At 69.3% G+C, this 41,406-nt stretch carries 40 protein-coding genes and 1 pseudogene (1 of these 41 cut by a window edge); 22 read left to right on the top strand and 19 right to left on the bottom strand.

Annotated features, from left to right (window positions below; genetic code table 11):
* Nucleotides 1-1,886 precede the first annotated feature (1,886 nt).
* From LXN57_RS40260 to LXN57_RS40250, 3 genes are all read left to right on the top strand, one after another.
* Nucleotides 1,887-2,177: a type II toxin-antitoxin system Phd/YefM family antitoxin gene (locus tag LXN57_RS40260; protein WP_251803564.1), complete on the top strand. Its 291-nt coding sequence runs from the start codon at nucleotides 1,887-1,889 to the stop codon at nucleotides 2,175-2,177.
* Complete coding sequence (locus tag LXN57_RS48080) at nucleotides 2,170-2,457, top strand: type II toxin-antitoxin system RelE family toxin (protein WP_285904725.1); 288 nt, start codon at nucleotides 2,170-2,172, stop codon at nucleotides 2,455-2,457. The genes LXN57_RS40260 and LXN57_RS48080 overlap by 8 nt, the downstream gene beginning before the upstream one ends.
* A 618-nt stretch (nucleotides 2,458-3,075) precedes the next feature.
* On the top strand, nucleotides 3,076-3,327 hold the full coding sequence (locus LXN57_RS40250) for a hypothetical protein (protein ID WP_251803563.1): 252 nt from the start codon (nucleotides 3,076-3,078) through the stop codon (nucleotides 3,325-3,327).
* A 416-nt stretch (nucleotides 3,328-3,743) separates the two neighbouring features.
* Here LXN57_RS40250 and LXN57_RS40245 read toward each other — a convergent pair whose 3' ends face one another.
* The 3 genes and pseudogenes from LXN57_RS40245 to LXN57_RS40235 all read right to left on the bottom strand — a co-directional run bounded on the left by LXN57_RS40245 (nucleotide 3,744) and on the right by LXN57_RS40235 (nucleotide 4,988).
* Nucleotides 3,744-3,941 carry a P-loop NTPase family protein gene (locus LXN57_RS40245; protein ID WP_251803569.1) on the bottom strand — a complete coding sequence of 66 codons (198 nt, stop codon included), beginning with the start codon at nucleotides 3,939-3,941 and terminating at the stop codon, nucleotides 3,744-3,746.
* Between the two features lie 79 nt (nucleotides 3,942-4,020).
* Nucleotides 4,021-4,143 (bottom strand): annotated as a pseudogene (locus tag LXN57_RS40240) (ABC transporter ATP-binding protein); the annotation flags it as partial.
* Nucleotides 4,144-4,145: 2 nt separating this feature from the next.
* Complete coding sequence (locus LXN57_RS40235; RefSeq protein ID WP_251803562.1) at nucleotides 4,146-4,988, bottom strand: ABC transporter ATP-binding protein; 843 nt, start codon at nucleotides 4,986-4,988, stop codon at nucleotides 4,146-4,148.
* A gap of 68 nt (nucleotides 4,989-5,056) precedes the next feature.
* On the opposite strand from LXN57_RS40235, the gene LXN57_RS40230 reads away from it, so the two are divergent.
* Nucleotides 5,057-6,001 (top strand): ribose-phosphate diphosphokinase, encoded by a 945-nt coding sequence (locus tag LXN57_RS40230; protein ID WP_251803561.1) that lies wholly within the window; start codon nucleotides 5,057-5,059, stop codon nucleotides 5,999-6,001.
* Nucleotides 5,991-6,392, top strand: coding sequence for a hypothetical protein (locus LXN57_RS40225; protein WP_251803560.1), 402 nt, complete (start codon nucleotides 5,991-5,993; stop codon nucleotides 6,390-6,392). The genes LXN57_RS40230 and LXN57_RS40225 overlap by 11 nt, the downstream gene beginning before the upstream one ends.
* Before the next feature lie 210 nt (nucleotides 6,393-6,602).
* On the opposite strand, the gene LXN57_RS40220 is transcribed toward LXN57_RS40225, so the two are convergent.
* Nucleotides 6,603-7,664, bottom strand: coding sequence for a lytic polysaccharide monooxygenase auxiliary activity family 9 protein (locus LXN57_RS40220; protein WP_251803559.1), 1,062 nt, complete (start codon nucleotides 7,662-7,664; stop codon nucleotides 6,603-6,605).
* Between the two features lie 182 nt (nucleotides 7,665-7,846).
* Here LXN57_RS40220 and LXN57_RS40215 point away from each other — a divergent pair, with 182 nt between their 5' ends.
* The 4 genes from LXN57_RS40215 (at nucleotide 7,847) to tuf (ending at nucleotide 14,147) form a co-directional block, all read left to right on the top strand.
* The gene (locus LXN57_RS40215; RefSeq protein WP_285904724.1) at nucleotides 7,847-8,590 is read left to right on the top strand and encodes an SIR2 family NAD-dependent protein deacylase; all 744 of its coding nucleotides are present in this window, start codon (nucleotides 7,847-7,849) and stop codon (nucleotides 8,588-8,590) included.
* Between the two features lie 68 nt (nucleotides 8,591-8,658).
* Entirely contained in the window at nucleotides 8,659-10,686 is a 2,028-nt protein-coding gene (locus tag LXN57_RS40210) for a hybrid sensor histidine kinase/response regulator (protein ID WP_251803558.1), read from the top strand.
* 112 nt (nucleotides 10,687-10,798) lie between these two features.
* Nucleotides 10,799-12,679: a serine/threonine-protein kinase gene (locus LXN57_RS40205; RefSeq protein ID WP_251803557.1), complete on the top strand. Its 1,881-nt coding sequence runs from the start codon at nucleotides 10,799-10,801 to the stop codon at nucleotides 12,677-12,679.
* 277 nt (nucleotides 12,680-12,956) lie between these two features.
* Complete coding sequence (gene tuf / locus LXN57_RS40200) at nucleotides 12,957-14,147, top strand: elongation factor Tu (protein ID WP_251803556.1); 1,191 nt, start codon at nucleotides 12,957-12,959, stop codon at nucleotides 14,145-14,147.
* Between the two features lie 81 nt (nucleotides 14,148-14,228).
* Here tuf and LXN57_RS40195 read toward each other — a convergent pair whose 3' ends face one another.
* A complete protein-coding gene (locus LXN57_RS40195) occupies nucleotides 14,229-15,398 on the bottom strand; it encodes an MFS transporter (RefSeq protein WP_251803555.1) in 1,170 nt (389 codons plus the stop codon).
* 108 nt (nucleotides 15,399-15,506) lie between these two features.
* Between LXN57_RS40195 and LXN57_RS40190 the strand changes: the two genes are divergently transcribed.
* A complete protein-coding gene (locus LXN57_RS40190) occupies nucleotides 15,507-16,130 on the top strand; it encodes an HAD family hydrolase (protein WP_308206697.1) in 624 nt (207 codons plus the stop codon).
* A gap of 163 nt (nucleotides 16,131-16,293) precedes the next feature.
* Here the strand turns inward: LXN57_RS40190 and LXN57_RS40185 are convergent, their stop codons facing one another.
* The gene (locus tag LXN57_RS40185; protein WP_251803553.1) at nucleotides 16,294-16,950 is read right to left on the bottom strand and encodes a TetR/AcrR family transcriptional regulator; all 657 of its coding nucleotides are present in this window, start codon (nucleotides 16,948-16,950) and stop codon (nucleotides 16,294-16,296) included.
* Between the two features lie 55 nt (nucleotides 16,951-17,005).
* On the opposite strand from LXN57_RS40185, the gene LXN57_RS40180 reads away from it, so the two are divergent.
* Together LXN57_RS40180 and LXN57_RS40175 are read left to right on the top strand one after the other, a co-directional pair.
* Nucleotides 17,006-17,389: a VOC family protein gene (locus LXN57_RS40180; protein WP_251803552.1), complete on the top strand. Its 384-nt coding sequence runs from the start codon at nucleotides 17,006-17,008 to the stop codon at nucleotides 17,387-17,389.
* A gap of 14 nt (nucleotides 17,390-17,403) precedes the next feature.
* Nucleotides 17,404-18,237 carry an alpha/beta fold hydrolase gene (locus tag LXN57_RS40175; protein WP_251803551.1) on the top strand — a complete coding sequence of 278 codons (834 nt, stop codon included), beginning with the start codon at nucleotides 17,404-17,406 and terminating at the stop codon, nucleotides 18,235-18,237.
* A gap of 72 nt (nucleotides 18,238-18,309) precedes the next feature.
* Here LXN57_RS40175 and LXN57_RS40170 read toward each other — a convergent pair whose 3' ends face one another.
* Nucleotides 18,310-18,600 (bottom strand): PLD nuclease N-terminal domain-containing protein, encoded by a 291-nt coding sequence (locus tag LXN57_RS40170; RefSeq protein ID WP_251803550.1) that lies wholly within the window; start codon nucleotides 18,598-18,600, stop codon nucleotides 18,310-18,312.
* An 85-nt stretch (nucleotides 18,601-18,685) separates the two neighbouring features.
* Nucleotides 18,686-19,486: an SGNH/GDSL hydrolase family protein gene (locus LXN57_RS40165; protein WP_251803549.1), complete on the bottom strand. Its 801-nt coding sequence runs from the start codon at nucleotides 19,484-19,486 to the stop codon at nucleotides 18,686-18,688.
* 219 nt (nucleotides 19,487-19,705) lie between these two features.
* On the opposite strand from LXN57_RS40165, the gene LXN57_RS40160 reads away from it, so the two are divergent.
* A complete protein-coding gene (locus LXN57_RS40160) occupies nucleotides 19,706-20,086 on the top strand; it encodes a hypothetical protein (RefSeq protein WP_251803548.1) in 381 nt (126 codons plus the stop codon).
* A 33-nt stretch (nucleotides 20,087-20,119) separates the two neighbouring features.
* On the opposite strand, the gene LXN57_RS40155 is transcribed toward LXN57_RS40160, so the two are convergent.
* From LXN57_RS40155 to LXN57_RS40135, 5 genes are read right to left on the bottom strand one after another with little or no spacing between them, the layout of a single operon-like run.
* On the bottom strand, nucleotides 20,120-21,847 hold the full coding sequence (locus LXN57_RS40155; RefSeq protein ID WP_251803547.1) for a UvrD-helicase domain-containing protein: 1,728 nt from the start codon (nucleotides 21,845-21,847) through the stop codon (nucleotides 20,120-20,122).
* A 2-nt stretch (nucleotides 21,848-21,849) separates the two neighbouring features.
* Complete coding sequence (locus tag LXN57_RS40150; protein WP_285904723.1) at nucleotides 21,850-22,134, bottom strand: DUF6510 family protein; 285 nt, start codon at nucleotides 22,132-22,134, stop codon at nucleotides 21,850-21,852.
* Nucleotides 22,131-22,886, bottom strand: coding sequence for a ferredoxin reductase (locus LXN57_RS40145; protein WP_251803545.1), 756 nt, complete (start codon nucleotides 22,884-22,886; stop codon nucleotides 22,131-22,133). Before LXN57_RS40145 ends, LXN57_RS40150 begins: the two co-directional genes overlap by 4 nt.
* A complete protein-coding gene (locus LXN57_RS40140) occupies nucleotides 22,856-23,455 on the bottom strand; it encodes a sulfite oxidase-like oxidoreductase (RefSeq protein ID WP_221377750.1) in 600 nt (199 codons plus the stop codon). The genes LXN57_RS40145 and LXN57_RS40140 overlap by 31 nt, the downstream gene beginning before the upstream one ends.
* Before the next feature lie 41 nt (nucleotides 23,456-23,496).
* Entirely contained in the window at nucleotides 23,497-25,101 is a 1,605-nt protein-coding gene (locus tag LXN57_RS40135; protein ID WP_251803543.1) for a S8 family serine peptidase, read from the bottom strand.
* A 241-nt stretch (nucleotides 25,102-25,342) separates the two neighbouring features.
* Here LXN57_RS40135 and LXN57_RS40130 point away from each other — a divergent pair, with 241 nt between their 5' ends.
* A complete protein-coding gene (locus LXN57_RS40130) occupies nucleotides 25,343-26,056 on the top strand; it encodes a hypothetical protein (protein WP_251803542.1) in 714 nt (237 codons plus the stop codon).
* Between the two features lie 125 nt (nucleotides 26,057-26,181).
* Here LXN57_RS40130 and LXN57_RS40125 read toward each other — a convergent pair whose 3' ends face one another.
* Nucleotides 26,182-28,164: a S8 family peptidase gene (locus LXN57_RS40125; RefSeq protein ID WP_251803541.1), complete on the bottom strand. Its 1,983-nt coding sequence runs from the start codon at nucleotides 28,162-28,164 to the stop codon at nucleotides 26,182-26,184.
* A 380-nt stretch (nucleotides 28,165-28,544) separates the two neighbouring features.
* Here LXN57_RS40125 and LXN57_RS40120 point away from each other — a divergent pair, with 380 nt between their 5' ends.
* Complete coding sequence (locus tag LXN57_RS40120; protein WP_251803539.1) at nucleotides 28,545-29,297, top strand: hypothetical protein; 753 nt, start codon at nucleotides 28,545-28,547, stop codon at nucleotides 29,295-29,297.
* A 70-nt stretch (nucleotides 29,298-29,367) separates the two neighbouring features.
* Here the strand turns inward: LXN57_RS40120 and LXN57_RS40115 are convergent, their stop codons facing one another.
* Entirely contained in the window at nucleotides 29,368-30,612 is a 1,245-nt protein-coding gene (locus tag LXN57_RS40115; protein WP_251803538.1) for an IPT/TIG domain-containing protein, read from the bottom strand.
* 256 nt (nucleotides 30,613-30,868) lie between these two features.
* Between LXN57_RS40115 and LXN57_RS40110 the strand changes: the two genes are divergently transcribed.
* The 7 genes from LXN57_RS40110 to LXN57_RS40080 all read left to right on the top strand — a co-directional run bounded on the left by LXN57_RS40110 (nucleotide 30,869) and on the right by LXN57_RS40080 (nucleotide 38,390).
* Nucleotides 30,869-31,387: a hypothetical protein gene (locus LXN57_RS40110; RefSeq protein WP_251803537.1), complete on the top strand. Its 519-nt coding sequence runs from the start codon at nucleotides 30,869-30,871 to the stop codon at nucleotides 31,385-31,387.
* Nucleotides 31,388-31,686: 299 nt separating this feature from the next.
* Nucleotides 31,687-34,023, top strand: a complete 2,337-nt coding sequence (locus LXN57_RS40105; RefSeq protein WP_251803535.1) for a beta strand repeat-containing protein — start codon at nucleotides 31,687-31,689, stop codon at nucleotides 34,021-34,023.
* A gap of 169 nt (nucleotides 34,024-34,192) precedes the next feature.
* On the top strand, nucleotides 34,193-34,945 hold the full coding sequence (locus LXN57_RS40100; RefSeq protein WP_251803533.1) for an NUDIX hydrolase: 753 nt from the start codon (nucleotides 34,193-34,195) through the stop codon (nucleotides 34,943-34,945).
* Nucleotides 34,942-35,832, top strand: coding sequence for a molecular chaperone DnaJ (locus tag LXN57_RS40095; RefSeq protein WP_251803531.1), 891 nt, complete (start codon nucleotides 34,942-34,944; stop codon nucleotides 35,830-35,832). The genes LXN57_RS40100 and LXN57_RS40095 overlap by 4 nt, the downstream gene beginning before the upstream one ends.
* A 10-nt stretch (nucleotides 35,833-35,842) precedes the next feature.
* Nucleotides 35,843-36,799 carry a hypothetical protein gene (locus tag LXN57_RS40090; RefSeq protein WP_251803530.1) on the top strand — a complete coding sequence of 319 codons (957 nt, stop codon included), beginning with the start codon at nucleotides 35,843-35,845 and terminating at the stop codon, nucleotides 36,797-36,799.
* Nucleotides 36,796-37,995, top strand: a complete 1,200-nt coding sequence (locus LXN57_RS40085) for an adenylosuccinate synthetase (protein WP_251803528.1) — start codon at nucleotides 36,796-36,798, stop codon at nucleotides 37,993-37,995. Before LXN57_RS40090 ends, LXN57_RS40085 begins: the two co-directional genes overlap by 4 nt.
* 104 nt (nucleotides 37,996-38,099) lie before the next feature.
* On the top strand, nucleotides 38,100-38,390 hold the full coding sequence (locus tag LXN57_RS40080; RefSeq protein WP_251803525.1) for a DUF1540 domain-containing protein: 291 nt from the start codon (nucleotides 38,100-38,102) through the stop codon (nucleotides 38,388-38,390).
* A gap of 93 nt (nucleotides 38,391-38,483) precedes the next feature.
* Here LXN57_RS40080 and LXN57_RS40075 read toward each other — a convergent pair whose 3' ends face one another.
* From LXN57_RS40075 to LXN57_RS40060, 4 genes are all read right to left on the bottom strand, one after another.
* Nucleotides 38,484-39,629, bottom strand: coding sequence for a DUF5925 domain-containing protein (locus LXN57_RS40075; protein ID WP_251803523.1), 1,146 nt, complete (start codon nucleotides 39,627-39,629; stop codon nucleotides 38,484-38,486).
* A 138-nt stretch (nucleotides 39,630-39,767) separates the two neighbouring features.
* Entirely contained in the window at nucleotides 39,768-40,208 is a 441-nt protein-coding gene (locus tag LXN57_RS40070) for a nitroreductase family deazaflavin-dependent oxidoreductase (protein ID WP_251803521.1), read from the bottom strand.
* 88 nt (nucleotides 40,209-40,296) lie between these two features.
* Nucleotides 40,297-41,058, bottom strand: a complete 762-nt coding sequence (locus tag LXN57_RS40065) for a class I SAM-dependent methyltransferase (RefSeq protein WP_251803519.1) — start codon at nucleotides 41,056-41,058, stop codon at nucleotides 40,297-40,299.
* A 10-nt stretch (nucleotides 41,059-41,068) separates the two neighbouring features.
* Nucleotides 41,069-41,406 carry the 3' portion of a VWA domain-containing protein gene (locus LXN57_RS40060; RefSeq protein WP_251803517.1) on the bottom strand. 871 nt of this gene lie beyond the right edge of the window, so 338 of the gene's 1,209 nt are visible here — the last part of the coding sequence; the start codon falls outside the window, past its right edge — the gene reads right to left on this strand; it ends in the stop codon at nucleotides 41,069-41,071.

Genomic DNA, 41,406 nt, shown 5'->3' with positions numbered 1-41,406 from the left:
ACTCGCGGCCGGCACCAAACGGTCCTAAACCCCGCCCGATAAAGATCCAACCAACGTGTTATTTCTCGGCGAGCCCTAAACGTTTGTCCGGAATTTCCGGGGCGGATCAGCCACCACGCCGAACACCGCGCCACGCCCTACCTCGGATAGCCTCGCCCAGACCGCCCGACGGCCGTCAACGTCGGCGATGGTCTGCTCACGTTGCCGTCACGGTTGCCGTCAACGCCACCCGACGGCGTGACCCAGAGTCGAGACCGTCCACGAAAGACCAGGTGAGAGCCCTGCGCCGATAGGTCACTCTCCGTGTCTTCGGTGAATATGCCACACGTACTATGTGATCGCCGGTGAAACGCCGGTGCTTGTACACAACTGCGGAGGCTCAGATCCAGATCACGCGACATCCTGCCGCTGTGCGAATGGGGCATCTCCGCGCATGGCAGTCGTGGAAGGCGAAGTAGGCCGTTTCGGCGACCTGGAAGATAGGGCCCGATCTGGTGATGGACTTACACCCAATCACATTCCACAAACTGCCTTGGTCCACCTTCCCCACCGTGATCATGCGGCCGTAATGATGTCGCATGCAGACCACCTCCTGACCAGAACGTATGGTTCCAAGGGTAGAAAGACCAAGCGGCTCGACGCAGGCCTGAGCTTCCGAGAGGTTCTCGCGAAAGATCTCTGGGACCTTCGGAAGATCGGACAAGATGTCTACGGGGATGCCAGCCACTTTAACCCGCAGATCAAGGGCATCATGCAATATTATAGAACGAATTACCCGCATCTTCTTGAGAGGTAGTAGTGACTGTCAGGGATGAGGTTCGCGTCTTCTGTGAGTTTGGTCCATTGCCGTCGGAGGAAGACGACTCGGAGGAGGGCGACGAGGCGTTTGAGCGGCTAGAGCTAGCTCTACACGCGATCGAGAAGCCCGTTACGGACGAGGAGGCGCGGCTGCTCGTAGGTAGCTTCGGGGTTGACGAATGCTTTGGCCTGGCCTGGACGCTGCTTCATTTGGTGGAGTCGGCACCGTCACCCGTGGTAGCTATTGCGCCGCCGCCGGGATCTAATGAATGGATCCTTCGACTATGGAAGCGTTACCAAAATTCGTTGACTGATCAGTGATATCTTTGTTGGTATCGGACGGTGTTGCATTAGAAATGCCCAGACGATCCCATTGACCGATTAAGCCGGCAAGCGCTTGGGGCTGCACAAGCGGCGTGATCAGATCATTCGTTGGCATGTTGGCGACGACCTGCTCGTGCAGTGTCGTCGCAGTGCACGCCGGACGGATATGAACACCCCGATCGGGTAACGGTAGTCGTGGCCTGAACTAGCAATGACTGGGGTTCGGCTGGGTAAAAAACTGCTCAGCCGAATCCCATTTTCTACAACATTAATTCCACATCCACGCTACTCCGTTGAGTAATGGATCAGTGACCATTTGCGCTGACGTGCGTGGTTGTTTGCCCAGGTTGATGTCACGGTTGCTGTCAGATACTTGCAAACATGGAAATTGATGAATAGATCTCAATGTGGACTGTGGTGTGTCGGCGGCAGGTGACGTGACTGGTCGTCGAGGCGCGTTCTGCTGATTCGCTCGGCTGGTGGAGGGTTGTCCGTTGGCTCGTCGCGTAGCGGCGGGGTGTCGATCCCCGGAAGTCGCGTTCGGGTGGACCCATGAAGGGATCGTCACGGCCTGGTGCCTGGTGCCTGGTGCCTGGTTCGCTGGGTTCGGATGGCCGTTGCGTGGGCGCGTGCGCGCGGGCCGTAGGTGTAGCGCGCGCGTGCGTCCGGCGTAGCCGGGCGCTCTTGATCCTGTATAGCTTTTCTTAGCCAACGGGGTTGCTCCGTCCTGGCCAGCGAGGCTGGGGGTGACTAGAATTTTGGTCATGGATACGATTCCGTTGGCGGATGTGAAGGCTCGCTTGTCCGCAGTGCTGGACGAGGTACGTGACACCCATGAGCGCGTGGTGATCACCCGTAACGGCCGGCCGGAGGCGGTGCTGATGGCCGTGAGCGACCTGCAGGCCCTGGAGGAAACGCTCGATCTGCTGTCCACGCCCGGGGCGATCGAGCAGATCCGTCAGGCTGAGTCCGATCTTGCCGCGGGTGACGGCGTCGACGCCGATGACGTGCGGCGGCTCCTGGCCGCCCGGGTGGAGCGGGAGTCGCGTGGCTGACCAGGCGTACCGGCTGTTGCTGGCGCCTGCCGCTCGGCGAGCGCTGACCGAAGCGCCGCCCGTTGGCCTGCCGATGGCCGTGGCTGCGGCAGTCGGCGAGTTCATCACCGGGCCGTTACTGGACAGGCCGCGCGTTGTTGGCAAGCCACTCGCGCGTGAGCTGGCCGGCTACCACAGTGCCCGACGCGGGACGTATCGGGTGATTTACCGCATCGATGATCGGACTAGGACGGTGCATGTGGTCCGCATCGACCACCGCGCCGACGTCTACCACACATAGCAAGCGGCTCTGCGATCTCCTGGCCGGCGACGCTTCTGGCGTCGCCGCCGGTCGTCGGCGTTGCTGTCACGGTTGCTGTCAGAGCGGCAGGCGATCCGCGACGGCCGGTAAACCCGCCTGGTCAGCTCGACGGCGCTGACCAGGCAACCTGCCGTTCATCCACACCTACTATGTACTCGCCGGTAAGAAGCCTGTCCTCGTACACAACTGCGACGGAGAGATCGACTGGGTCCATGAGAATGCGTCCAAGTCGAGCGCGGCTGCTGATTACGAAGCGGGCGCGCTGGGGTCGAATACTTTCAATCCGGTAACCAGGAGGCCTGTGGCGCCTGCGCTGGACTATGTCTGGCACGATGGAGAAATCCGATCCGTCAGGTTCGACGGCTACGATGCCACTTCGCGCAGCATGATCGACCGCAAACACGGAGTGCATACAGGTAGGAAAACCCAAGGAGCGGCTGTCAGGCAATCACTGGCGTTGGAGCAGAATGGCTACGCAGGCGTCTGGGAGGTTCCCAACACCAGGAGTCTTCGAGCTGCATCGAGGATGATGACGAAGCTGAATATTACGAATATTACGGTGAAATTGGCCCCGCACACGACGGCAGGAGTATGTACATGTTGAACGAGGTGCTGGTCCGCGCCTTAGTCGAGTTGATGGTCACGCTTGACCTGAGCGATGAGGAGGACGTCTCTATAGAAGCCGGCTCCTCGATGCTCAATGACGCGGCGGCTATCCTGAATGGCCTGTCGACAGAAGATCAAGAAGATTTGGTTCGCCTGATCGGAGAATTTGCAGAATCAGAAACCGATCCGGATCGTCAAGATAATATGCGGGAGCTTCCGGGGGCGTTGGGGTTGGTTGAATGAATCATGACCTTCGAGTGTTTAACTCCTCCTTGGGAGGCCTTCTGTCTCTAGGGAAATCTGCTATGGGAGCGGTTCAGTTGGAAGGTAAGTAGCGGAGCAGCGTAATCCTGCGGAAGTGCGCGTGCGTGACCTCGGCTAGCTCGTGGCTATGCGTCCCGCGCTATTGGTCTCCGCGGTGACCACGCCGGTTTCGACTACATACGCCACGGTGTGGTTCTTCGGATCAGATCGCGCTATGTGGCTGATGAACCAGCCCACAAACGTCTGAGCGACGCTGGTGCAGAAGCTGTCCGAGCCGGCGAAGCCGAAGGTCGATCGGAAGAAGGCTGACCGGCCCGACCAGGAGTCGCCGCAGCCGGCCCGTCCGGAACGGGAGAATCCCGCGGCCGAGCGGCCCGTGGAGCAGAGCAACGTCGTCAAGCAGGGCAACGAGCCGACACCGGCCGCGGCTTGCCCGCACAGCTTTGCCCCCGAGGTGTTGATGACGCCGGGTCGAGGCGCTGCAGCCGGCCGAAGAAGCTGAGCAAGTCGCGGCCGGTGAGCTGTTCGGGCTGGGCCAGGCCGTCGGGGAGCACGCCCATCAACGCCTTCGCCGCGACCGGCTCGTTCCACACGTCCAGGCCGTACGCCCTCGGACCGGCCGCCGTCGGGACGCAGCAGGCACACCGCCATCGACAGGGCCGTCGTCTTGCCCGCGCCGTTGGGGCCGACCAGCCCGAGGAGGGGACCGGGCGGCACGACCAGCTCGACGTCGTCGACCGCCGCTCTGCCGCCGAAGGCCTTGCGCACGTCGGTGAGGCGCAGGGCAGGCGGCATGACTAGACCACGGTCTCCGTTCCGCCGGGGACGAGCGTGACTTCGCCGTCGATGTGCTGGACGGTGAACAGGGTGCCGGGCGGGTAGCTGCCCAGCACCTCGGGCGGCAGCTGCACAGTGCCGTCGCCCGCGACCACGGCGAAGTCCTGGCCGTCGCGGCCCTCGGCGCCGACCCGACCGTCGCGGATGGTCACGGCGCGGCCCAGGCGGGCGCCGACCTCGTTGTCGTGGGTGACGACCACGATCGTGGTCTGGCGTTCGGCGTTCACCGTCTCCATCGCGGCCAGCACCTCGTCACGGCCGGCGGTGTCGAGGCGGCTGGTGGGCTCGTCGACCAGCAGCAGGCCCGGGCCGGTGGCTATGCCGACGGCGAGTGCGGCCCGCTGGCGGCCGCCGGGCGTGAGGTCGGCCAGGCGCTGGCGGCCCTGGCCGGGCAGGCCGACCAGGTCGAGGATGCGGTCGGGGTCGTCGAGGGTGATGCCGCGGGTGTGGGCGGCGCGGCGCTGGGCCAGCCAGATGTTGCGGTGCAGCGACGCGTACGGCAGCAGGTTGCGAGCCGCGCCCTGCAGAACCACGCCGATCTCGGTGCCCCGCAGGCGGGAGATCTCGCCGTCGGAGAGCTTGCCCATGTCGTACGTGCCGATGTTGATCCGCCCGGCCGAGGGCCGCATCAGCCCGGCCAGCAGAGCGATCAGCGTCGACTTGCCCGAACCGGACGGCCCGACCAGCGCGATCGTCTCACCGGGGGCGATCGACAGGTCGACACCGGCCAGGGCGACCACGTCGCCCGCCTCGGCCCGGTAGATGTGCACCACGCGCCGGCACGCGACAGCCAGTCCGTTCATGGTGCTCAACCTAGCGTTTTCGGGGACCGCATTTCTCACCCGTCGACCGGGCATTTTAGGGTGTGACCGTGCGCGACATCGCCGTTTTCTCCGGATCCGCCCATCCTGACCTCGCCGCCGAGATCTGCGACCACCTCGGGGTGCCGCTGCTGCCGATCCGCACCTCCCGCTTCGCCAACGACTGCATCGAGGTGCAGCTGCAGGCGAACTGCCGTGAACGCGACGTCTATCTGATCCAGCCGCTCGTCCCGCCCGTGCAGGAGAACCTGGTCGAACTGCTCTTCATGCTGAACGCGGCCCGCGGCGCCTCGGCCGGCCGCATCACGGTGGTGCTGCCGCATTACGCGTACGCCCGCAGTGACAAGAAGGACGCGCCGCGCATCAGCATCGGGGGTCGTCTGGTGGCCGACCTGCTGACCACGGCCGGCGCCGACCGGGTGCTGGCCATGACGTTGCACTCGCCGCAGGTGCACGGCTTCTTCAACATCCCCGTCGACCACCTGCACGCGCTGCAGGAGCTGGCCCGGCACTTCCGGCGCTACAACCTGGAGAACGCCGTGGTCGTCTCGCCCGACCTGGGCAACGCCAAGGAGGCGGCGGCGTTCGCCCGGCTGCTCGGCATCGGGGTGGCGGCCGGCGCCAAGCAGCGCTTCGCCGACGACAAGGTGGTCATCAGCACGGTGATCGGCGACGTCGCCGACAAGGACGTGATCGTGCTCGACGACGAGATCGCCAAGGGCAGCACGGTCTTCGAACTGCTGGACCGGCTGCGCGAGCGCAACGTCCGCAGCGTGCGGGTGGCCTGCACGCACGGGTTGTTCGCAGCCGACGCGGTGCAGCGGCTCTCGGCCGAGAAGGAGATCGAAGAGATCGTCTGCACCAACACCGTGCCGATACCGGCGCAGAACCACACCGAGAAGCTCACCGTCCTGTCGGTCGCGCCCGCCCTGGCCGAGGCGATGCGCCGCATCCACAACGGCGAGTCGGTCAGCGCATTGTTCCATGACGCCTGACGGTGTGCGGGTGCTTGACGCGCTGGTCGCGATGCAGCGGCAGAGCTGGGAGCAGGGGGGCGCCGCGCAGGCAGCGCTCGACCAGTTCCAGGTCAATGACGATCGAGTCCGAGTTGTCCTGGTCCGAGACGATCTCGCCTACCTGATGGCTTCGTCGGCGGTGGCGCGGCAGACGCCCAACGGCCGGCTCGGCGGCCCCGACGGCAACGCGGTCAACGGCGCGGCGTGCGGGGAGGCGGTCGTGCGGGCCGACTTTCCCGGACGCCACCTGGCGCGGCCACGCGCGAGGTCGACGAGCACGGCCTGGTGCGGAACGCCTGTGGCGCGCCGACCTTCGACCGCCCGGGCATCTCGGCCGAGGCGCAGGCTTTCCACCTGCTCGCGGAGGTAGCCACCGAGCGTTCTCGGGCATGCCGCCTCTGGGTGAGTGATGGTGCTGACGGGGGACGGGGAGGGCAGGACGCCGTCCCCCGCAGCTTTGAAGGTGATCCGCCGGGTTGAGCTGGGCTCCTTTCACCGGGATCAATAGATGGGAGCGCTCCCAAAGACTGTAACGGCTGTCACTGTCCAGCGCCAGAGGGCGGGTGCCTCAGCGGAGCCGTCAGACGGCGGCTGCGCAGGTCACCGTGGGGGTGGTGGCGGTTCCGGAGCCGATGTAGCCGAAGCTCGTCGTTCCGGCGGCCGGCAGGGCGCCGTTGTAGGCGGCATTCTTGGCGACCAGCGAGTTGCCGCTCGCCGAGACCGTCGAGTTCCACGACTGCTGCACCGACGGGGCGCTGTCGTACGCCAGCGTCACCGTCCAGCTCTTGATGGCCGACGAACCCACGGTCACCTTGACCTCGCCCTGGAAGCCGCCCGACCACTGGCTGCTCGTCGAGTACGTCGCGGAGCACGCCCCGGCGGCCGGCGTCGTCGGGGGAGTGGTGGGAGGCGTGGTCGGCGGGGTCGTGGGCGGGGTGGTCGGAGGCGTGGTGGGCGGAGTCGTGGCGCCGCCGAAGTTCACGTCGCTGCAGAAGTAATAGGACTGGTCGGAGTGGCTGGCCTGCCAGATCGTGTAGACCAGGGCCCGTCCGCTGCGGCCCGGCGCGGAGACCGGAACGTCGATCTCGACGCCGTCGGCGCGCTGGGTCCACTGGGCGGCCGGGGTGTTGCCGATCTGCGATACCTGCTCGAGGTCCGACCACTTCGGGGCCTGGGTGACCGGGTTGAAGCCGGGCTTGCTGACGTACACCCGGATGTAGTCGGCGCCGTGGCGGGCGCCGTCGAACAGCTTGACGTTGAAGCTGTTGCCGACGTTGGTGGCCTTCCAGTCGCCGATGGTGTCCATGGCGTTGTAGCGGCCGCTTTCCGTGCGGCCGCCGCTGCACAGCTGGCCGTCGGGAATGGCGCCCTGGTGGTTGCCGGCGACGTTCTCGCGGAACAACCCGTTCCAGTTCCACATGGCGTTCGGGTTGGCCTGCCAGGCCTGCCAGCACATGGGGTCCTCGGTGGCCATGGCCGGGTCCTGGAACTTGCTGCCCCAGCGTTCGAAGCAGCCGTAGTTGCGCGACGCCGGACCGGTGACATTGCCGTGCGCGTTCGCGGGGGAGGCCGGCGCGAACAGGACGGTGAGGCCGGCGAGCAGAAGCCCGGCCAGCGCGCTGAAGAGAATTCTGGATTTCATGAGGGCATGTGCTCCGCATGGTCGGTGGCCCGGTGGACAGGCCAGAGGGATCCGCGGGAGCTGCCCTCAACTCCCGAATCGCGTACACCGGCGGGTGTCGTAACACCGTTACATAAAATCGACGATTGTCAATAGCGGAAAAACCCTTCGTTTCCGTACGCCGTGACGGGCACACTTCCGCGATGGACTCCCTGAGCGCCGAGGCCGGGCTGAGTGCCGCGGCCGACCTGATCGCCGGAGCCGAGCGGCTCGTCGTCTTCACCGGGGCCGGCATGTCGGCCGAGAGCGGCGTGCCCACCTTCCGGGACACGCTGACCGGACTGTGGGCCCGCTACGACGCCGGGGAGCTGGCCACCCCCGAGGCCTTCGAGCGTGATCCGGCCCTGGTCTGGGGCTGGTACGAATGGCGGCGGGAACTGGTCGAGCGGGTGCGGCCGAACGCCGGCCACGAGGCGGTCGCCCGTCTGGACTGCACCGTGGTCACGCAGAACGTCGACGACCTGCACGAGCGGGCCGGCTCGAAGAAACCGATCCACCTGCACGGCTCGCTCTTCGCCCCACGCTGTTCCGGGTGCGGGAAGCCGGCGGACGCACCTGCAGTTGGCGGGGCGGGTGGTGAAGGGCCGAGAACCCCGCCCAGTTGCCGGTTCTGCCAGTCCCTCGTACGCCCGGGGGTGGTCTGGTTCGGCGAGACGTTGCCGGTTGCCGCGTTGGAGGGCGCGGTGGAGGCCGCAGCCGGCGCCGACGTGCTGATCACGGTGGGTACGTCAGGGGTGGTCTACCCGGCGGCCGAGATCCCGCAGGTGACCGCGAAGCGGGGCGGCGCCGTCATTCAGATCAACCCGCAGCCGACGCCGCTCGACCCGTTCTGCGCGGTCAATCTGCGGGGACCGGCGGCCGGGGTGCTGCCCGAGATCGTCCGATGAATGGTTGCAAACCTGGCGAACTGGCACCACGCACCCCGTGAGGCGCGGATCATGTCGTCATGGGTGTCATGGCTTACCCCCTCCGGTACGCGCTCGCCGATCTGGCCCTGGCACTGAGCCGGGTCTCGCACGAACCTGCCGCCGTGCAGTCCACAGCTGCCCGCGCCGCCGCCGACATGATCGGTGACGGGGCCGGGGTCCAGCTGCTGCGCGACGACGGGCGCTACGACTCGATCACTTACCACCATGTCGACGACGGGCGGTCGGCGTCGCTTGCCCGCGTGCTCGACCACGTCGACCAGCTGCCCGACGACGACTTCTCGACGGCGCTGGCGGCCAGCCGCCGGCCCATCGTGCTGGCCGGCGACGGGGTCGAGCCGCTGGCGGGCGAGGAGCACGAGATCCACTCGGCCGTCCTGTGCCCGGTGATCGTCGACAACACGTACGCGGGATATCTGGTGCTGACCCGCGAGGCGCCCGGGTCGTTCTATTCGACGGCCGAGGTCGAGCTTGCCCGGGACATCGCCGGGGAGCTGGCGCTCGCCTGTTCCAGCGCGCGCGCTCTGGAGCGGCTGCGGGCCAGCGAGGAGCGCTACCGCCGGGTGCTCGAGACCATCCCCGAGGGGGTGCTTCAGCTCGATCCGGACGCCGTGGTGACGTACGCCAATGAACCGATCGGTGTCGTCCTGGGCATGCCCCGCTCGCAGCTCGTCGGCGTCTCGCTCCGCGGCTTCCTCAACGACCAGGGCCAGAAGGAGCTCGACCGGCGCATCAACGAGTGCCGGGAGGGCCGCTCCACGGTCGGCGGCACCCGGCTCATGCGGGCCGACGGCTCGCAGCGCAGCGTCCGGATCAGCATGATGCCGCTGATGGGCGATCACGGCGAGTTCACCGGCGTGGTCTGCATGGTCACCGACACCACCGATCACATCGACGCCCGCGGTCTCAAGCGGCAGCTCGACCACCTGCGCCGGCTGGACAGCCTGGGTCAGCTCATCGGCGGCATCTCGCACGACTTCAACAACCTGCTGACCGTGGTCGGCGGCTCGGCCGAAATGATCACCTCGTCGGCCGAGGAGGGCAGCCAGCACCACCGGCTCGCCACCGACATCCTCGACGCGGTGGGCACCGGGCGCTCGCTGACCCACCAGCTGCTCGCGTTCGGCCGCAGCGACGGCAACCGCCCCGAGATCATCCCGATTCCGGACCTGCTGACCGACGTGCAGTCCTTGTTCAGCCGTACGCTCGGCGAGCACATCGGCCTCGACCTGGCGTTCGGCCCGGACGTATGGGCCGTACGTGCCGAGCGTGGCCCGCTGGAACAGGCGCTGGTCAACCTGGCCGCGAACGCCCGCGACGCGATGCTGCACGGCGGCATGTTGCGGGTGGCCGCGATGAACGAGCTGGTCGAGGCGGGCAAGGGTCCCGAGGGGGTATCGCCGGGCCGGCTCGTGCACATCGTCATCACCGACACCGGTGTGGGCATGACCGACGAGGTACGACGGCGGGCGCTCGAGCCGTTCTTCACCACCCGCCCCACCGCCGCCGGTCTCGGGCTGGCCACGACCGCCGGCATCGTGCAGGCGCTGGGCGGTCACATCGAGCTCGAGTCCGAGCCGCGGATGGGGACGACGGTCCACCTCTACCTGCCCGCGGCCGAGGAGAAGCCGCTGGCCGCGTCCGGGCGCCAGGGCGCGCCGGCGGTGATCGGCCGGGTGCTCATCGTCGAGGACCAGCCCGAGGTGGCGCAGCTCGTGCAGCGCCTGATCGAGCCGGCCGGGTACGCCATCACGGTCGCGACCGACGCCCTGCAGGCGGTGACCCAGGTGGCCGCGGGCGCGCAGCCCGACCTGCTGATCACCGACGTGGTGATGCCGACGATGACCGGCCCCGAGCTGGCGGCGGCGCTGCGGACGCACCACCCGCACCTGCCGGTGCTCTACATGTCCGGCTACACGGCGGCGTCGCTCGGCCCGCAGCTGCAGCTCGACGACAACAGCATGCTGATCGAGAAGCCGTTCACCCGGTCGACGCTGCTCGGGGCGATCCGGACGCTGTCCGGTACCAGCACGAACGACACCGCCACGTCCAAGTAACGGCGAATCCGGGACTCCGACCGAAGGTGCGAAACCGGGCGTAAGGGCTTGCTATCCGAAGCGGACAAACAGCAATATTCCGGAGCATTGTCCGCTGCGGAAGGACCGTCGAGTGACCCAGCATGGCACGAGGGACCGGTTGAGCGTCGGATCACGCGCCGACACGCACGGCACGTCGACCATGGACCTGAGCGGACGGTGCGTCGGCAGCTCGTACGTGCTCCAGCGCCCGATCGGGCAGGGCGCCACGGGTACGGTGTGGGAGGCGCTCGACCGGGCCACCGGCGAGCCGGTCGCGGTGAAGCTGTTGCACGAGAGCCTGCTGCGCCAGCCGCGGCTGGTCACCCGCTTCGTGCAGGAGCGCACGATCCTGCGGATGCTGCGCCACCGCAACGTGGTGCGGGTGCACGACCTGTTCAGCGTGGGCGAGACCATCGGCCTGGTGATGGACCTGGTCAGCGGGGGCAGCCTGCGCGACCTGCTGCGTACCCGGCCGACCGTGGCCGTGGGCGAAGCGGCCCGGCTCACCGCGCAGGTGGCGGCCGCGCTGGCCGAGGCGCACGACCTGGGCGTGGTGCACCGCGACCTGAAGCCCGACAACATCCTGCTCGCGACCACGGACGGCCGCCTCGACACCCGGCTGACCGACTTCGGGGTCGCCCGCATCCTGAACACGCCGAGCATGACCACGCCCAACGCGGTCGTCGGCACCCCGCACTACATGTCGCCCGAGGCCTTCCACGGCGCGACGGCCAGCCCGGCAACCGATGTGTACGCGCTCGGCGTGCTCCTGTACGAGCTGGTCAGCGGCCGCCCGCCGTACCTGAGCGACTCCATCCCCGATCTGATGCGCCAGCACCTCGAGGGCAACCCGGCCCGCCGTTCCGGCCTCCCCGACCCGGTCTGGGACGTGATCATGGCCTGCATGGCGCAGAAGCCCCGCCTGCGCCCGACCGCCGCCGAGCTGGTGGCCGACCTCTCCGACGTGGCCCGCCGCTTCGCCGGCACACCCGCGCTGCCGACACCGCCCGACGCCCTGTCCGAGCCGCCCCGCTCCGCGCCCGTCCTGCACTCCGCGTCGCTCTCCTCGGCCGACGACTCCTGGCTCGTCTCCCCGACCGCCGACCGCGCTGCCCGGTCCGGCCGCGCTGCCTCGTCGGGTCTCGCCGTTCCGGCCGCCCGCGCCGAGCCGGTGTCTCACCCGGCCCCGTCGCTCGTGCCGCCGCAGCGGCATCCCGGCAAGCGCAACGCTGTCCCGGGCTGGCGCTGGGCCCGTCCCGGCGCCACGATGGCGCTGGTCGCGGCCACGATGGTCGCCTCGGCCGTGGCCACCACCGCCTGGAACATGGGCCGGGACGACGGCGAGACCAAGGACCTGGCCGCCCCGCGGGTGATCGTCGAAACCGCGCCCTCGGCCGCTGCGCCCGCTCCCTCGACCGTCGCGCAGCGCCGCACGGACGTCTCCGCGAACCGGAACGCCGGCCGCACGCCGACCGGCAGCACGCGCCCGCTGCCGGCGGTGGGCACGCCGCCTGCCCCGGCGCCGGCGGCTCCGACCGTACGCCCCAAGGCCGCGCAGAAACCCACCAAGCGCCCGCCGGCGCGGTCGCCGCACCCCGAGGCCCAGCCGTACGGCCCGTGGCAGTGCAACCAGAGCTTCGCGATCGACTTCCGCACCAAGACCGCGGCCCGCGTCCAGCCCTGCCACATGCTCGGCCGCGACGTCCGTTACCAGGCTTCGGTGACCGCCCCCGGCGGCGGCCGCGGCCGCATCGCAGTCGCCCTGAAGGACGCCACCACCGGCCGCGTGGTCGGCGCCACCCGAACCTGCGACGACCTGACCTTCGAGGGCGATGCCGCCACCCGAACCTGCGGCCCCTCCGCGGCCAGCCCGCCCCGCGGCCACAGCTACGCGGTGGTCATGTCCTTCAGCTACGACCGCGACGGCCGCACCCTGAACAGCGAAGCCAAGAGCGCCACCTTCACCTGGTGACGCCCGGGTCGCACCCGCGGGAATTAGGTGGAGGGGCACCGCGTTACCGCCTACCGTGATCCGCATGTTCGCGCTCGGTGTGCAGCTGCCCCAAGGGGCGGCTCCCGTGTGCGTGCGTTCTCTCAGCGGCGCCGATACCCGAATCTGACCCTTCCCCAGCAGTAGCAGAACCGCAGGGGAAGGGTGGTTCGACCCTGCGGTTCTGGCGTGTCCCGACCGGCAATCGGGCGCGCATCCCAGTAATGCCTTGCATCCAGTGAGGATCGAGAAGACAACCATGGCCAAGAGCCAGTTCATCCGCAGCAAGCCGCACGTCAACATCGGCACGATGGGGCACGTCGACCACGGGAAGACGACCCTGACCGCCGCCATCACGAAGGTTCTCGCCGACCGCGACCCGGCCTCCAACCGGTACGTGGCGTTCGAGGGCATCGACAAGGCGCCGGAGGAGGCCGCCCGCGGCATCACCATCACCATCGCGCACGTCGAGTACGAGACGCCGAGCCGGCACTACGCGCACGTCGACATGCCGGGCCACGCCGACTACGTGAAGAACATGATCACGGGCGCGGCCCAGGTCGACGGGGCGATCCTGGTCGTGTCGGCGCAGGACGGCTCGATGCCGCAGACCCGCGAGCACGTGCTGCTCGCCCAGCGGGTCGGCGTGCCGTACCTGGTGGTGGCGCTCAACAAGAGCGACGCGGTCGACGACCCGGAGCTGCTCGACCTGGTCGAGCTCGAGGTGCGGGAGCTGCTGAGCGAGTACGGGTTCCCCGGTGACGAGGTGCCCGTGGTGCGTGTCAGCGCGCTCAAGGCGCTGGAGGGCGACCCGAAGTGGGTCCAGTCCATCGTGGACCTGCTGGACGCGGTCGACGAGTACGTGCCGGTCCCGCCGCGCGAGCTCGGCGAGCCGTTCCTGATGCCGATCGAGAACGTGCTCACGATCAGCGGCCGCGGCACCGTGGTCACCGGCAAGATCGAGCGCGGCACGCTGCGCGTCGGCGACCCGGTCGAGGTCGTCGGGCTCGGGCCGACCATCGCCACGGTGGCGACCGGTCTCGAGACGTTCGGCAAGTCGCTCGAGACGGCCGAGGCCGGGGACAACGCGGCGATCCTGCTGCGCGGCATCAAGCGCGAGCAGGTGCAGCGCGGTCAGGTGGTGGCGGTGCCGGGAACAGTGACGCCGCACCGGAAGTTCGAGGCGCGGATGTACGCGTTGACGAAGGAGGAGGGTGGCCGGCACACGCCGTTCGCGACGGACTACCGGCCGCAGTTCTTCTTCCACACCACGGACGTGTCCGGCGGCATGGACCTCGGCGGCATCGACCTGGTGATGCCGGGCGACACGCTCGACAAGGTCGCGGTGACGCTGGGCAAGCCGGTGGCGCTCGAGGTGGGCGCGGGGTTCGCGGTGCGCGAGGGCAACCGTACGGTCGCCGCGGGCACCGTGACGGCGCTGCTCGACTGACGCAGTAGTAGGGGATGGCCCCGGCCGGCGAAGGCCGGGGCCATCTGTCGATCGGGCGGCGGCTTCCGATCGGGTGACGTGTCACTGCTTCGGGCGGGGAACCACGATGACGAGCAGCAGCAGCGGGATCACCACTGTCATGGTGACGGCCAGGCCGAGGTGTCCGGCGGCCCAGCCGATGAGTGCCGGGCCGAGCAGGATTCCGGTGTAGGTGAACGTGGTCAGCCGCGACACCAGGGCCGCGGTGGAGGCGCCGGGCAGCCGGCCGACGGCGCTGTAGGTCAGCGGCACCAGCACCGACGAGCCGAGCCCGGCCAGCGCGAACCCGGCCACCGCCACGCCCGGGTGCGGCGCCAGGACGGCCACGGCGAAGCCGCCCGCCGCGATCAGCGCGCCGATCCGGAACAGCCGGTTGCCGCCGCCGCGTCTGGTGAGCCGGTCGCCGGCGAGCCGGCCCAGGGTCTGGCCGCCCGTGTAGGCGGTGATCGCCACCGCGGCCAGGCTCAGCGAGGCGTTGCGCGCCTCGTGCAGGAAGATCCCGCCCCAGCCGAGCGCCGCGCCCTCGCAGATCATGAGCGCGGTGGCGGTCAGGCCGAGCAGGACCAGGGGACGGCTCCAGCCCGACCGCAGCGACACCGGGGCACCGGGTTCGGCTTTCGCGCGCCCGTTGTCCGGCAGCCACCGGGCGGCGGCGAGACCTCCGGCCAGCAGCAGAGCGCCGGTCGCGACGAGGTGCGCGGCCAGCGACACACCGAGGTGAGCCAGGGCGGCCGTGGACAGCGACGCGACGACCGCGCTCACGCTCCAGGCCGCGTGACAGCCGTTGAGGATGGGCCGCTTCGCCTCGCGCTCGACGGCGACCGCGCTCGCGTTCATCGCCGCGTCGGTGGCGCCGTGCACCCCGCCGAGCACGGCCGAACCGATCAGGTACCACTCCGGTCCGGGGGCGACGGCCAGACCGGCCAGCAGCAGCGGCATCACCGCGAGGGCGCCGCGCAGGATCGTCCGGGTGCCGAGCCGGGCTGCGAGCGGTCCGACGGCTTGCATGCACGCCAGCGCCGCCATCGCGAAGAGCAGCCCGGACAGCCCGAACCGGACGTCGCTCAGATCGTGAGTGGCCTTGAACGAGGGGGCTCGCACGATGTAGGTGGACAGCGTCAGGCCGTTGAGCAGGAACACTGCGGTGACGGCCCACCGGTCGCGCTGCACGCGTGCGGCGTGGCGGTGCGGGGCGAGCTGGCTGACGGTCACGCGGGCCTCCCGGTCTGCAGACGCGGACCCCGTATTCGTGGTCCATGTCTCCGACGAACGGCGCACCCCCGAATCGGACAACGGCTGCGGATTATCGTGGTCGGCGTGATGTTGCCGCTGCCTGAGGGCGAGTTCGACGCGTACCTGTTCGACTGTGACGGCACCATCGCCGACTCGATGCCGATCCACTACCAGGCCTGGCAACAGGCCCTCGAAGAGTGGGGCGCCGAGTTTCCGGAGGAGCTGTTCTACGCGTGGGGCGGCCGCACGCCGACCTCGGTGATCGCCGATTTGAACGCGCGGCAGGGGCTCGCGATGCCGGTCGGCGTCGTGGACGAGCGGCGGGAGCAGATCTTCCAGGAGCTGCTGCCCACCGTCGCGGCGGTGCCCGGGGTGCTTGAGCACATCGAGGACGCGTACGGGAAGGTGCCGTTCGCCGTCGTCTCCGGGAGCAGCCGGGAATCGGTGACCGCGTCGCTCACGACGCTGGGGCTGCTCGAGAAGTTCGAGGTGATGGTCTGCGCCGGCGACTACCTGAACGGCAAGCCGGACCCGGAGTGCTTCCTGATCGCCGCCAAGCTGCTGGACGTGGCGCCGAAGCGCTGCCTGGTGTTCGAGGACACCGACTTCGGCATGCAGTCCGCCGCCGCGGCCGGCATGTCAGCCGTACGGGTACCGCCACCGTGGCAGCGGCACCCGCGCATCAGCTCAGCTTCAGGTAATCGAGGTTGAAGCAGCCCGTCTCGCAGAAGAGCGTGACCAACTGGTCTCCCTGTTCGGGGCCATCTGTGTGGTAATCCCGGCGGTTCGCTTCCGCGCCGCGCCGGCGCGGTCGTGAGGGCCCCCTCGAACCGCAGTGACCCTGCGTGACAAGTTCGCGCGCAACGGTGACCGGTCAGACGCGAACCGCATGATGCGCCGGCGCCAAGAGCGCCGCCGTGAGCAGGACCGCGGTTCGTTCCTGCCATTCGTCCGGAGTCCACTGGCAGACGTCGGTGAACTGCAGGTAAGTCTCGGCATTGCTGAGAACGAAGGCGATGTCACGCGCCCGTTCCACGTCGAGGCCGGGTTTGAGGCTGCCACGCCGGGCGAGGAGGTCCACGAGAAAGCTGTGTGCCTCCCGTGTCTGAGTCTGGTTGGTCTCCCACTGTGCGGCCAGTTCCGGGTCCGTGCCGATGGCGCCGCGCACCACCCTCATCAGCGGGGCGACCCGGTCGAGGATGGCCCGGCTGGCGGCCAGCCAATGCGTGATGATTCGCACCGGATCGGTCTCCTGACGCATCTCCTTCACCCAGGGTCGTTCCAGCAGCGGAATGGGATCGTCGTCGCCGACCGCGGCGACGTCGAGTGCTTCCTTGAGCAACGTGCGCTTGTTGCCGAAATGGAAGTACACCGTCTGCACCGCGACGCCGGCCTCCTGGGCCACCTGTTCGAGCAGTGTCGCCCCGTAGCCGTGCGTGACGAATTGCGAAGCCGCCGCGGCGATGATGCGGCGGCGGGTCGCTCGTGTCTGCTCGGCCCGGCTGCGGCGAGGCTTGACAGATTCCGTCATTGGCTAGAGTCTACTCTAATAGCTCACTAGAGTTGACTCTAGCCAAAGGATCGACATGCCCGATCTGTCTGGAATCCACCATGTCAAGCTTCCGGTTTCCGACCTCAATCGCAGCCGGGACTGGTACACCTCAGTGCTCGGCCTGCGCGTCGAGATCGAATTCATCGAGGAGGGGGCTCTTCAAGGGCTCGCCCTCGCGGACGAGGAAGGCCGGCTACGCCTGGCTCTGCGACTCGATCCGGCGCGGGCGCAGGCCCTCTCCGGATTCGACCTGGTCGCCCTCGAGGTGTCCCAGCGGGAGGACGTCAAAGCCTGGCGGGAGCGGCTGGACGACCTGGGTCAGCCGCACGGCGGCCTGCTGACCGGACACAACGGCGGCTCCGTCCTGGTCGGACTGCACGACCCCGATGGCATCGAGATCCGGCTCTACGCCCAGTGACCGAAGGAGCGTTCATGACTGTCATCCGCGCCCACCCGACCCGATTGATCATCGACGGCGCCGAAGTCGCGTACACCGATTCCGGCGGCGAGGGCGAGCCGCTGCTGCTGATTCACGGCGGTGGTCTCGCCGACTGGCTCACGCCGCTGGCCGAAACACCCGCACTGGGGCATCACCGTGTGATCCGGATGATCCGGGCCGGCTACACCGACACGCCGCTCCCGCGACGCCTGGGCATAGCGGATCACGCTCGCCACGCCGCGACGCTGCTGCGGCAGCTGAACGCCGCACCCGCCCACGTCGTCGCTCATTCGTCCGGCTCGGCCATCGCTCTGCAGCTCGCCGTGGACAGCCCCACGTCCGTGCGCACGATCACGCTGTGCGAGCCGCCACTCGTGGACGCCCTGGCGGACCCCTCCGACCTGGGCGACCTGCACGCCGTCCTCGGCCCCATGATGGGCTCAGCGATGGCCGCCACCGCCCGTGGCGACCACGCCGAGGCCTTCGACGCCTTCATGACCGTCATCTGCGGGCCGGGATACCGCAGCGTCATGGAGGCCGCCCTCGGCGCCGGTCTCGTCGACGACGCAGCCCATCGCAGCGAGGACTTCTTCACCAGCGAGATCCCCGCCGTCAGCGCCTGGTCATTCGATCCGGCGGTGGCCTGTCCGGTCCTTCTGGTCCAGGGCGCCGACAGCCCGTCCCCCGTTTCGCGTCTGATCGCGAACGTTGCCGGCCGGCTCCCGGATTCCACGGTCGTCATCGTCGCCGACGCCGGCCATCTGATGCCGCTGACCGCGCCTGCCGAGCTCGGCGGGCACATCGAACATTTCTGCCGATCGCGCTGAGCCGGCGGAGCTTGCCGCCCTCGCCGTGAGCCGATGGCGTGCCCGGTGCGTGCACGGGTCGCCCGTCACCGGTCAGCGATCCGGGTCGCCTTCGCGGATGGCGGCGGCCAGGGACTTGAGGAAGTCGGGGTTGTCGTCGGGGGCCACGAAGATCGGGCGGGGACGCAGCGGAACCTTCGGAACCGGGCGGCCCTTGACGAACCAGGCGATGGCGCCGAACGGGGAGAGCAGCAGGATCGCGAACATCCAGGCGGCCCAGGGGGCGGTGCGGATCTCGTCCTCCCTGAGGCGGAGGCAGTCGACCAGGGCGATGATCACCAGCGCGAGGTCGAGCAGGAGCAGGAGGACGTAGACGCTTGCCATGCCTCGGAACGATCCCGGGGGTCGGGGCGGTCGGGCGGTCCCGGACGGGTGCTAAAGGGTGGCACCCGCCCGGGGCGCGGCGGAGCTACAGCACGTCGGCGAGTGCGGGCAGGTACCCGTACGTGTAGCCGGTGGCGTTGGGGTGGAAGGAGTTCTGCGGGGGGATGACCGTGAGGCCGTTCAGGTACGGGCGCGACGAGCAGATGCCGTGGCCGGCGAACTCGTCGCGGACGTCCGAGAACGTGAAGCCGGCGGCCTGAGCGCGGGCCTGGATGACGTCGTTGAGCACCTGTGCGCCCTCGTTGAGGGCCCGGCGCTTGGTCAGGCTCATGCCGGTGAGGCCGCACGTCGCCGACGAGGTGTCGAACAGGATGGGATAGCCGAGTACGACGACCTTGGCCTTCGGGGCCTTGCGCTTGATGGCCGCGTACGTCGAGTCGAGCTTGCCGGGCAGGGCGCCGGTGATGTCGGTGCGCGCGGCGGCGACCTTGGCGAGGCAGGCCGCGTCGCTGCCGACCTGGCAGCCGATCACCGTGGGCGCGAAGCCGGCGTCGTTGCCGCCGATCGTGATGCTGATCAAGTCGGCCCCGCTGCTCAGGAACGGGACCTGGAGGTTGCGGACGTCGCTGGTCACGGCTCCGCCGCAGCTGAGGTCGGTGAACGACTTCGGCTTGTTGCGGGCCGTCCACTGACCGGGATAGCCCTGCTTGCTGCGCAGGCAGAACACGCTCTGACCGGGCGCGCCGACGCCCGAGGAGTAGGAGTCGCCCAGCGCGACGTAGTCGGTCACGGCAGGGTCGACGGCCGCGGCGGCGGGCGCGGCCACGGCGAGCGACAGCAGGGACGAAATGACGAGACAGCCGAGAAGGGATAGACGCCTGCCCATCGAGTGGCCTCCGGTCCGTGGGGGAGAGGAAGCCGGAGCGCTCCGGTTACCGAACGGTAATTCAGGTCGCCGAGAAAAGAAACACGGTGACATTCCTGTTACGTGCGAGTAACGTACGTCGATGTGACCTGCGTCGATGTCTCGCGGTGAGCGGTCATTCACACGAGCACCACAGGCGATCTTCAGGCTGCCTTCAGCCCCCGCCGGTACCGTCTCCACATGGAAGAAGAACGGGCACGGCGGATCGTCGACACGCTGCGGGCGCGCAATGTCTTCGCCCATGTGAAACTGCCGCAGGCCGGCATCACTCAGTACGGCATCCGGGTCACGCTGCCCGACAGCCGCGAGGCGATCTGGGACAACGACGGCACGGCCGGTCTCGAGGCCCAGATCATGCGCAACGGGGTCCTGGTCGGCTTCGTGCCCTCGATTCCCGATTCCGAGAACTTCGGCGACGGCCAGATCATCGAGGCCATCGCCACCGCCGACTACGACCGCCCGGTGGGCCGGTCCATCCCGGCGAAACCCCGGCCCGCGACCGGTCGTCCGCCCTCGCCGGTCACCCTGGCCCAGCGCCTGCGCGGCGGCTTCCGCTCCTGACGCCACGCCGGTGGCCGGCCGGGCGTCCGAGGCTCACGGGTCGGGGCTGATCAGTTCGATCAGGCGGTCGAGCGCGACCGGCCACAGCTCCGGCGTCAGATTGGCCAGCAGCGTCTCGGCCAGGCTCTGGGCGACCATGTCGATCTGCTCACGCAGCACCGGGTCGTCCGGCATCGGCAGCGCCTCCGGCGGCAGCGGCGCGGCGGCCACAGGCGCCGGCGCGAGGTCAACCGCGGGTTCGGCCGGCTGCGTACCGAAATCGGCCGGCAGATCTTCAGACGCGCCTACCAGGTGCAGGTGGCCGGTGGCCCGGGTCAGCGCGGTGTAGAGCAGCCGATGCCCGCGGGGATCGTCGTCGACGATGAAGCCCGGCTCGACCACGATCGCCGCGTCGAACTCCAGGCCCTTCGCCTCGTGCGGGCTCAGCAGGGTGATCGCGGGCCCTCGCTCGTCGCCGGGAGCCGTACCCCAGGGAAGATCTTCCGACCGCAGCGCCGCCTCGATCTCGTCGCGGCAGCGCGCCGGGCAGATGACCGCGACCGAACGCCCGTCGGCGGCGTGGTCGGCCGCGGCCGCCACCACGACAGCCGCCCGCCCGGCCGGCTCGACCGGCGCGATCACCGGGTCGGCCGGCCCGTCCCGCACGGTCGTCGGCGGCTGGACGCTGGGCGCGGCGGTGGGCAGCAACTCGGCGGCCAGTTCGAAGATCTGACGCGGGATGCGATAGCCGAAGTGCAGCTCGCGGTGCACGTGCGGCATCTCGGAGGGCAGGTGCGCGAGCACGTCGTGCCAGTCGTCGCGGGCCCACGGGCCGGTCGACTGGGCCATGTCGCCGATCACGGTCAGCGAGCCGTTGGCCGAGCGACGCGACAGCGCCCGCAACTGCATGGGGGAGAGGTCCTGCGCCTCGTCGACCACCACGTGCTCGTACGTCTGAGGCTCGATGCCGGACACGTGCTCGGCCTCGTCGAGCAGGGGCAGGTCGGCCTCGCTGAACGGCGGCTCCTCGTCGGTCCCCCGGAACAGCGCGTCGATCTCGCGGTCGGTGAACTCGCCCTCGGCCGCCGCGGTCAGCATCAGGCGCGAGGCGAACAGCTCGGACAGGAAGGTCGTCGCCTCGAACTCCGGCCACAGGCGGTCGGCCAGCATGTCGGCCGCATCGAGAATCAACCGCGGGTCCTGCGTACCGGCTACGAGCGCCGCCCGTAGCAGGCGCCGCCGGTCACCCGCGGTCGCCTCGCTCGCCTTGGCCGTGGTGATCACCCGCTCGACCGTGGCCGGGTCGAGGCGCACCGCCCGCCCGCGGATCGTGAGCACGGGCGGGATGGCCCGCTGCCGCGCCCGGTGCTTCTCGATCGCCCGGCCGATCAGCCCGGCCATCCGCGCCTCGCCCTTGAGCCGGGTCACGTGCGGGGCTTCCGGCCGGCCGGTGACCGCCTTGGGCAGCAGCCCGTCGATCGAGCTGTGCGCGACCCCCTCGTGTCCCCAGCTCTCGAGCAGCGCGCGGGTGCGCCGGGCGAACGCGTGCGACGGCCCGACCACCAGCACCTCGGTCGCGCCCAGGCCGTATTCGGGTTCGTCGAGCAGCCAGGCCACCCGGCGCAGCGCGGTGTCCGTCTTACCGGTGCCCGGGCCGCCCTGAATGATCAGCACGCTTTCGGGCGCGGTGCGGATCAGCTCGTCCTGGGCGGCGCCGATGGTCGCGGACCAGTCGCCGGCCTCGGCCAGCAGCGGATCCTCCGGCGCCCCCGGGCGGGTCAAGGTCAGCTGCCTTCGAGCGGCACTTCGAGGCGTACGCTGCCCCGCAGGTCGAGATAGACCCGGTCGGGCGCCCGTACGACGCGCAGCACCACGTCCGAACAGTTCGGGCAGCGTGCCACCAGTCCGGGCGACTGGTGCCACACCATGAGCGTGGCCACCGCGTCGGTGTGGGTGCAGCCCGCGCACATGTAGCGGGCCACCGTCACGTCGACCGCGAAGATCTCGCGCAGGTCGCCGGCCATGGCGTTGCCGTCGAGCGCGGCTCCCCTGGGCCCGGGTTGTGTCACGACGTCCCTCCGAAGCGTTCGGTGCGGATCCGGCGCGGGTCGTGGCCGAGCGCGACCAGGATGTCCGCGGCCGTCTCGACGAACGTCGTCGGACCGCACACGAAGCAGTCGGGTGCGAAGTCCGGCGGCCAACCGTACGTGTTCAGGGCCGCCACGTCGATCCTCTTCGGTTCAGAGGGCCAGTTGTCCGGCGTCTTACGCGTGTAGACGTAGTGGACGTCGAGGCCGGCGTCGTCGCGGACACGTCGGCGCAACTCGTCCGCGTAGAGCAGGTCTTCCGGCGTACGCACCGAGTAGATCAGCCGGAACGGCTGCTTGGCGCCGGCCATCGACCGGGCGCGCACCATCGCCATCAGCGGCACCACGCCCGAGCCGCCGCCGATCAGCAGCACCGGCGCCGGTTGGGTGTCCCGCCAGACGAACCAGCCGCCGACCGGGCCGCGCAGCTCGATCTGGTCGCCCGCCTCGACGGTGTCGGTCAGATAGGGCGAGACCTCGCCGTCGTCGAGCCGCTGGACGGTCAGCTCGACCTTGCCCTCCGGATGGGGCCACGCCGAGGCGATCGAATAGCTCCGCTGCGCGCGGTAGCCGTCCTCGGCGGTCAGGCGCACGTCGACGTGCTGGCCGGGCAGGTGGCCCGGCCAGTCCGGAACGTCGAGCACCAGCGTGCGTGCTGTCGGCGACTCCCAGTGGGCTGCGGCAACCGTCGCAGCCCGCCAGATCAGTCGCCCTGATACCGCTGTTCGCGCCATGGGTCTCCGTACATGTGATAGCCGGCGGCCTCCCAGAAACCGGGGTCATCATCGGGCATCAGCTGCACGCCGTTGACCCATTTCGCCGATTTCCAGAAATACAGATGCGGAATGAGGAGCCGGGCCGGGCCGCCGTGCTCGGGCTCGAGATCCTCACCATCGAACTTGTACGCCACCCAGGCCTTGCCGTCGAGCAGATCTTCCATCGGTACGTTGGTGGTGTACCCGCCGAAGCTGTGGACCATGGTGTAGTCGGCCGCCGACTCGACGTCGGCCAGCAGGGTGTCGAGCGAGACGCCACGCCAGGTGGTGCCCAGCTTGGACCACTTGGTGACGCAGTGGATGTCGACCGTGACGTCCTCGGCCGGCAGCGCCTGGAACTCCGTCCAGTTCCAGCTCGTCTTCTCGCCGGTCTCCGTGGTGACGGTGAAGCGCCAGCGATCGAGCGGGATGCGCGGGGTCGGCCCGGCGGAAAGCACCGGGAAATCGTGGGTGAGGTACTGGCCGGGCGGCAGGCCGGGCACCGACTCACGCCGCCGGCCGCCGAATCCCCTGGAAATGATGCCCATGGGTGTTGAGTAAACCGGATGATCTTCGCGTTAGACAGCGCTCAGAGCCGGATCACGTCGCTTGTGGCGCCCGACACGACAACGCGGTGCTCCACACCGGGGACAAGTCCGTCGAAACGCGCCACCTTCGTCGCAGGATAGGTGAGGACGGTAGTCCACCCGTCCCCGTCGTGCCGCTGGATCTGGACGGGCACGCTCTCGACGCCGATGACGAACACGAAGAGGCGGCCGGGGCCGGGTCGGACCAGGCGGACGATCGGCGCCGCCGGGGTCGGTGTGGCCTCGGCGGGGACGCGCGGGGTTGGAGTGGGCGTCTTGGTCCCGGGTGACTGAGGCGTATCGCTTCGGGGCGGCGTGGTGGTCGCGTGCGGCGAGGGCGTGTCGCCCGCGGGCGGCGTGTTGCTCTCGGACGGCGGCGTGTCGCCTCCGCGCGGCGCTTCACTGCCGTACGGCGAGGGCGTGTCGCTTCCGGGTGGCGTGTTGGTCGTGTGCGGCAATGGCGCGCCGACCGTCGGCGTCGTGGCGGTTGCGGGCGGCGGCGTGATCGTCTGGGTGGGCACGGCCTCCGACGGGCTCGGGCGTGCGGGGGTCAACGTGGCGAACGCCGCGGCGGCGTCGAGGCGGCCCGCGCCGAAGTCGTCATCGCGGCCCGGCTCGCCCAGGTCGACGGCCGACTCGGTCACGGCGCGTTCCACCTCGTCCGGTGTGAGACCACGGTCGGCGCCCTTGAGCAGCGCGGTCAGGGCGGTCACGTGCGGGGCGGCCATCGACGTGCCGCTCATGCGGACATACCGGTTGCCGGGGTACACGCTGGTGATCTCGCTGCCGGGAGCGGCCACGTCGATGTAGCCGCCGCGATTGGAGTAGGCGGCCACGGCGTCGTCCGAGGCGGTGGCCGCAACCGCGATCACGCCCGGGTCGGCGGCAGGGAAGGCGGTCGGGCTGCCCGTCCGGCGCGAGTTCCCGCCCGCGGCCACCACGACAACACCCTTGCTGCGCGCGTACGCGACCGCGTTCGTCACCGCGCCGACCTGCGAGGTTGCGCTGACCGAGAGGTTGATGACGTCGGCGCCGTGCTCGGCCGCGTATGCGATGCCGTTGGCCACGTCCGACATGTAACCGTTGCCGTTCGCGTCGAGCACGCGTACGGGGAGGATCTGAGCGTCCGGAGCCATCCCCGCGATGCCCACGCCGTTGCCGGTCAGGGCGGCGACCGTGCCTGCCACATGGGTGCCGTGACCGTGCGGGTCGACCGCTGTGCCCTCGGTGCCGGTGATGAAATCCGCGCCTGGAAGCACGTGGCCGGCGAGGTCGGGGTGTGACGCGTCCACGCCGCTGTCGACCACGGCCACGGTCACTCCGGCGCCGGTCGAACGCAGCCACGCGCCGTCGGCCCGCACCCGCGCGAGATCCCACTGCATGGGCAGCAGCGGGTCGGTGGCGGCCACCGACACCGGCACGTCGGCCTCGACGCTGATCGCACCGGGGGCGTGCTGCCCCGCAACGACCAGGGCTGAGGCAGTGTCACGGTCGGTGGCGGTGCGGACCGACACGGCGGGGCGGCCGCCGCGGTCGATCGAGGTGCTCACGACGCGTACGGGACGGGTCTGGGAGACGACGGCCGGGAGCAGACTCTCTGGCTGCACCCGCAGACCGTGCGTGACCGGCTGCCACGCCGGCTCGCCAGGCTCAGGCAGGGCCGCCACTACCCCGCTCGCCACCGCACCGAGCACCAGAAGACCCGCACCGAGTTTCTTCACGTTTGACCTGCCCTTTCGTCGACCTTCGATCTGGCAGTTCGGATCGGTCGGGTGCGGGGAAAGGCAGCGATTCGGTGCGAATCGGTGTCGGGCGTTTTCGTCAGTTCTGTCCGTCCCAGGTGGCAGCATGGACCCGATGTCGGACGACCACGGGAACCTGCGCGTGATGACTGTGCACGACGAGAACGGCTTCTACCGCTCGGGAATGCGGGAAAAGCGCATCCAGCGGCGCAAACAGCTCGGGGTGGCGGTGGCCGGCCTGGCCGTGTTCGGCGCGGCGGGACTGTTCGCTGTTCAGGCCGTCGATCTCGTCGAGAACACGGCCGCCCTGGAACTGCCGGTTGCCGGACGGTCGTCTTCCTTGCCTTCGGCCTCTTCTACTGGTTCGCCCTCGGAGTCCCGGACCTCTGCGGCCGCGCCGGCACCGGTGCCTGGGAAAGCGACCCGGGCCGCAGTGCGGCAGGAGGCAAGTCCGACGCCTGCCCCGACGCCTACCCCGTCCCCGTCCGCGTCTCGGACGGCCGCCGCGGCACTGGTGAACCGCCACGACGAGGACGCGGCAGGCGGGACGATCCGGGTGACGTCGGCCCGTTTCGACCTCACCGGGGAGCCGGAACTCGCGCTGGTGGGCGACAAGGGCTGGCGGGTGGGGCGCGCGCGGTGCACCCGGACCGTGCGGAATTCCCCTGGCGACCGCCCGCGGGCGGCGCCTTCGACGATGGTGTGCTGGCGGGTGTCGCCGGAACGCAGCGTGATCACTGTCGCTGTCACCGGGCAGGGGCGGCCGTCTTCGCGGGAGAGCGTGGCGGCCCTCGTACGGGAGTGGGCCCGGTTGGGCTGAGAAACGGTCAGCTTGCCGGTCCCGTACGGGCCGGTGATCCCGACCGAGCCCCGCCTTGTCCGAGCGGACGACTACGGCCCCGGAACCGTGAGGTCCCGGGGCCCGTTTCGTGTCGTCTGCGCTTCTTAGCCGATCTTGACGGTGGCGGTGGTCAGGCCGGCCACCTTGGCCGTTGCGGGGAAGACGACGCGGACCGTCGCGCCGGACGGAAGCCTGGTCACGGTCGTCGTACCCGAAGAGGCGGTGAAGCTCCTCACGGTGACCCACTTGTTCTTCGCGTACTGCTGAACTGCGGCCTTCCGCGTCGGCCCCGACGTCTTGACCGTGAGCTTGCGCGCGGCCGGGCTCTTCACCGTTGCCGACGAGCGGACCGTGAACGAGGTGACAGCCGACGTCGTCGCGCCGGACGTGTCGGTCGCCAGCGCCGTCAGGCGGACCTGGAAGTGCGCGGTCGCCTTGATCTGCACGCTGAGCTTGCCCTTGGCGTCTGTGGTGAACCGGGTCCAGCTGGTCGCCGACGAGCCGGTGGCGTTGACGCCGATCTGCACCGGCTTACGCGCCCAGGCGGCGTTGCCAGCGGTCACCGTGTATGTGATCGTGGCCGCGCTGCCGTAGACGACGGACGTGGACGGGGTCGCGACCTGGATGACCGGGTTGACCTTGGGCGCCGGCGTGGTCCTGCTCGGCGTCGGGGCCGGGCTGCTTGTCGTCTTGCTCGGGGTGGGCGTTGGGCCGACGGTCGTCGGCGTCGGCGTCGGCGTCGGGCTGGTGGACGGGGTAGCCGGCGTCGGTGCCGTGGTGGGGACGGTTGTGGTCGGGGCCGTCGTAGGCACAGTCGTGGCCGGGCTGGAGGTGGTCGGGTTCGGGGTCGCCGGGCTGGGGGTCGCCGGGCTCACCACCGCCAGCGCGGCGGCGGCGTCGATCCGGCCGTTCCCGAAGTCGTTGTCGAAGCCCTTCGTGCCCAGGTCGACGGCGGAGGTCTCGAGCGCGCTCTCCACCTGATCCGGCGTGAGCGTGGGACCGGCCGCCTTGAGCAGCGCCGCCACCCCGGCCACGTGCGGCGACGCCATCGAGGTGCCGCTCATGCCCGCGTACCCGTTCTTGCTCCCCAGGGCCGTCGGGTAGGTGCTGAGAATGCTCGAACCCGGTGCCGCCACGTCGACGTAGCTGCCCGCGTTCGAGTAACTGCCCACCCTGTCGGCCGAGTCGGTCGCCGCCACGCCGATGACACCGGCGTCGGCTGCCGGGTAGTTGGTCGGACTACCGTTCGCGCGGTCGTTGCCCGCCGCCGCCACCACGACAACACCCTTGCTGCGGGCGTACGAGATGGCGTTGCTGACCGCCGTAACCTTGGACCTGGACCCCAGGGACATGTTGATGACGGAAGCCCCGTGGTCGGCGGCCCAGACGATCCCCTCAGCGGTGTCCGACATGTAGCCGGAGCCGTTGGCCCCCAACACCCGTACGGGCATGATCTTCGCGTCGGGCGCGATACCGCTGATCCCCACGCCGTTGCCGGTGACGGCCGCGATGGTCCCCGCCACGTGCGTGCCATGCCCGTTGGGGTCGGTGGCACCACCGTTGGCGTTGGCGACGGCGTCGTAACCGGCCACCACGTTGCCCGCCAGATCGGGGTGATCGCCCGCCACGCCGGTGTCGAGCACGGCAACGGTCACACCCGCCCCGGTCGACTTCTGCCAGGCGCCAGCCACGGAGATCTTGCTGAAGTCCCACTGCTGGCTGCGGTAGGTGTCGCTGCCGGTGGGCACGTCGGTGGCCGTGGCGATCGCGTCGAGCTCGACGCCGACCGCATTGGCGGCCGACTGCCCGGCCTCGACGGCCTTGGTGGCCGCCGTCTTGCTGGTGGCGGTCGTGACCTTGATGACCGGCTTGCCGGCGGCGTCGAGGCTCGTCGTCACCACCCGTACGGGCTCCTGCGTCGACACGGTGGGCGGCAGAATCTGCTCGGGCATCTCGGCCAGGTTGTAGGTGGCCGGCCGCCACTCGCTCGCCGACGTGACGGTGGCGGGCAGGGCGATCGCGGCGCCGCCGGCAACCGCGCCGATCGCAAGTGCGCCCACCGCATAGCGGCGCAGGTGCTTCTTCATCGTCGTCCTCCCGTTGTGTGGTCGAGGACAACGGTCGGCATGCGATTCCGGTCAGGCAGAAGACCGGCGGGTGCAGTTCGGTAGTTTGCTTCCCTGCGCCGCCTCCAGGCGCGACCTCGCTCGGCGTTCCGGGGATCGAGCCGGACGGGTTCGGGCTCCAAGGCTGGGAAAGCCCGGGAACCTGGAGGGCCTGCCGCTTCGGCCGGCCGGGCGGATCGGTGGCAGAGTCCCTCCAGGTTCAGATCGGTTGCGTCTGCCCTCTGATGCTGCGAGATCCCTTCGTAAGGTCGTCGTTTTGAGCATATTTGTCCCCTCGGCTGAGACGATGAAAATTCGGGCTCGTTTCCGCGGGCCAAGCCGTACAACGTAGGGATCGCACAATGAGCGTTCAGGACGACGATCGGCCTGGCGACGACAGCGTCTACCAGGCCACGCCGACCGGCCGCCAGAAAAAGCGCCGCACGCGGATAGCGGTCGGGGCTGTCAGCGCGGCCGCGGTGCTCGGAGCCGGGGTGTATCTGGTGACCGCGCGGGCCGCCGACCGTGACGACGACACGGTCGCCCGGGACACCGGCGCCGTGGCGCCGATGGCGACCGCTGACTCGATCACCGAGTCGACAGAGGCTTCGATCGAGCCTTCGGCGAGTGCCTCCGGCTCGACCTCGGCCTCGCCTTCGCCGCGTACGAGCACGGCGCGGACGGCCCAGATGGTCGACCCCGAGGTGAAGAGGAAGATCGATGAGGCACGCGCCAAGGCGGCCGAGGACGGCTTCCCGCTGAAGCGGCCGGTGACGGCGGCGCCCGGGGTGAAGGCGGCGACGGGACCGGTCAACGAGCGGACCGAGAAGACCTCGGAGGGCAGCGTCCGCATCGTGTCGGCGAGGTTCGATCTGACCGGACAGCGGGAACTTCTTTTGGTGGCGGACAAGGGGTTCGCTGTGGGCGGCGCCCGGTGCACGCAGCAGGTTCGCTTCAGCAGCGGCGAGGAGCCGCAGGAGAGGCCCTCCATGCTGCTCTGCTGGCGCACCTCCGACTCCCGCAGCGTCGTCACCATGGCCGTGGCCGGGCAGGGGAAGCCGTCGACGGATGTGAGCTTGGCCGTCCTCGAAAAGGAATGGGCAAAGCTGGTCTGACGCCCGTCAGACTTACTGAACGGCGGCCCGGAGAAATCTCCGGGCCGCCGTTATCGCAATGCCGAGGTAATTAGTACGGGGCCACCGTGAAGGTGGCGCCGCTGTTGACGATCGACGCCTTCGCTTCGTCCGCGGTGGCGGCGGGAAGGCCGTTGGCCACCACGCTCACCGTGTATGTGCCCTCCCCGGCGTCGGCGGCGCTCGCCGCGCCGGTGCCTGCGGTGACGCCGATGTCGTCCTTCAGGTTCAGCGTGCACACGAGTTCTGTGTCAGTAATGACCAGAACGTTCAGGCACTCCTCCACTCCGTGGTTGGCCCCCGGGACGTACGCGCCGTCGGTGAGTAGGACGTGCGAGTTGGCGTCCGACGGAGTGCTACCCGTCGTCGTGATGAACGTCAGCCCCCGGAACCCCACCCCGTTGATGCTGAGCGCGACGGAAGTGTCGGCCGGCGTGGTGTTCGGCGTGATGGTCGCGCCGTTGCTGTAGCTGAAGGGAATCGGATTGTCAGGGAGCGTGAGTGGATCGGCATCGTCCACCAGGCCGTTGTTGTCGGGGTCCAGGCTGGAGACCGAGCCGCCGGGAGTGGTGACGACGACCGCAAGGTCGGTTCCCGCGCCCCGCGCTCCCGTGGTGCCGGTGATGCTGGTGCCGTTCGCGTTGACCTTGACCCCGGTGAGCGCCGTGCCGCCGACCGTAACCGTGTTGCCGGTGGCCGTAGTGGCGAAGCCCGTGCCGTTGATCGTGATCGATTGGCCACCGAGCGCCGGGCTGCTCGCCGGCGTGACTCCCGTGATCGTCGGCCGGGTCGCGATCGTGTACGACGCCGTCGCGAGCAGAGTGCTGGTCGTGGTGCTGGTCGAGTCGTAGGCGCAGACGTTGAACTTCGCACTGGTCTGCGCGGCCTGCAACGTCAGGCCCGTTGGGACGCTGAACGCGATCTTGGCGGTGCTGATGCGCTGGACGGCCGGTGCGTCCACGTAACCGGCATTGTTGACGCCGGCGGTAGCCGCAACCACGGCCGGTGTCTGGTACAGGGTTCTGCAGGACGCCGCCGTCCCGCTGCCGCTGAACTGGAACTGTACGACCGGGGTGGTGCCGTCTGCGAACGGCCCGGTCGCGTTCGCGGCCACATTCACCGTTCCCGTCACGGCGTTGCCGCCGCCGCTGGGGCCGGCGGTGGAGCTGAGGATCATGGGCACCGGGGCCGCGAACGCCGGGGTAGCTCCGGCGGCGATCACTGCTGCGGTGACGGCGCCGGTGGCGATGCCGGCCCGAAGGAGCCGCCGACCGGTGCTGGGGTGCGTTTTGCTCATGCGAGGTCCTCCTACGGTCCGCAGACCGCGTCGGTTCGATTCGGTGGGCCTGTGTCAGGAGCGTCAGGCCGTCTCGTCAGGGAGCGTAGGCCGCGCAATTACGGATAGTTACTGATACTGAGAAAATTAGATGATTTATCGCATCAATTTATGTCAGAGCATCCATATGCGCTTGCTGCCCGTGGCATTCGTGGAAGCATCGGTGCGTGGCTCGGCATGACGGTGCGGAGGTCGCCGAACATCGTGGCCGGAGGAAGTGAACATGCGCGAGTGGATGGGGGTGACCGGCGGCCGACGGCTGGCCGGTGGGCTCGCCGCGGCTCTCGTGATGTGCGGTGGTGCGCTGTTGACCACACGTGCCGGCAACAGCACCCCCGTGTCCGAACAGGCTGCGCCAGCCCCCAGCGTGTCTGTCCGGCCGAGCGTGCCGCCGGATTACCGGGCGACGCTGCCGGAAGGCGTCGAAGTGGTCCAGAAGTGGTCGCTGGCCTCGAACGGCAAGCTGATGCGCATCTACTCGGCCCGGCGTGATCTGACCGGCTTCCGGGAGCTGCGGTGGGTGGCCGAAGAGGGGCGGCGCGAGGGCGGCGCGCGCTGCACTCAGCGGATCCGCCTGAGCGCCGGAGAGCCTGTCCAGGAGAAGCCGACCTTGTTGCTCTGCTGGCGCACGAGCGCCCGGAAGAGCGTCTACACCGTGCTGGTCGACACGAACCGGAAACCATCGGTCCGGGAGAGCGTGACGCAGCTCGACCAGACCTGGAAACGGCTCTCCTGACTGCCTCGGCGCGTCATATGTCAGTCCATTCGAAATGCGGCGGCTCCCGTCGGAGCCGCCCATTTGCGCTGCTGCCGAATGCATTTCGCGCTGTCCCGAAATAGCCCGTCGGCAAACGTGAAGAATCAGATAACTCACAGCTTTGAAGCTGTTACGTTCAGCTACGCATCCCGGGTGTGGGCGATCCAGCCAGCGAGATCGTGCGCCCGCCGTCAATGGTGACAACCGGAGGAGAACCGGCAATGCCCGTCAAGAAATCCCTCGGCAGGCCACTCGCCCAGATAGGGCTGGTAACTGCCGTGGCAGCTACCACGGTGGTCGGCCTCGCCACCCCGAGTTACGCGATCGGCGACGTGTTGACGTCGGTCGTCCCGGCGCGTGGTCCGAGCGGCGGTGGCAACACGATCGTCCTCACCACGCCCGGCGCAGATTACACCGCCAGTCCCAGCGTCCAGTTCAGCTGGACGACCTGTGCGGACAGCAGCCCCGCTGCGGCTGACCCGGCAGCGAATGCCACCGCCCCGTACGCGCTTACCGCGGGCATCGTGAACGCAACTCCGACGATCCTCGGCAATGCGAAGCAGCTTTCGGTGACGGTGCCCTCCAGTATCGCGCTGCTCACCTCGCAGACCACCGCCACCTGGAACGTGTGCGTCTATGCCGCGGCGGGCACCGCACAGACCCTGCTTTCGAAGGGCACATACACGATTCAAGGCCAGGGCCTGTCGCTCAGCAGCAACTACGGCCCCAGCGGCGGCGGCAATCAGATCCAAGGCACCGTCCCGGGCACGCTGCCGACGAGCGGCCTGAGCGTTCAGTACCAGTACGTGGCTTCGACCCCCGCGAACGCCTGGTGCACCGCGAATCCGCAGACCGTGGCGGCGCCGGCGGCGACCGCGGGCTCTCCGCCGCCCCAGACCGCGGGCGTCATCGCGGGGACCGCCACGGTCTCCAGCGGGAAGCTCAACCTCACTGTGCCGGCCGCGGTGGCGCTGACCACCAGTCCGGCGCAGAGCTCGGCCCGGTACAACGTCTGCGTCTACAGCGGCGCGGGCCTGACCGCCCCGCTCGTGGCGGGCACGATCACGCCGTACACGATCGCCGGCAAGGTGCTGAATCTGAACACCACCAAGGGTCCGATCGGCGCGGCCTCGACGGTGCTCGCGACCCTGCCGGGCAACGCGACCTTCTCCGCCGGGGCCACCGCCTCGATCCAGTTCGCCGGCACCGGCACCCGGGGCGGCTGCGCCGCGACTTACCTCGCTGGTGAAGGGCTTGCGGGATCCCTCGCCAACGGCCAGACCGCGGGCGTCGTCATCAGCACGGATGTGCGGAACCTGGGTGATCGGCTGTCGATCACCGTCCCGTCCACCGCTGCCGCCTACGCCGAGCAGGCCAGCGCCCCGTACAACGTCTGTGTCTACAGCGGTAGCTCGATCGGCACGAGCCCGCTGGTCGCCGGCACGACGACGCCGCTGGTGCTGGCCAACCCGGCCACGATCACGGCGGTCACGCCGACCGCCGGCAACGCCCAGGGCGGCACCGAGATCACGGTCTTCGGTACGAACTTCAGCAAGGACATGACCGCCACGGTCGGCGGTTCCGACCTGAAAATCACCTCGGTCGCTGACAACGGCACCAGCTTCGTGGCGGTCGCGCCTGCGCACGCCGTCGGCGGTCCGTTCGCCATCACGGTATCGACCCCGGGTGGCACGGTGAACGCCACCGGCCTGTTCAGCTACACCAACGGCATCACGGTCAGCCCGAACACGGCGCCGAACACCAAGCTCTCCGCCTCGGAAATCAGCATCAAGGGTACCGGCTTCTCCAGCCTGACCTTCGTGCCCGGCGGCAGCGATACCAACGGCACCACCCCGAACGCGGCCAGCCCGCACGTATACCTGGTGCGTGGCCAGTACGACGAGGAAGGCACCGCAGGCACCACCTTCAAGGCAAACGGTCAGACCGCCGAATGCCTCAACGTCCTGCCGCTCGGTGACACCGAGCTGCTCTGCTCGCTGTACCTGGCCGGTAACGGGCCGACTCCGCAACCCAGCACCGCGGCATGCGCCACCTGCGCCGTCGCGGCCGTTGGCGGTGGTACCAACGTGATGACCAGCACGACTGCCTTCACCCGCAACATGGTCGGCATGACGGTAACCGACACGGGCGCTAAGATTCCGGCTGGCACCACCATTGTCTCGGTCACGGACGCCAGCACGGCGATCTTGTCCAACGTGGCCGACCCGGCCGGCGCTGCCGCCACCACGATCACGCTGAACCAGGCGAAGACCTTGAACGGCACGACCGCCACCACTGCAGGGTCCACGACTCTGACGGCGACCGGTCTGCTTGCCGATACTGATATCGGCCGCACCATCGTCGGGCCCGGCATTCAGGCCGGCACGACGATCGTCAGCCAGAATGCGACTAATACCGCGGTGCTGTCGAAGCCGGCGACCTCGGACGCCCTCACCGCGGCCAGCTTCACCATCGGTGGTTACCAGGTGCCGACCGGCACCTACACGGTGACCGTGGTCAGCAGCGGCGCCACCGACGCGGCCGACGTTGTCGGCGGCAACTACCAGCAGTCGATCATCTCGAGTGGTTCGACCTTCACGGTCGCCAACTACTGATCCAGCCCGGTTCGCCGATCGCGAGCCAAGCGACTGCCCGGGACCTCAGGTCCCGGGCAGTCGCCTTTTTGTTCCTGCCTGCTGCCCTTGGCACCGCACGGACGTTCGCTGCTATGTTATTCTCAGACCAAGAAATACTCGGTCCGAGATTAACTGGTAGGTGGTTGAAGTGCGGGACGAGATCGAGTTCCTGGCCGGGTACGACCCCGGGTCATACCCGGCCGTCGCGGTCACCGTCGACGTCGTCGCACTGACCGTCCGGGACGGTCAGCTCTGCGTCCTCCTGGTCGAGCGTGGCGAGCAACCCTTCGCCGGCCGCCGCGCCCTCCCGGGCGGCTTCGTCCGGGACGAGTCGCTGGACGCCGCCGCTCTCCGTGAGCTTGCCGAGGAGACCGGCCTCCGCCCCGGCGAAGGGCCCCTCGCTCGCGTCCACCTGGAACAGCTCCAGACCTACGGCGACCCAGGTCGCGACCCCCGAATGCGGGTGTTCTCGGTCGCGTATCTTGCATTTGCGCCGAGCCTTCCCGATCCGCGAGCCGGCTCGGATGCCGCTAACGCCTACTGGACCCCGATCGAGCGGGCCACCGGCCTCGCCTTCGACCACGACGCGATCGTCGCCGACGGGCTCGACCGGGCTCGGGCCAAACTCGAGTACACCCCACTGGCCACGGCCTTCGTCGGTGGCGAGTTCACAATCAGCGAGCTGCGGGCGGTTTACGCCGCGGTCTGGGGCGAGGACCTCCACGCCGGCAACTTTCACCGCAAGGTGCTTTCCGTGCCGGGCTTTGTCGAGAGCACAGGCGAGACCGCGGCCCGCGGCGGCGAACGCGGTGGTCCGAAGGCCAAGCTCTACCGGGCCGGCGACGCTCAGCTGCTGCACCCGGCGCTGCTGCGGCCCACCCGCGAGGACGGTGTCCGATGATGTTCGCAGAGGCCGTTGCTCGGATCGAGCGGGCCGGCAGCTTCGCCGAGCTGGGGGAAGGGGAGGCGGCCTACCGCGCGTACGCGAAGGCCGTACACCCGGACGCCGTGACCGGCGCGCAGAGCGCGGCCGCCAACCGGGCCTTCGCGCAACTGTCGAAGCTCTACGAACAGTGGAGCCGGCAGGTGGCCGTCGGGGACATCGCCGACCTGATCACCGACCCGCGCGGGCTGCTCAAGATCCCGCGCAGCCCGGCCGACAGCGACCTGATGGCGGCCGAGGCGACCGCGTTGACGGCGCTGCGCGACCACGGGGATCCGAAGTACCGGCCGTACGCGCCGAAGCTGATCGAGAGTTATCTCCACGAGGGCGCGGAGCGTAAACGGCGGCGGGTGAACGTTCTGCAACGGCTGATCGGGTTCGTGCCGCTGAGTGACCTGCGACGACAGATCGATCCCCGGGACGTGGCCTGGATGTGGCGGCGGCTGCTGGTCGGGCTCGGTTGGGCCCACCGGGCCGGCGTGATCCACGGGGCGGTCCTCGCGGAGCACGTGCTCATCCACCCCGAGAAACACGGTCTCGCGCTGGTCGACTGGTGTTATTCCGGCCCGCACGTCAAGGCGATCGTCGCCCGGCAACGGGATGCGTACCCGCCTGAGGTTCTCCGGGAGAAAACCGCCGGCCCGGCCACCGACATCTACATGGCCACCGGGTTGATGACCCGCCTGATCAAGGACCCGCCCAAACAGCTGCGGAGGTTCGCCGACGGCTGTTCCTACGACAAGCCGCGCATGCGACCGCAGGACGCGTGGCGGCTGCTCGGCGAGCTCGATGAAGTCCTGCACAGCCTGTACGGGCCGCGGACCTTCCGGCCCTTCACGATCTGAGGAGAAAGACATGGGAAGCGGACGCTGGTCGACCGACGTGTACACCGCAGCCGACAACTATCGCCGGGCCACCGGTGCGAGCGCCTTCGCGTACAGCGACAGTGGCGCCCGTAAGGCACACCCTGCCCTCGACCCCAGGGGCGTGGCGAAGCGGGAGAGCCGCGACAACGAAGAGCACCCCTTCAGTACGCCCATCGCCGTGCTCTTCGACGTCACGGGCTCGATGGGCGGGGTGCCGCGGGTGCTGCAGACCAAGTTGCCGCAGCTGCTGGGGCTGTTGACCCGCAAGTCGTACGCGACCGATCCGCACATTCTGTTCGGGGCGGTCGGGGACGCCAGCTGTGACCGGGTGCCGCTGCAGATCGGGCAGTTCGAGTCGGACAACCGGATGGACGACGACCTGGCCCGCATCGTGCTCGAAGGGGGTGGCGGCGGTCAGATGATGGAGTCGTACGAGCTGGCCATGTATTTCATGGCGCGGCACACGGCGCTCGACTCGTTCGAAAAGCGCGGCCGCCGCGGCTACCTGTTCCTCATCGGTGACGAGATGCCGTACGCGAAGCTCAAGCCGCGCGAGGTCGAGAAGTTCCTCGGGGAGCGCGCCGAGAAGATGAGCACCGAGGCCATCGTCGCCGAGCTGACCCGCACGTACGACGTCTACTACCTGCTGCCGACCGCGGCCGGTCACGGCGGCAACCGTGACGTGCTGAAGCGGTGGCGGGAACTGCTGGGACAGAACGTGCTCGAGCTCGACGACCTGGACGCGGTGTGCGAGACGATCGCCCTCACGGTGGGTCTCGGCGAGGGCACCATCGACCTCGACGCGGGGCTCGACGATCTGGTCGACTCCGGGTCCACACACCGCGGGACGGTCGGCAAGGCGCTGGCTCCGCTGCAGCGTGGCGGCGTCGTCCGCAAGAATCAGCTGCCGATCGGCACCACGGGTTCGGGGAACGAGCGGCTGTGACCGAGCACGTCGCGGTGGTCGACCTCGGCTACGGGGATGCCGGCAAGGGCACCGTCGTGGACGCTCTGTGCGCCCGGGAGCAACGCAGGGCGGTGCTGCGCTTCAACGGGGGCGCGCAGGCCGCGCACAACGTGGTCACCGAGGACGGCCGGCAGCACACGTTCGCGCAGTTCGGGTCGGGCACGCTGCGGGGCGTCCCGACCCACCTGACCCGGTTCATGGTGGTCGATCCGCTCACGCTGGCCGCCGAGGGGGCCGCCCTCGGCAACCCGTACGAGCTGCTCACGGTGGACGGGGATGCGCTACTGGCCACCCCCTGGCACCGGGCGGCCAACCAGCGACGCGAGCGGGAGCGGGGCGGGGACCGTCACGGATCGTGCGGCCTGGGCGTCGGGGAGACCATGGCGTACGCGCTGAGTCACGCCGACGCCCCGCGCGTCTCCGACACCCTTTCCCGTACGAGGTTGCGCCGCCGGCTGGCCGAGGTCGAGTCCCGCCTCGGGCCCGCCGGCGTGCCGCTCGACGACGTGCTGGAGGCGTTCCTGGCGTTCGGCCGCACGGTGCCGATCGTCTCCGGCTACGAGGAGAAGCTGCTGCGTGAGGGGCCGTGCGTCTTCGAGGGGGCGCAGGGTGTGCTCCTCGACGAGTGGCGGGGGTGGCACCCGCACACGACCTGGTCGACGACCACGTTCGACAACGCGGCCGCGCTCTGCGACTCGTTCCGGCGGCTCGGAGTGGTGCGTACGTACACCACCCGGCATGGGGCGGGACCGTTCGTGACCGAGGATCCGGCGCTCGACCTGCCCGAGGGGCACAACGCGACGGGGGAGTGGCAGGGCGCCTTCCGGGTGGGGCACTTCGACGCGGTCGCCCACCGGTACGCGATCGAGGTGGCCGGCGGTGTCGACGGGCTCGCGGTCACCCACCTCGACGTCCCGGACCGCTGCCCGGCGCTGCGGATCTGCGAGTCGTACACCCTGGACGGCGAGCCGTGGACCCGGATCGAGCCGGGACCCGCTCGCGATCTCGATTACCAGGCGGCGCTCACGTCCCGCCTCAACCGGGCCGGACCGGGCGTGCTGCGGCGGCCGGACGACTGGGCCGGGGCCATCGAAGACCTTCTGTCCGCCCCGGTGGTGGTCGAGTCCTATGGGCCCTCGGCGGCCGACAAGAAGACGGTGAATCACATCTATTAGGTGCGGCTAACCTAAACAAACAAATTCGTGGTGTGGTTTCGGCATTTCCGGGAAATGGTTTATCGTCGAGCCGACGGGTTGACGAAAATGGAGGCGATGATCCCATGACGCAGATGCTGGAAATGCCCCGCGTTCAGACGTGCACCGCGACGAGCTGTGGCTACAACAACGGTGGGTGCACCGCCTTCGCGGTCACCATCGGCAGCGCCATCTCGGCCGAGTGCGACACCTACGTGTCGGGTGACAAGGGTGGCACAGGTAAGGCTCTTGCGCAGGTGGGGGCGTGTAAGCGCGCCGACTGTAAGCACAACGCCGACCTCGAGTGCCACGCCCCGGCCATCGTCGTAGGCGAGTCCGGCGAGAAGGCCGACTGCATGACGTACGAAAAGGCCTGATCGATTGTCGTTATTTGCGCCCGCCGTTGCTCCCGAGCAACGGCTGGCGCATTTATGAGGTTAGGCGACCCTTTGTTTGGATAGCCTTTCTTGTTACAGATACATGCCCGTGCTGGGCACGCTCTTCGGCACGGTCACCGGCTCGCTGCCCGTCTTGAGCGCGTACAGTTCGGCCAGCGTGGCCCCCAACGCGCCGATGCCGGCCGAGCGGCCCAGCCAGGTGACTGCCTCGGCGTACGGCAGCCGCCCGACCTCGATGCTGGCCAGGCACCGCCCCGGACGCACGACCGCCGGGTGCAGCGAGGCCAGGTCCTCGTTGGTGGTGATCGCGATCAGCGCGTTGCGGCCCTGACCGAGCAGGCCGTCGGTCAGGTTGAGCAGCCGCGACAGCGACTGGCCGGCGCTCGCCTTGGCCTCGCCGCTGATCAGCTCGTCGCAGTCCTCGAGCATGAGCATGCGCCAGCGCGGCTCGTTCTCGTCGTCGCTACCCAGCGCGACGCTCATCAGGTAGGCCGGGTCGTTGAACAGGCGTTCCGGATCGAGCACGCAGTCGACCTGGCACCACGAGCGCCACTGCTGGGCCAGCGCCCGCAGCGCGGTCGTCTTGCCGGTGCCCGGCTCACCGTGCAGCAGCAGCAGGCGGCCGCTGATCGACTCGCTGGTCAGCGCCATCAGGCGTTCGAGGGTGGCCGCCACCACGCCGCTGTAGTTGCCCCGGATCGCCGGCCACGGCGCGGCGTCGATCTCGCGGGCGGCCCGGCGCGGGCCGTGCTGACCGAAGTGCCAGAAGCCGATGGGCACGTTGTCCGGTGTGGGCGTGGGCTCCTCGACGGCGTCGAGAGTGGCCGCCTCGAGGACGGACTCGGCCAGCTCGGCGCTGACCGCGGTGACGGTGACCCGGGCGCGGCGGCTCTGCTTCCACCGGTTGACGTGCAACGTCCAGCCCTCGCCGACGGCCAGCCGGCCCTGCCCGTCGTCGTCGACAGCGTCCCGCACGACGCGGGCGTCATCGGTGATCAGCGGGGCGTCGGAGCGCACATTTTCGAGGTACTTGCTGCGGCCGTACGGTTCCCGCCCGGTGACGAAGGCATCGAGCGCTAGCAGGTCCACCACGTCGACCAGGCGGTCGCCGTCGTCCACCGCGCCGGCCAGCGGCAGGGCCGCCGGCGCGGGCACGGTGGTCGCCGCGTCCACGTGCCGGCCGCCGAGCCGCTCGACCGCCTGGTGGGGAGTACGCATACCCCGATGATCGTCCGTGGTGGCCCGGATGGCACCCGCTTTTCCGCGACGAAGGCTCGATCAAGCCCCACAACCACCCGCCCCACGCGTGCTCCGTCGCGAGGCTCAGCCGGCCCCGTCTCCAGGCGGTGGCCGGGGCTATTCCGGCAGGCGGGTGAGGACGAAGACCGGGATGAGTCGGTCGGTCTTCTTCTGGTACGAGGCATAGTTCGGGAACGCCGCCACCGCACGCTCCCACCAGACGGCCCGCTCGTCCCCCTCGACCTCGCGGGCGAGATAGTCGTGCTCCTCGGTCTCGTCACGCAGCTCGACGTGCGGCTCCTTGCGCAGGTTGTAGACCCAGACCGGGTTCTTGGGCGCCCCGCCGAGCGACCCCACGACGGCGTACTCACCCTCGTGCTCGACCCGCATCAGCGGCGTCTTGCGAAGCTTCCCGCTCCTGGCGCCGACGGAGGTCAGCAACACCACGGGATATCCCTGCAGCTCGTTACCCTCGGCGCCGGACGTGCCCTCGATCTTCTCGGCCTGCTTGCGCGCCCAGTCGGACGTGCTCGGCGCGTACTCCCCACTCAATGGCATGACGTAACCGTATTCCTTTCGTCGCTTATGCAGACCGTCGCTCCGCGAAGCCCACCACCGCGCCGCGCCATCCCGTCCCGAGCGGGGGTCAGCGCAGACCGACGACGGCGGCGTCGGTGCCGCCGCGCCACAGCACGCCGGCCTCGCTGAAGCCGGCCACCCGCAGCGCGTCGACGTGCCACAGCGCCGGCGGGTTCCACTCCTGGGCGTGGCGGGTCTTCGGGTAGATGCGTTCCCGCTCGATCGCCTTCGGCGCGAGGAGCTCGTCGGCCGCGGCCAGGGCCCACCAATCGCCCCACCCGATGGCGGCGCCCGCGGCGTACCGCGCCTCGCGCTCGGCCCGGCCGTGATCGCGCAGCCGCTCGGACAGCGTCGGCAGCGATTCCTCCGGCATGTGGTCGGCGTTCACGAAGATGCCGCCCGGCCGCAGCACCTCGCGGATCTCGCCGTACAGCGTCGCCACCCGCTCGGCCGGGAGCCAGTGCAGGGCGGTCGCGGTGAGCACCGCGTCGAAACCCTCCTCGGGTAGCTTCGCCCGCCAGCCCGGGTCGCTCAGGTCGGCGTCGACAATGTGGCCGCGGTCGCGCAGCGAGGCCGTCGCGATGGCCATGAGCACCGGGTCCTGGTCGAGCACGGTGACGCGCGCCTGCGGGAACCGCGCCAGCGTGCGCAGCGAGATCGTGCCGGTGCCGCCGGCCAGGTCGAGCACCCGCGGCGCCGGGCCGTCGGTGGTGGCGGCCACCGCCGACAGCATCGCGGCGAACCGCTCCTCGCGGTCGGGCAGGAACGCCTCCTGCTGACGGTCCCAGCTCTCCTGCCAGATCTGCGGGTTGCTCAGGTAAGCACTCATGCTCATCACGCTAGTTACCGGAGCGGCCCCTCACAACCGCCTCGTTCTGTTGGGCCGCGGCGAAAGCCTGAAGATCGCGACGCTCGATCGCGGCCGCCATCAGGTCGGGGAATGCGTCCGGCGTGCAAGCGAAAGCCGGCACCCCCAGCGCCGCCAGGGCCGCCGCGTTGTCGTGGTCGTAGGCCGGCGCCCCCTCGTCGGAGAGCGCCAGCAACACCACGACCTGCACGCCGGCCGCGGTCATCTCGGCCACCCGGCGCAGCATCTGCTCGCGGATGCCACCCTCGTACAGGTCGCTGATCAGCACGAAGATGCTGTCCCGGGGCCTGGTGATCAACTGCTGGCTGT

It is taken from the genome of Paractinoplanes hotanensis, assembly GCF_023717965.1.
Taxonomy (GTDB): domain Bacteria; phylum Actinomycetota; class Actinomycetes; order Mycobacteriales; family Micromonosporaceae; genus Actinoplanes; species Actinoplanes polyasparticus.
This window is presented reverse-complemented; position numbering and strand designations above follow the sequence as displayed.

What these genes read in the sequence shown, in the direction of transcription:
- LXN57_RS40260 (WP_251803564.1), top strand. Translation starts at nt 1,887, where the DNA reads ATGGATACGATTCCGTTGGCGGATGTGAAGGCTCGCTTGTCCGCAGTG.
- LXN57_RS40250 (WP_251803563.1), top strand. Translation starts at nt 3,076, where the DNA reads ATGTTGAACGAGGTGCTGGTCCGCGCCTTAGTCGAGTTGATGGTCACG.
- LXN57_RS40235 (WP_251803562.1), bottom strand. Translation starts at nt 4,988, where the DNA reads ATGAACGGACTGGCTGTCGCGTGCCGGCGCGTGGTGCACATCTACCGG.
- LXN57_RS40225 (WP_251803560.1), top strand. Translation starts at nt 5,991, where the DNA reads ATGACGCCTGACGGTGTGCGGGTGCTTGACGCGCTGGTCGCGATGCAG.
- LXN57_RS40220 (WP_251803559.1), bottom strand. Translation starts at nt 7,664, where the DNA reads ATGAAATCCAGAATTCTCTTCAGCGCGCTGGCCGGGCTTCTGCTCGCC.
- LXN57_RS40215 (WP_285904724.1), top strand. Translation starts at nt 7,847, where the DNA reads ATGGACTCCCTGAGCGCCGAGGCCGGGCTGAGTGCCGCGGCCGACCTG.
- LXN57_RS40210 (WP_251803558.1), top strand. Translation starts at nt 8,659, where the DNA reads ATGGCTTACCCCCTCCGGTACGCGCTCGCCGATCTGGCCCTGGCACTG.
- tuf (WP_251803556.1), top strand. Translation starts at nt 12,957, where the DNA reads ATGGCCAAGAGCCAGTTCATCCGCAGCAAGCCGCACGTCAACATCGGC.
- LXN57_RS40190 (WP_308206697.1), top strand. Translation starts at nt 15,507, where the DNA reads ATGTTGCCGCTGCCTGAGGGCGAGTTCGACGCGTACCTGTTCGACTGT.
- LXN57_RS40185 (WP_251803553.1), bottom strand. Translation starts at nt 16,950, where the DNA reads ATGACGGAATCTGTCAAGCCTCGCCGCAGCCGGGCCGAGCAGACACGA.
- LXN57_RS40180 (WP_251803552.1), top strand. Translation starts at nt 17,006, where the DNA reads ATGCCCGATCTGTCTGGAATCCACCATGTCAAGCTTCCGGTTTCCGAC.
- LXN57_RS40175 (WP_251803551.1), top strand. Translation starts at nt 17,404, where the DNA reads ATGACTGTCATCCGCGCCCACCCGACCCGATTGATCATCGACGGCGCC.
- LXN57_RS40170 (WP_251803550.1), bottom strand. Translation starts at nt 18,600, where the DNA reads ATGGCAAGCGTCTACGTCCTCCTGCTCCTGCTCGACCTCGCGCTGGTG.
- LXN57_RS40165 (WP_251803549.1), bottom strand. Translation starts at nt 19,486, where the DNA reads ATGGGCAGGCGTCTATCCCTTCTCGGCTGTCTCGTCATTTCGTCCCTG.
- LXN57_RS40160 (WP_251803548.1), top strand. Translation starts at nt 19,706, where the DNA reads ATGGAAGAAGAACGGGCACGGCGGATCGTCGACACGCTGCGGGCGCGC.
- LXN57_RS40145 (WP_251803545.1), bottom strand. Translation starts at nt 22,886, where the DNA reads ATGGCGCGAACAGCGGTATCAGGGCGACTGATCTGGCGGGCTGCGACG.
- LXN57_RS40140 (WP_221377750.1), bottom strand. Translation starts at nt 23,455, where the DNA reads ATGGGCATCATTTCCAGGGGATTCGGCGGCCGGCGGCGTGAGTCGGTG.
- LXN57_RS40130 (WP_251803542.1), top strand. Translation starts at nt 25,343, where the DNA reads ATGGACCCGATGTCGGACGACCACGGGAACCTGCGCGTGATGACTGTG.
- LXN57_RS40125 (WP_251803541.1), bottom strand. Translation starts at nt 28,164, where the DNA reads ATGAAGAAGCACCTGCGCCGCTATGCGGTGGGCGCACTTGCGATCGGC.
- LXN57_RS40120 (WP_251803539.1), top strand. Translation starts at nt 28,545, where the DNA reads ATGAGCGTTCAGGACGACGATCGGCCTGGCGACGACAGCGTCTACCAG.
- LXN57_RS40115 (WP_251803538.1), bottom strand. Translation starts at nt 30,612, where the DNA reads ATGAGCAAAACGCACCCCAGCACCGGTCGGCGGCTCCTTCGGGCCGGC.
- LXN57_RS40095 (WP_251803531.1), top strand. Translation starts at nt 34,942, where the DNA reads ATGATGTTCGCAGAGGCCGTTGCTCGGATCGAGCGGGCCGGCAGCTTC.
- LXN57_RS40090 (WP_251803530.1), top strand. Translation starts at nt 35,843, where the DNA reads ATGGGAAGCGGACGCTGGTCGACCGACGTGTACACCGCAGCCGACAAC.
- LXN57_RS40080 (WP_251803525.1), top strand. Translation starts at nt 38,100, where the DNA reads ATGACGCAGATGCTGGAAATGCCCCGCGTTCAGACGTGCACCGCGACG.
- LXN57_RS40075 (WP_251803523.1), bottom strand. Translation starts at nt 39,629, where the DNA reads ATGCGTACTCCCCACCAGGCGGTCGAGCGGCTCGGCGGCCGGCACGTG.
- LXN57_RS40070 (WP_251803521.1), bottom strand. Translation starts at nt 40,208, where the DNA reads ATGCCATTGAGTGGGGAGTACGCGCCGAGCACGTCCGACTGGGCGCGC.
- LXN57_RS40065 (WP_251803519.1), bottom strand. Translation starts at nt 41,058, where the DNA reads ATGAGTGCTTACCTGAGCAACCCGCAGATCTGGCAGGAGAGCTGGGAC.